Origin of the sequence: Neorhizobium sp. DAR64862/K0K3 (assembly GCF_050500185.1) — a bacterium.
GTDB classification, from domain to species: Bacteria; Pseudomonadota; Alphaproteobacteria; order Rhizobiales; family Rhizobiaceae; genus Neorhizobium; species Neorhizobium soli.
Window position 1 is genome coordinate 54,723 of sequence record NZ_CP191452.1, and the last position, 44,621, is coordinate 99,343.

General features: G+C 56.0%; 50 protein-coding genes (1 of these 50 only partly in view). 19 read left to right on the plus strand and 31 right to left on the minus strand.

What is annotated here, in order from left to right; genetic code table 11:
• The 8 genes in view from ACQY1L_RS24805 to ACQY1L_RS24840 are tightly spaced (at most 35 nt apart) and all read left to right on the plus strand, a layout consistent with a single transcriptional unit that may run on beyond the window.
• A protein-coding gene (locus tag ACQY1L_RS24805; RefSeq protein WP_012653020.1) for a type IV secretion system protein crosses the window boundary here: on the plus strand, positions 1–97 show its 3' portion. 602 nt of this gene lie to the left of the window's left edge; the window shows 97 of its 699 coding nt (coding positions 603–699); the start codon falls outside the window, past its left edge; its stop codon occupies positions 95–97.
• A complete protein-coding gene (locus ACQY1L_RS24810) occupies positions 90–317 on the plus strand; it encodes a hypothetical protein (protein WP_012653019.1) in 228 nt (75 codons plus the stop codon). The genes ACQY1L_RS24805 and ACQY1L_RS24810 overlap by 8 nt, the downstream gene beginning before the upstream one ends.
• Positions 318–329: 12 nt before the next feature.
• A complete protein-coding gene (locus tag ACQY1L_RS24815; protein WP_045232527.1) occupies positions 330–1,358 on the plus strand; it encodes a type IV secretion system protein in 1,029 nt (342 codons plus the stop codon).
• Positions 1,359–1,393: 35 nt separating this feature from the next.
• A complete protein-coding gene (locus tag ACQY1L_RS24820) occupies positions 1,394–2,086 on the plus strand; it encodes a virB8 family protein (RefSeq protein WP_012653017.1) in 693 nt (230 codons plus the stop codon).
• Positions 2,083–2,892: a TrbG/VirB9 family P-type conjugative transfer protein gene (locus tag ACQY1L_RS24825; RefSeq protein ID WP_153516974.1), complete on the plus strand. Its 810-nt coding sequence runs from the start codon at positions 2,083–2,085 to the stop codon at positions 2,890–2,892. The genes ACQY1L_RS24820 and ACQY1L_RS24825 overlap by 4 nt, the downstream gene beginning before the upstream one ends.
• Positions 2,892–4,109, plus strand: coding sequence for a type IV secretion system protein VirB10 (virB10, locus tag ACQY1L_RS24830; protein ID WP_430262162.1), 1,218 nt, complete (start codon positions 2,892–2,894; stop codon positions 4,107–4,109). The genes ACQY1L_RS24825 and virB10 overlap by 1 nt, the downstream gene beginning before the upstream one ends.
• Complete coding sequence (gene virB11, locus ACQY1L_RS24835) at positions 4,090–5,112, plus strand: P-type DNA transfer ATPase VirB11 (protein WP_371419005.1); 1,023 nt, start codon at positions 4,090–4,092, stop codon at positions 5,110–5,112. The genes virB10 and virB11 overlap by 20 nt, the downstream gene beginning before the upstream one ends.
• Positions 5,109–7,211: a type IV secretory system conjugative DNA transfer family protein gene (locus ACQY1L_RS24840; RefSeq protein WP_430246447.1), complete on the plus strand. Its 2,103-nt coding sequence runs from the start codon at positions 5,109–5,111 to the stop codon at positions 7,209–7,211. Before virB11 ends, ACQY1L_RS24840 begins: the two co-directional genes overlap by 4 nt.
• A gap of 66 nt (positions 7,212–7,277) precedes the next feature.
• Here the strand turns inward: ACQY1L_RS24840 and ACQY1L_RS24845 are convergent, their stop codons facing one another.
• The 3 genes from ACQY1L_RS24845 to ACQY1L_RS24855 are packed head-to-tail and all read right to left on the minus strand — an operon-like array spanning position 7,278 to position 10,410.
• The gene (locus ACQY1L_RS24845) at positions 7,278–7,478 is read right to left on the minus strand and encodes a hypothetical protein (RefSeq protein ID WP_045232523.1); all 201 of its coding nucleotides are present in this window, start codon (positions 7,476–7,478) and stop codon (positions 7,278–7,280) included.
• Between the two features lie 6 nt (positions 7,479–7,484).
• Positions 7,485–10,007: a relaxase/mobilization nuclease domain-containing protein gene (locus ACQY1L_RS24850; protein ID WP_430262164.1), complete on the minus strand. Its 2,523-nt coding sequence runs from the start codon at positions 10,005–10,007 to the stop codon at positions 7,485–7,487.
• Position 10,008: 1 nt separating this feature from the next.
• Entirely contained in the window at positions 10,009–10,410 is a 402-nt protein-coding gene (locus ACQY1L_RS24855) for a plasmid mobilization protein (RefSeq protein ID WP_153516987.1), read from the minus strand.
• A 722-nt stretch (positions 10,411–11,132) separates the two neighbouring features.
• On the opposite strand from ACQY1L_RS24855, the gene ACQY1L_RS24860 reads away from it, so the two are divergent.
• From ACQY1L_RS24860 to ACQY1L_RS24875, 4 genes are all read left to right on the plus strand, one after another.
• Positions 11,133–11,822, plus strand: coding sequence for a ParA family protein (locus ACQY1L_RS24860; RefSeq protein ID WP_371419002.1), 690 nt, complete (start codon positions 11,133–11,135; stop codon positions 11,820–11,822).
• Positions 11,823–11,826: 4 nt separating this feature from the next.
• Positions 11,827–12,291, plus strand: coding sequence for a hypothetical protein (locus ACQY1L_RS24865; RefSeq protein WP_153516970.1), 465 nt, complete (start codon positions 11,827–11,829; stop codon positions 12,289–12,291).
• On the plus strand, positions 12,288–12,683 hold the full coding sequence (locus tag ACQY1L_RS24870; protein ID WP_430246442.1) for a hypothetical protein: 396 nt from the start codon (positions 12,288–12,290) through the stop codon (positions 12,681–12,683). Before ACQY1L_RS24865 ends, ACQY1L_RS24870 begins: the two co-directional genes overlap by 4 nt.
• 221 nt (positions 12,684–12,904) lie before the next feature.
• Positions 12,905–13,387 carry a helix-turn-helix transcriptional regulator gene (locus ACQY1L_RS24875; protein WP_153516968.1) on the plus strand — a complete coding sequence of 161 codons (483 nt, stop codon included), beginning with the start codon at positions 12,905–12,907 and terminating at the stop codon, positions 13,385–13,387.
• 127 nt (positions 13,388–13,514) lie between these two features.
• Here the strand turns inward: ACQY1L_RS24875 and repC (ACQY1L_RS24880) are convergent, their stop codons facing one another.
• From repC (ACQY1L_RS24880) to ACQY1L_RS24950, 15 genes are all read right to left on the minus strand, one after another.
• Entirely contained in the window at positions 13,515–14,729 is a 1,215-nt protein-coding gene (gene repC / locus ACQY1L_RS24880) for a plasmid replication protein RepC (RefSeq protein WP_430262166.1), read from the minus strand.
• Between the two features lie 197 nt (positions 14,730–14,926).
• Positions 14,927–15,922, minus strand: coding sequence for a plasmid partitioning protein RepB (repB, locus tag ACQY1L_RS24885; RefSeq protein WP_153516966.1), 996 nt, complete (start codon positions 15,920–15,922; stop codon positions 14,927–14,929).
• A complete protein-coding gene (repA, locus tag ACQY1L_RS24890; protein WP_153516965.1) occupies positions 15,919–17,136 on the minus strand; it encodes a plasmid partitioning protein RepA in 1,218 nt (405 codons plus the stop codon). The genes repB and repA overlap by 4 nt, the downstream gene beginning before the upstream one ends.
• A 280-nt stretch (positions 17,137–17,416) precedes the next feature.
• Positions 17,417–18,295: an ArdC family protein gene (locus ACQY1L_RS24895; RefSeq protein ID WP_430262168.1), complete on the minus strand. Its 879-nt coding sequence runs from the start codon at positions 18,293–18,295 to the stop codon at positions 17,417–17,419.
• A gap of 218 nt (positions 18,296–18,513) precedes the next feature.
• Complete coding sequence (locus tag ACQY1L_RS24900) at positions 18,514–19,578, minus strand: Fic/DOC family protein (RefSeq protein WP_430262170.1); 1,065 nt, start codon at positions 19,576–19,578, stop codon at positions 18,514–18,516.
• A 69-nt stretch (positions 19,579–19,647) separates the two neighbouring features.
• Complete coding sequence (locus ACQY1L_RS24905; RefSeq protein WP_153516962.1) at positions 19,648–19,854, minus strand: hypothetical protein; 207 nt, start codon at positions 19,852–19,854, stop codon at positions 19,648–19,650.
• Positions 19,855–19,974: 120 nt separating this feature from the next.
• On the minus strand, positions 19,975–20,310 hold the full coding sequence (locus ACQY1L_RS24910) for a DUF736 family protein (protein WP_153516961.1): 336 nt from the start codon (positions 20,308–20,310) through the stop codon (positions 19,975–19,977).
• A gap of 401 nt (positions 20,311–20,711) precedes the next feature.
• On the minus strand, positions 20,712–21,218 hold the full coding sequence (locus ACQY1L_RS24915; protein ID WP_153516960.1) for a thermonuclease family protein: 507 nt from the start codon (positions 21,216–21,218) through the stop codon (positions 20,712–20,714).
• On the minus strand, positions 21,215–22,495 hold the full coding sequence (gene repC, locus ACQY1L_RS24920) for a plasmid replication protein RepC (RefSeq protein ID WP_430262172.1): 1,281 nt from the start codon (positions 22,493–22,495) through the stop codon (positions 21,215–21,217). The genes ACQY1L_RS24915 and repC (ACQY1L_RS24920) overlap by 4 nt, the downstream gene beginning before the upstream one ends.
• 627 nt (positions 22,496–23,122) lie before the next feature.
• Complete coding sequence (locus ACQY1L_RS24925; protein WP_430262174.1) at positions 23,123–23,302, minus strand: hypothetical protein; 180 nt, start codon at positions 23,300–23,302, stop codon at positions 23,123–23,125.
• 67 nt (positions 23,303–23,369) lie between these two features.
• Positions 23,370–25,307: a ParB/RepB/Spo0J family partition protein gene (locus ACQY1L_RS24930; RefSeq protein WP_430246429.1), complete on the minus strand. Its 1,938-nt coding sequence runs from the start codon at positions 25,305–25,307 to the stop codon at positions 23,370–23,372.
• A gap of 668 nt (positions 25,308–25,975) precedes the next feature.
• Entirely contained in the window at positions 25,976–26,185 is a 210-nt protein-coding gene (locus tag ACQY1L_RS24935) for a hypothetical protein (RefSeq protein WP_430246427.1), read from the minus strand.
• A gap of 305 nt (positions 26,186–26,490) precedes the next feature.
• Complete coding sequence (locus ACQY1L_RS24940) at positions 26,491–26,688, minus strand: hypothetical protein (protein WP_153516956.1); 198 nt, start codon at positions 26,686–26,688, stop codon at positions 26,491–26,493.
• Between the two features lie 481 nt (positions 26,689–27,169).
• Positions 27,170–28,171, minus strand: a complete 1,002-nt coding sequence (locus ACQY1L_RS24945; RefSeq protein WP_249741318.1) for an RcgR family putative quorum lactone hydrolase — start codon at positions 28,169–28,171, stop codon at positions 27,170–27,172.
• Positions 28,161–29,750, minus strand: coding sequence for an RcgA family putative transporter (locus ACQY1L_RS24950; RefSeq protein WP_153516955.1), 1,590 nt, complete (start codon positions 29,748–29,750; stop codon positions 28,161–28,163). Before ACQY1L_RS24950 ends, ACQY1L_RS24945 begins: the two co-directional genes overlap by 11 nt.
• Before the next feature lie 114 nt (positions 29,751–29,864).
• Here ACQY1L_RS24950 and ACQY1L_RS24955 point away from each other — a divergent pair, with 114 nt between their 5' ends.
• Positions 29,865–30,194, plus strand: a complete 330-nt coding sequence (locus tag ACQY1L_RS24955) for a hypothetical protein (RefSeq protein WP_430262177.1) — start codon at positions 29,865–29,867, stop codon at positions 30,192–30,194.
• Between the two features lie 24 nt (positions 30,195–30,218).
• Here ACQY1L_RS24955 and ACQY1L_RS24960 read toward each other — a convergent pair whose 3' ends face one another.
• From ACQY1L_RS24960 to ACQY1L_RS24970, 3 genes are read right to left on the minus strand one after another with little or no spacing between them, the layout of a single operon-like run.
• Positions 30,219–30,518, minus strand: coding sequence for a hypothetical protein (locus tag ACQY1L_RS24960; protein ID WP_153516953.1), 300 nt, complete (start codon positions 30,516–30,518; stop codon positions 30,219–30,221).
• A 23-nt stretch (positions 30,519–30,541) separates the two neighbouring features.
• Entirely contained in the window at positions 30,542–30,976 is a 435-nt protein-coding gene (locus ACQY1L_RS24965; protein ID WP_153516952.1) for a type II toxin-antitoxin system VapC family toxin, read from the minus strand.
• Positions 30,976–31,215: a type II toxin-antitoxin system VapB family antitoxin gene (locus ACQY1L_RS24970; protein WP_012653071.1), complete on the minus strand. Its 240-nt coding sequence runs from the start codon at positions 31,213–31,215 to the stop codon at positions 30,976–30,978. Before ACQY1L_RS24970 ends, ACQY1L_RS24965 begins: the two co-directional genes overlap by 1 nt.
• 139 nt (positions 31,216–31,354) lie before the next feature.
• On the opposite strand from ACQY1L_RS24970, the gene ACQY1L_RS24975 reads away from it, so the two are divergent.
• Entirely contained in the window at positions 31,355–31,609 is a 255-nt protein-coding gene (locus ACQY1L_RS24975) for a hypothetical protein (protein ID WP_430262179.1), read from the plus strand.
• A 67-nt stretch (positions 31,610–31,676) separates the two neighbouring features.
• Here ACQY1L_RS24975 and ACQY1L_RS24980 read toward each other — a convergent pair whose 3' ends face one another.
• The 7 genes from ACQY1L_RS24980 to ACQY1L_RS25010 form a co-directional block, all read right to left on the minus strand.
• Positions 31,677–31,937 carry a helix-turn-helix domain-containing protein gene (locus ACQY1L_RS24980; RefSeq protein WP_153516950.1) on the minus strand — a complete coding sequence of 87 codons (261 nt, stop codon included), beginning with the start codon at positions 31,935–31,937 and terminating at the stop codon, positions 31,677–31,679.
• A gap of 160 nt (positions 31,938–32,097) precedes the next feature.
• Positions 32,098–32,403, minus strand: a complete 306-nt coding sequence (locus tag ACQY1L_RS24985; protein WP_153516949.1) for a hypothetical protein — start codon at positions 32,401–32,403, stop codon at positions 32,098–32,100.
• A 79-nt stretch (positions 32,404–32,482) separates the two neighbouring features.
• Positions 32,483–32,758 (minus strand): hypothetical protein, encoded by a 276-nt coding sequence (locus ACQY1L_RS24990; protein WP_430262181.1) that lies wholly within the window; start codon positions 32,756–32,758, stop codon positions 32,483–32,485.
• A 38-nt stretch (positions 32,759–32,796) separates the two neighbouring features.
• Positions 32,797–33,246 (minus strand): hypothetical protein, encoded by a 450-nt coding sequence (locus ACQY1L_RS24995; RefSeq protein WP_430262183.1) that lies wholly within the window; start codon positions 33,244–33,246, stop codon positions 32,797–32,799.
• 28 nt (positions 33,247–33,274) lie between these two features.
• Entirely contained in the window at positions 33,275–34,291 is a 1,017-nt protein-coding gene (locus tag ACQY1L_RS25000) for a hypothetical protein (RefSeq protein ID WP_246670653.1), read from the minus strand.
• The gene (locus tag ACQY1L_RS25005) at positions 34,288–34,746 is read right to left on the minus strand and encodes a DUF3846 domain-containing protein (RefSeq protein ID WP_249741315.1); all 459 of its coding nucleotides are present in this window, start codon (positions 34,744–34,746) and stop codon (positions 34,288–34,290) included. Before ACQY1L_RS25005 ends, ACQY1L_RS25000 begins: the two co-directional genes overlap by 4 nt.
• Positions 34,747–35,064: 318 nt before the next feature.
• Entirely contained in the window at positions 35,065–35,340 is a 276-nt protein-coding gene (locus tag ACQY1L_RS25010) for a hypothetical protein (RefSeq protein WP_153516945.1), read from the minus strand.
• Positions 35,341–35,724: 384 nt separating this feature from the next.
• On the opposite strand from ACQY1L_RS25010, the gene ACQY1L_RS25015 reads away from it, so the two are divergent.
• Both ACQY1L_RS25015 and ACQY1L_RS25020 read left to right on the plus strand, forming a co-directional pair.
• Positions 35,725–36,201: a helix-turn-helix domain-containing protein gene (locus ACQY1L_RS25015; RefSeq protein ID WP_153516944.1), complete on the plus strand. Its 477-nt coding sequence runs from the start codon at positions 35,725–35,727 to the stop codon at positions 36,199–36,201.
• 833 nt (positions 36,202–37,034) lie between these two features.
• Positions 37,035–37,787: a substrate-binding domain-containing protein gene (locus tag ACQY1L_RS25020; protein ID WP_153516943.1), complete on the plus strand. Its 753-nt coding sequence runs from the start codon at positions 37,035–37,037 to the stop codon at positions 37,785–37,787.
• A 145-nt stretch (positions 37,788–37,932) separates the two neighbouring features.
• On the opposite strand, the gene ACQY1L_RS25025 is transcribed toward ACQY1L_RS25020, so the two are convergent.
• From ACQY1L_RS25025 to ACQY1L_RS25035, 3 genes are all read right to left on the minus strand, one after another.
• Positions 37,933–38,262: a thioredoxin family protein gene (locus ACQY1L_RS25025; RefSeq protein WP_249741300.1), complete on the minus strand. Its 330-nt coding sequence runs from the start codon at positions 38,260–38,262 to the stop codon at positions 37,933–37,935.
• Positions 38,263–38,557: 295 nt separating this feature from the next.
• On the minus strand, positions 38,558–39,361 hold the full coding sequence (dsbG, locus tag ACQY1L_RS25030; RefSeq protein ID WP_249741301.1) for a thiol:disulfide interchange protein DsbG: 804 nt from the start codon (positions 39,359–39,361) through the stop codon (positions 38,558–38,560).
• A 209-nt stretch (positions 39,362–39,570) separates the two neighbouring features.
• The gene (locus ACQY1L_RS25035; RefSeq protein ID WP_430246406.1) at positions 39,571–41,013 is read right to left on the minus strand and encodes a bifunctional metallophosphatase/5'-nucleotidase; all 1,443 of its coding nucleotides are present in this window, start codon (positions 41,011–41,013) and stop codon (positions 39,571–39,573) included.
• A 122-nt stretch (positions 41,014–41,135) separates the two neighbouring features.
• On the opposite strand from ACQY1L_RS25035, the gene ACQY1L_RS25040 reads away from it, so the two are divergent.
• The 3 genes from ACQY1L_RS25040 (at position 41,136) to ACQY1L_RS25050 (ending at position 43,924) form a co-directional block, all read left to right on the plus strand.
• Positions 41,136–41,780, plus strand: a complete 645-nt coding sequence (locus ACQY1L_RS25040; RefSeq protein WP_430246404.1) for a DsbA family protein — start codon at positions 41,136–41,138, stop codon at positions 41,778–41,780.
• Positions 41,777–42,502 (plus strand): L,D-transpeptidase, encoded by a 726-nt coding sequence (locus ACQY1L_RS25045; RefSeq protein WP_420885066.1) that lies wholly within the window; start codon positions 41,777–41,779, stop codon positions 42,500–42,502. Before ACQY1L_RS25040 ends, ACQY1L_RS25045 begins: the two co-directional genes overlap by 4 nt.
• Positions 42,503–42,946: 444 nt before the next feature.
• Positions 42,947–43,924, plus strand: coding sequence for a L,D-transpeptidase family protein (locus ACQY1L_RS25050; RefSeq protein ID WP_430246402.1), 978 nt, complete (start codon positions 42,947–42,949; stop codon positions 43,922–43,924).
• Positions 43,925–44,621 lie beyond the last annotated feature (697 nt).

The following is a 44,621-nucleotide window of genomic DNA, read 5'->3' on the forward strand; positions in this document are numbered from 1 at the left end:
CGTCATGAATGGCACAGTCCAGTCGCTCAATGCTCAAAACCAGCAACGTCTTGTCGATATGTCGAACTCGAAGAAGGCGATGACCTACGGTGATTAAGGCATTCGAGATAGCGGGAACGGTGCTTCTAGTCGCGACCTTTACAGCCGGGCTTGCCGGCTGTGGGACGGCCGCGAAAGAGAAAACGGCACCATGCAAACGGCCCGCCAATATGACGTCTTATGCTGAGGATCCACGTCACGACTGTGGTCCAATGACAAGCGTCAATGGCGAACCATCCGCCGCTCTGGCGGCCATCGGCACAATAGCAACTGAATAAGGATGTTGGGCGATGGAGGATTTCCTCGGTGGGCTTTTGGATCGGATCGAACAGACGGGCGCTAGCTTTACGCAAAGCGCCTATGGGGTTGTTGCGAGCGAAGTAACGCCGCTTCTAACCGTGCTTCTGATTGCCTACGTCGCCTATTACGGTCTTCAACTGATCATGGGCACTGCGCGTGTCAGCGTTGGGGAGGTGATCAGCCGCGTAGTCAGAATGACGCTGATCGTTGCTTTCATAAACTCATGGGGTAACTTCAACACGTTCTTCTACGCTTGGCTGAGCGATACACCGGAAGACGTGGGACGGGCAATTCTCGCGGTCAGCAATACAGGTATCACAGAGCCGACAAACGGCCTTTCGATGATCTGGGAAACGGCCAACAAGGCGGCGGGGGCCTTTGCTGAACAGGCCGGTTATTTTTCTGTTCTTCCGGCTATGGTCGGTTTTCTGATCATGTTTGGCGTCGGGGTGTTTATCGCCGTCGCTCTTGCGATCCTTTTGCTTGCGAAGGTCATGATGTGGGTGCTGCTAGGAACCGCCCCCATTTTCATCGCATGTTTGTTGTTTCAATCTACGCGAAGCTACGGAATGGCATGGTTCCAAAGTGTGCTGATGTACGCGATTATTCCGTTGTTCGTTTACGTGGTGGCTGCGTTCTTGATCTCCGCAATGGATCCAGAGTTGACGAAAGTCGCTGCAGCGGCCGATCAACGCAGGCTTCAACTCGATGATGTTGCAGCTTTCCTTCTTTTGTGTGCCGCCGGCGCCTTTGTGCTTTTCAACATACAGACACTTGCTCAGGGGATTACGGGGGGTGTCGCAGCCGGGATCGGCCAAGTGGCGCGAACCGTCGGAGGCCTGACGGGCTTCAGTGCCCCCGCTGCTGCACTCACAGGAGCGCGCAGTGTCTCCGGCGCGGCCGGTCGGATCGGGATGGCTGCCAGGGAACGTACCCATGCGGGAATGCGGGAAAATATTCGAAATGCAAGCGCGGACGCGATGCAGAAAAGCATCAGCAGCAACAGCGTGCCACGTTAAGCGCAGGCTGTTCAGAGGGGTTTAAGGGCTAGACCATGGCAGATTCAAATGAAGCTCTCCGGAGCTATTTTCAAGACGGCGACAAGTGGGAACAGGAGATTGTAAAAAAGGCAAATCGCTCAAGGACATTCGCTTGGTTTATCGCCCTGATAATGAGCGCCATCACCCTTATGTCGCTCGGGACGCTGGTGATGTTGGTTCCGCTCAAGACCTTCGAGCCCTACATCGTCGAGGTCGATAAAAATACAGGTTACATCGAGGTCAAGACAGGGCTCACGCGCTCGGCAAACCTTACTGACCAGCAGGCTGTCACTCAGGCCAATGTTGTCCGGTACATCCGCTCACGCGAGGGCTATGACCCGTTTGCCATCCAGCAAAACTTTGGAATTGCCGCGCTTCTTTCCACGGCCGATGCGGCCAAGGAGCTTCAAGACGAATGGAGCGCCGCTAATCCGAACAACCCGGGCAGGCGTTTGGGCAGAAACAAGAAAATCACAGTTGACGTAAAGTCGGTCACGTTCTCGAACGCTAGCACCGCGCTAGTTCGCTTCTCGACAACAGAGAGTTCTGAGAGTGACAATATCACCCGGCACTACATCTCTGTTGTCAGATTCCGTTACACGGACACACCGGAGCGAAATGATTGGAGGTTTGAGAACCCCCTTGGCTTCCAGGTGTACAACTACCGTCGCGATCAGGAAACGGTTACGCCGGGAGCAGCAGGATGAGAGTCAGACTACTTGTTTCAGCGGCCTTCATGGCCGCAACGATGACTCACGCCTTCGGCGCACAACAGCCTCGTCCTGGCACTTTGGATTCACGCGTTACAAGCGTCGTTTATCAGCCAAACAACGTGGTGAAGGTCTCCGCGACCTACGGCATCTCAACGATGATCATCTTCGATGAAGATGAAAAGTTCGAGACGATCTCTCTTGGCGACACAGACAGTTGGCAGGTCGCGCCGTCTGAAAAAGGGAACATCCTCTTCGTAAAACCTATTGCGAAGGGTGTCGCTACTAACATGAATGTCGTGACATCCAAGCGGATCTATTTCCTCGAATTAAATGACTACGCGCCGACAGACGAACGTAAGGTCTTCGGAATCCGGTTTGTGTACCCCGAGAAGGACTTGAACGCATCTCTGCGGAAAGAGGCGGAGTTTAGAGCCGCGAATCCGAACGTAAGCAATATCGACAAGGCCAATGTAAATATCGATTATTCATTTTCGGGTGATGCCGCTTTGAAGCCGTCTATGGTCTTCGATGACGGGAAAAAGACGTTCTTTAAGTTCAAAGGGCGCGTACCAGCGATTTTTGCGGTTCAGTCCGACTTCTCTGAGACCCTTCGGAATTTCAGAAAAGAGGGCGAATACATCGTCGTTGATGGCACGGCGACGCAATACACGCTGCGAGACGGGAACCAATGGACCTGCATTTTCAATCTACGCAAGCCCGATTTTGCAGCCCCTGACCCTGACATCATGGCTCCAAAACCTGATCCGGACGCAAGCAAGCGCAGAAGGAGCGGCAACTAATGAAGCGCAGTCCCGAACTTGAAGCTATGGCGCAGGCTGACGAAACGGATGTCAGCAACAAGAACGCAAAACGGAACCAGACGGCCGGAATGGCTGCTCTGGTGATTTTTGGCGTTATCGCCGCATACATGGTCCTTGCGACCTCGAAAGATGAGCCGCGAGATAATTCCCAATCAGATGAAGAGTTTCGCACCACGACGTTCCGGCCGCCTGGCTTCGTGCGCGATGGTGAGCCGCAACCTGCCCCGGAACAGCCGGTCGTCGTCTTACCGTCACCTCCGCCGCCTCCGCCGCCACCCGAGCCGCCAGCTGACACGACAACGTTCAACGTGCCGCCACCACCAGTGGCTCCGCCTCCTACCGTGGAAGTACCCAAAGTGGAGGAGTTTCCCGAGCGCTTCAGGTCAAAGCTCATCACTATGGACCAGAATTTGGGAGGCAACGGGAATGGTTCGCTGGACGGGTCGGCCAGCGGCCCGCCGTTGACGGTTGCCGGCGAGGACAAGAATAGCCAATACCTCTCGTCCGCGAGCGCGATAGGAGATCGCAGCGCCAAGGCCAGACAGCTGAAGCGCCTCGACGCTTTAGTGCCAGAAGGCACGCTTATTCCAGGCATTCTGGAAACGGCCATCGTGAGTGATCTTCCCGGGCAGATCCGTGCTATTACATCTCAGGATGTCTACTCGTTCGACGGCCGGCGCGTGATCATCCCTACAGGCACGCGCCTAATTGGCGAATACCAGTCGGAGGTTACGCGTGGACAGAAGCGTATCTTCGTCGTCTGGACACGCCTGATCCGTGACGATGGTGCCAGCGTGAGGCTAAACTCAATCGGAGCGGATAGCCTCGGTCGATCAGGATTGACAGGTCACGTTGATAACAAGTTCCGGGAGCGTTTCGGCGCTTCCATCCTTCTTTCGATCGTTGGTGGCGGCGCAAGCTATCTGACGGGATATGGAAGCGAACAGAGTTCAGGTTCCAACAATGATGATGCGCAGCGTGGGGCGGATCTCGCTCGCGAGACGATCGCACAGACGTTTAGCGACATGGCAAACACCGTGCTTTCGGAAAATCTTCGCATCGCCCCAACGATCAGCGTCCCACAGGGCGAACGCATCTTCATCTTCGTACGCCAAGACCTCGATTTCAGCGACATGTACGACGATCCGGTTACAGAAGCGATGAAGGAGATCAAACGTGAACGCTCCGGCAGGTAACCCACTGGTTCATGATCCCCACTATTTCCTGACCCGTTCGTTGGAGCCCATCAGGCCATTTCTTGATGATCCAAAGGTTGTCGAAATCGCGATCAACAAGCCGGGCCACGTTTACGTGGAACGGTTTGGCGCGGACCATATGGAGCATCATCTTATCGATGTTCTGACCGCGCAAGAGATAGAGAACATCGGAGAACGCGTCGCCGCCTCAACAAAGCAGTTCTTGAACCAGGCCAATCCAATCCTAAGCGCGGCGCTGCCCACTGGTGAGCGCATTCAGGTCGTTTTACCGCCCGCGGCTCCTGACGGAGGATCCATTACCATCCGAAAGCAGGTCGTCCAGAATTTCTCTCTGGAAGATTACAGGGACAACGGATCGCTCGATAAGGTGTCGGTTGCCGTTGGAGGGTTGAGCAATGTCGATCGCGAGCTCATCGGGTATCTGCGCCAAGAAAAGATCTACGACTTCATCCATACTGCGACCACGAAGCGGGTTTCGATCCTTATCAGCGGCGGCACGTCCTCGGGCAAAACGACATTCTTAAATGCCTGCCTCAACTCAGTTGACCTGAACGAGCGCATCTTGACGCTCGAAGACACGCGGGAACTTTTTCCGCCACAGAAAAACACAGTCCACTTGGTTGCTTCCAAAGGTGGGCAAGGTACGTCCAATGTGACAATTCAAAACCTGCTCGAGTCGGCACTGCGCATGCGTCCTGACCGCCTTTTCGTGGGCGAGATCAGAGGCGCTGAAGCTTTCTCTTTCCTGCGTGCCATCAACACCGGTCATCCGGGTAGCATGTCCACAGTTCATGCAGACACCCCTATGGGGGCATATGAGCAACTTGCAATGATGATGCAGCAATCTGGCATGTCGGCGGGCTACTCGAAGCAGGACTTAATGTCCTACATTCAAATGGTGATCCCGATCGTCATCCAGCTCCGCCGCGAAGGAGGCAAGCGCGGCGTTTCGGAGATTTTCTTTGCAAGAGATGAAGCATGACGAAGGGCTTCAAAGCCGTCTACCTAGCGTTTTGCCTCGCGGTTGCCTTTGCGGCCTGGATGCTTGGATATGGCGCTGGCCTTCACCTGTTTTACGGCGACGGCAGGATCCTCGATACAACGATACGAAGCAACCCTTTCGCGCCAATACAACAGTTCTGGGCTTACAGCGATAATCCTACCCTGCAGAAGGTCGCCCTGGGGTCATTGGTGCCTGCCTTCGTGATCGCCGCAATTACTGCCTATCTCGGCCTTAGGCCAGTTACGAGCCCATTAGGGGACGCCGCGTTTCAGGACATCGCGGGTTTGCGGACGGGGAAATGGTTCGGCAAGAAGGGGCATATTTTCGGTCGTTTTGGAGGCAAGGTCCTCCGGGCGCAGGACGATCGCCATCACCTGATCATCGGGCCGACAAGGTCCGGTAAAGGTGCCGGTTACGTCATTCCGAATGCTCTCATGCATGAAGGCTCGATGATCGTTACCGACCTAAAGGGAGAGGTCTTCAAGGCGACGGCCGGCTATCGGAAGAAGAATGGCAGCCAGGTTTTCATTTTTGCACCGGGCTCCGAGCGCACGAACAGCTATAATGCACTCGATTTTGTGCGACCGGAACGGGGCAATCGAACAACCGACATTCAGAACATTGCCAGCATTCTTGTTCCGGAGAACACGGAGTCTGAGAATTCGGTTTGGCAGGCTACCGCGCAGCAGGTCCTCGCCGGCGCGATAAGCTACATTCTCGAAAGCCCCTTCTACCGGGACCGCCGCAATCTGGGCGAAATCAACTCGTTCTTCAACAGCGGCGTAGATCTCCAGGCCTTGATGAAGCACATCAAGGAGAAAGAGCCCTACCTCTCGAAATTCACCGTCGAGAGCTTCAACTCATATCTTTCCCTGTCTGATCGAGCCGCTGCATCAGCGCTTCTGGATATCCAGAAGGCTATGCGACCTTTCAAGAACGAACGGGTTGTTGCCGCAACAAACTTCACGGACATGGACCTTCGCTCCATGAAACGGCGCCCCATTACGATCTATCTCGCTCCGAACATCACCGACATTACGCTTCTCAGGCCCTTACTGACCCTGTTTGTCCAACAGGTCATGGATATTCTCACGCTTGAGCACGATCCAAACTCCCTTCCTGTCTATTTTCTTCTCGATGAATTTCGCCAGCTGAAACGCATGGACGAGATCATGACGAAGCTGCCTTACGTGGCCGGTTACAAGATCAAGCTCGCATTCATTATCCAGGACCTGAAAAACCTAGATGAGATATATGGAGAGACCTCGCGGCACTCACTCTTGGGGAATTGCGGCTACCAGTTGATCCTTGGAGCAAATGATCAGGCGACGGCCGACTATGCGTCACGGGCTCTCGGCAAGAGGACCATTCGCTACTCGTCGGAGTCTCGCACAATCGAAATCATGGGACTCCCACGGCGGACGAAGGTCGAGCAGATTCGCGAGCGGGACCTCATGATGTCCCAGGAAGTCCGGCAAATGCCGGAAAACAGAATGATCCTTTTGGTAGAGGGCCAGCGTCCAATTTTTGCCGAAAAGCTTCGGTTCTTCAACACCCAGCCGTTCAAGGCAGCTGAGGCCTACGCCCAGGCTCACATCCCGAGTGTCCCGGATATCGAGTACCTTCCATCGAAGCCGGTCCCGGCGACGACTGCAGAATATGAGAATGCCGGAAATGTAGCGCCGGTAGCTGAGCCTTCGGCTGCAGTCCAAACGAACATACCGGAAGCCGATCCCGCTCAGAAAGAGCCGGAAAAGCAGATGCCTGCAACGATGGCGCTAGAGCCCGCGGATGTAACAGCGCCGGCAACCACCCCAGCGAAGCGTACCGTCAATCCAGCCGCATTGACCTCGAAAGCCAAAGCCTCGCCCGCAGCCCGACCCAAAACCCCACGGAAGCGCAATAGCTCCGTGTCGGATGACATTGCACGGCGAGAGGAGATTGAAGCGCTGCATTCCCTTGCAGCACAGAAACTTCGCGAACAGGTCGAGAAAAACAGCGTCGGAAAGAACCCGACTAAGCGAAAGAACATCATGGACGTTTTCGCTGCGACCGTTCCAGACCCAGAGACAGCCTGAATTTGAAACGGCCCTAGGAGTTTCGCTCTCAGAGCCGCTACGAATCTACTTGCTCGGGTAGAAGGACTAAAATGGCCAAAAGCCAGCGAGATACTGGCCGATGTCTCCAAGCCAGATCGCGGCCGCGTCATACCATCCGACAACTGTCTGATACGCGAAGCCGATAGCAGCGAGAGCAGCAACGAAGGCGAAGATCGCGACGATCCCTTTTCCTACGGCTTCGTCCGACTTTCTGTTCTCAGTCTGAATGACGTATCGGTTTGTCATGGCCTATCACCGCTCACGATCGTCCCGATCGCGGTCCCTCTGTTCATTTTGCTCCCGCTCAAGTTCTTCAAGACGAGGCACGTGCTGCTGCGCAGGGTCAGTTCGCGTGGTTTCTCCTGCTTTCTGCCCAGCCTCACGCTCCTGTTTTACACGATCTTGTTGCTTGTTTGTAGCCTCGATTGTGTCGGCCAACTCGTGCGCCTCGCGCTCGCTTGGAAGCTGACCCCGCTCCTCTTCCGCATCAAGCTGAAGGTCGCGCTGACGATCGTCAGGAGCATCAGACGTAGAAGCGGTTTTGTTGGTCGTGTTTTCGTCTGTCCGGCCGTCTTCGCGTTCGACTTTTTCGACTTCGCTGCGAAGCTCTGGATCCTCGACAGCGACATCGCGAAGGTAGGCGTTTCCGTCGGCCGCTAGCTCGGCGGCACGCCGCAGGGCTGACCTGAGCCCGGTCTCGTACATTTCAAGGTCTTCTTCAGAAAACTCGCCCGACTGTACCAGCGCGATACCTTCTCTGAAATGCTCGACATCGATCATCGCATCATTGCCAGCCTCAACAACCGCTTCGCCATGCTTGGCAACAGCCTCATCCCACTTCTTGCTGACATCGTCAGCCTCGTTGGCGAGGCGAAACGCGTCATCGCGAACAGCGTCAGTGGCGATGGCTCCACTACGTTCATCCGCTCCCCCACGCTGGTCCGTGGCGTCAGCAAGTGGTTCCCGATCGTCCTCGTTGCCAATCTGTCTATCGCCAACGCGCTCGGTGAGCTCGAGCATTTCACGGCGCAGATCAACAATTTCCCGGGCTGTAGTGGCAACCTCATCGAAACCGGCTCTGTCGTCGGGTCCAGCGCTTCGCTCAAGTCTGAACAGAGCTGTTTCGACAGTCTTTTCGTATGATTCAAACTCCTGGCGTGTCTGCTCGCGCATGTCCTCTGCCTCCAAAAGCATCTTCTGCAATGATATCATATTTGTACGGAAATCGCCGCCGAAATCCGAGTCAACGACTGTTGAATTATTTGCAGAATCCAGCTCTCTGAGCCCTGTCTCAATGACATCACGATGTTCAGCTGCGAAAGCTACAGTCCGCCTATCACCGGAAACCGCAGCTATCTTTTGCCACGTCTCCTGAGCCTTGACGGTATACTGCCGGCTGCGATCACTTGACGCTACGGTGCGTCGGCCCGATCGCTTTGCATCGTAACGAGCCTGAGCGGGCTCACTTGTTCCAACGTGGTCGGTCCTGCCCTCGCGGTTTACGGCCCTGACCTGGTTGCGCGTGTACGCGGGCGCTGAGGCAAACTCCCGTCGATCTGTCATTTCCATATTGACGCCGTGATCGCGCGCCTTCTCGGCCATCACTTCACGCCATTGGCGAAAGGTTGCCGGCGTTGTCTCGATGCGGTCCCCGGCTTCTGATCGCATCGTGACGATAGCATGAGCATGGACATGCGGACGCTTGCCCCCCTCCCCTGGTTGCTTGGTATCGGTTTCAGGGTCGTGCATCGCAAAGACGTACCGATGTCCAGCAAACTGGTCAGCGAGGAAATCTCGAACAGCGCCTTCAAAGGCTCCTGCATCGGTTCCGGCTCGGGCGGACATGATGACATGCATAACATCACGGCTTTTGCGGCTATGAAGCTCTTCGCGCCACTCCTTTTGAACGAGATCTCCGGCCGCTTTACCGTCTGCTATTAAGCGACCGCGATCATCCCGAACCTCTGCACTGTCCGCGATAAGCTCCCGAACCTTCGTGGTGCCGTAATCGACACCGTTTCCATAGCCTCCGAAGGAAAACCTCGCAGCGCCCTGACCTGCGACTGCGCTAGCGTCAAAACTTTGCTGCACGATCCCGGCCGCCTTGGCGTCGGCTGTAAGCCTCTTACCCTGCCCGCTTCGTAGAACGACAAGGCCATCAATCGTCAATGAACCATCAGCGCGCTCCGCAGCGGCATAAGCGTACCGCCGGTCGCCAAAACCACTCGATAGGATATCTCGCACCCGGCCATGCAAATCCTCTCCATCAGCATTGGCCGCGACCTCCACCGAGAAGCTTCCAATATCTCGGCTCTCCGTCCGGTTCTGAAACAGGTGGTTCCAGTCGCCCCGAACACGAGCAAGATCTTCACGGCCTTCAAGTTTCTCACCGTTTTCGTTCTCTACCTTCAACTCACCGCTACGCGAGACGTAGTTGAGCATCGATCCGACGCGTGCACCGCCGCCATAGGAGGCCATTTTCACAACAGCTGGCTGACTACCCTTCGCGACGCTCGTAAGACGCGCCTCCATCGGGCGGCTTGAAGCCGCCGCACTACCAGAAGGCATTGAGATCCGGGGAAACTGCATGCGAGGCATCCGCATAGGCTTCACCGTGGGTCCGCCTCCCCCGCCCTTAACCTCCTTGATCTGATGAACGTACTTGAAGAGATTTTCTTCAGATTGCGCCGCCTTTCCTCCAAGTGACATCTCATGCAAAAGCGTTGCGCGCTTCTGCTCCCATTCACTCGTGAACGCTCCGAAGAAGAACTCCACCCTACGCCTCCCCACGCCGCTGATAGCCAGCACGCCTTGAAAGCGATCGGAGTTCAAGCATTACAGCGGCCTGAATCGACTGAACGTTAGCTAGATTGATATCTAGTTCACTCGGATGAACAGCCTTGCCGCTGTTCAGCGCTCGCGCGACCTGGTTCAAGTTCACACCGATCTTGCGCATATCTTCCAGCAATGCCGCCATAATAAGCCGGTCATCACGCGTCAAAATCGGCCGCACGCCTGCACCCTCAAGCAACAGCGAACGGAAAAACGCGGACACGCTCATATCAGCCGCTTTGGCCGCCTCTTCGATCTTTCCATGTTCGGCATCCGTCAAGCGCACGTTTACGAGCCGGTCTTTACGGGCCTTAGTCGCAGACGTCACCAAACTGTTTTCACTCATCAGCCGAAGGCCTTTCCAGCGCAACGCGAAGGCATCGAGGGCCAGTCCCTCGATAGAAACGACCAAAATGTAAAACATTTTTGCGTATCCTGCCACTCATAATATGAAACGACCTGCAACGACCTATAACCCCTCCATCCCATTGCGTCCCACTAATACCGACGCTTACGCATCGGCTTCAAAGCATTGAAACGCTCACCAGGGTTCACCGCCAAAACCGCTAAGAAGCCCTTGGTATGGCAGCGGTACTCACCCGCAAGGGACGCTCCGCTCTACGCTCTTGCGGCTTCCGTTCGCCTACCAAAGTCGGCCTTCACGCGGCTCCGGGGTTCACCACTCGAATAGATCACACGAGGAAACCACACGGTAGGCCGTGTGGTTTTTAGATGTAGATTTTACCTTCTGTCCCTCAACATGGCGGCAAAGCACGTTGAGTACACTTCACCCGGACATATCATGTTGTCGTTTAGTCGTTTCGATCTTAACCGGCGAGTTGACCACCCGTGTGAACCCTACATAAGTTATCGTCGTGCGGGCGTGCCGCGACATGGTTCCGGTCGCCCTACGGCGTTTTTGTACCGTTGGTAAGATGTCAACGACCACGAGATGCTCAGTGTGGGCCTGCCGTTTGGAAGAACCGAAACGATGAGGCCACACGGATGCCCTGGAGGCCATCAAGAGGTCGGACAAAATTTTTGGGAGAAGCAACTATGACAATTTGCATGTCCGCAGTAAGCGGGAAAGGTGGTGCAGGAAAGACGACTGCTGTCATCCTTCTCGCAGGAGAGTTTGCTCTCGAAGGCAAAAGCGTGCTGCTCATCGATGCGGATGGTCGCCAAAACCTCTCGACTTGGTTCCAACGCTCAATTGAGAAAAACTACCAGCCAGACGGCATAGCGCTTGTGACTGCAGCCCAAGGTTCTGGTATTAGGCAAGTCCTCGAACAAGACGCTGCAGATTATGACGTTGTGATCATGGATTCTCCCGGCCAGGATACCGTTACCAGAGACACGATCATTGCTGGTTCCCAACTGGTAATAACGCCGATCCAACCAGCGCAGGACGAGATCGTGGCTGCTGGCCAAGCAGCCAGCGATGTTGCCGACATGAGTGATCAGATAGGACGGCAGATCCCACACCTCATATACAGGACACGGATAAGCATGCCGAACCGCGCACTTGAAGAGTATCGTTTAATTCGTCCATTTGTCGCCAACCTTCAAGAGGGCGGCTATAATTCACACCTGCTCGAAACCGAACTTGTTGAACGGAACCCCTATCGAGAGATTCGAACCGGCTATGGAACGCTCCAAATGCTTGAGCTAACCGATCCCGTGAAAAAGGCCCGTGCAGAAGCTCTAGCATTCAAGCACGAAGTTGAAAGCTACCTCCAGACGACCGCAAGGGGTTAATGCTATGGTTAAACGCGACACCAGTGTGACAGATTTTGCGGTTGCGCCTCGCAAACCGCGTCAGGAGCCACAAGTCGGCCAGTCTGTGCCTTCCAAGTCAGCTCCGGCCACTCCTGAAGTCGTGGTCACCGACAAGGCAGCCAACATGCAGCCGACGGACATAGATGCGAGTGCTACCAATCCTCAAGCCGACTTCGGCCCGAACCAACAAAGCGGGAATCTGATTTCTGCCAACGAGGATGTTCGGCGGGAGCGAACCACAACACGAGCTCTTCGCCAAGAAGCGTCGAGACTGCGCTTACAGGACCTGAAACAGACGAAGGCGAGAGAAAGCAAGCACTTCGTAAACTGCCCTCTCGACTTCGACACCAAGCAACGGCTCGCTCGAGCCGCGGTTGAGAACGAAATTAAAATGACGGTCATCATCAAGACGGCCATAGACCAATACTTGCGGGACAACGGGTATTGATCCTGGACCCCAAATTCCTTCTTGGCGTTGCGTTAGGTGGATTGCTCGGAGTTGTCCTCGCGCCGCAGGCGGTATTGGTCGGAATAGATCTTCCCGCCCTGAAACATTCCTTTCTGGCGCAAACAGTGAGTGGGACGGATGTAACCGATAAGGGCGACTGGCCGACTGACCAGGCAGCCAAGGAGCAACTGTTTATCTTATCCAAATGGGATATAGAAAACTACGGCCCCAAATCGTCAGTTCACGTCGATCGCTGCATTAGTTTAGCTCGAAACGCCATCGCATGTGAGTTGACTGCGAAACTCGGTTGGATCAAAGAAGATACCCGCTTGGAAGGGGTCTTTGAGCGGAAAGATGATATTTGGGCTCTAGTTTCTCTTAGAACCAAATAGCTGGATATTCTTGAAAATACACTATATCGCGCTGGTCGAAGCGGTAAGTACACCAAAACTGAGTTCGCCAAGTTGGCTAAGTTTGCAACTTGCCGCCGATTGTACACCTTACCCCCAAATTGGTAGAAAGACCGTTTGGTGATTCATAGGAACAGACTGGTGCCAAGTTGGTTCAGCTTGGTACATAATACCGCTTGAAAAGCGGATTGAGGCTGAGGGTGATGTCGGAAACGCGAGACCTAATCAAATACAAGAGTTCGAAGGGCCTCGTTGAGACCACTGATGAAGAAGTAGACCGGCCGCTTTACCGCCGCCCAGGCTTCGAAGGTATCGTGAGTTTCAAGGAAATGGACGAGAAACTTGCCGCGTTTCTGCGCAAGGCTCGCGAAGACGAAAAGCTCACCAGAGAAGAATTTGCTTCGATGGTCGGGCTCTCGACAGCAGTGTACGGTCGCTATGAGCGCGCGTTTTCGAGGATGACAGTCACGCGGATGATCCATTTATGTGAACTTCTTGGCTTCCAGCCGATCGACATCCTTTTTGCAGCTGCACCTCATCTTTACGGACGTACGCCGGAAGAAGCGAAAGATCACCTGGAGCTCTCGCACCTTACACGGAGCCTACCGCACGAAGCCGTGAGAAATCTTATCGGAATTATCGCGCGCATGACACCTGAAGAGCGCCCGGAGAGAGACAAGAAGTAAGGCGGCTAGCGGGGCCTTCCTCGGCTGATGGCATCGGCCACCCAACGCCAGGCGAAGCCATACGTCTTGCAAGACAGCTTCCTAGCCGGCGTTGCGTGAGATGGAGACAGCGCCGAACATCACCATCTCATCCCGCCTGTCGATCATTCTCAGTATTGGCGCGCATCAAGGCCATCAGCATCGGACCTAGCGAAAACTCACCCTTCTCGGCCCGTTGCGTCAGATCACGCAGGTAACCGCCTGCAGAGTTGATCTGGCCCCCCCGCTCCAGAATGCAGGCCATGACAGCGGCCGCATTCTCGGGTCCAAGGGTTTCGCAGGCGGTCTGATAGGCGCTCGGGCTAACGCCGAGCATCGAACGAACGACAACAGCGGCTGACATCAGCTCTCGCCAAGTTGCGATCTGGCCGCCCGGCCCGTAATCGCTTATCTGCGGGCAAGCCCTCAAAACCATACCAAGTGGGAACGCCTTTATCGGCTCCCTCTTCGGTCGACTGATTTCACTCGGCTTCGCGCCCTGCTCGTTTTCAGAGCTAGGTTCAAGTTCAATGATGGATTCGGGTTTTGAATTCTGTATGTGGCGCTCTGTCTGAGCACCATTGGTGCTTATATCTTCTGAATTACCCATCAAATCCAGCCGGTTGACGACTTCTTCGTAAAGAAGCTGCATCTCGTCGAGGATTTTTGCCAGGTCGGACGCTGACGGGGTGCGGGGAATCCGTCGGACGATGTCGAGGTAGACAGCCTCTATCGCTTCCCAGTCGCCATCAGCCCCCTCCTCGATCGCGGCGCTGATAACCTTTCGAACGTCCCGCCGGCATAGTGTAAGGCTCTCCTTGGCCTTGAGGAATTCGCGGCGATCGGTCGCCACCTGTTGAGCCGCCAACCCGAACTCCTCGGATCGAGCCAAAAGCGGAGAAAGATCAAATCCGAATGCGCGTTCGATCTCCCCTGCCCCATCTTTTCGAGCGTATCGTTTGCCATTGGGGCTATCCTTGCGGACAATCATCCCTGCATCGACAAGGATCGCTAAATGCCGCCGAAGGGTTGCTCCGGACATTCCGTTGGCGCGTACCATCAACTGAGCGTTGGAGGGAAATACCACCAGCTGCGCGTTCTGGCGCAATTCCTTTTCCGGATAGAACGTCAGCAGCGCATCAAGCACCGCTATCGAATAAGGAGGCAGCTTGAAGAGCTCGCGCGCTTCTTTGACGTCTCGAAAGATCATCCATTTATCAGCGCTCTTACCCGGCTTGATCTCGGAGACAGCGATTTGCCGTTTCACCAGAGCAAGCGTCATCGGTCGCCGCCCAAAGGGCGTCGTTACACTTCCTGTTTGCATCTCTTCAGCCCTCACAAAGGCAAAAGAAATCCGCTCGCCAAAACAGCGCCAAAGACTATTGACTGGGATTCGGGGAAATGCGATTCTCTAGTTGCGACACATATGAGAAGGGCTTCCACGACGGCGACGTTTGGGGGCCTTTTTCTTTTGCGGTTTTGATCTCCTAGTTGCGATCGGATTGTCAGCTGACAATCGAACTAATGGTTTGTTTCAGAAGCGTTTTCTTTTTCGAACTGTTCAACGAGATCGCTCATACGAGCGTCTAGGAATTTTGAAAATTCTTCTGATGTAACTGTGATCTTGGCGCCCCTGGTGGTTCGCTCTATCGATGCAAGCACGATACCCTTGCGCGTGCGAATCTTACCCGCGGTGCTCTTCTGCGGCAATTTTGCATCCTGAGCCTGACTCCACAGACGTGCGAAACGTTCATTCGTATCGATCGTTCTGAAATGAGGGTCCGCGATGGAATCCGCTACCCGTGCCGCCGCCGCTTTGTCTTTCAACAGTTCGGCAAAGGCCAGCCAGCGTGGCCGACCGATTCTAGAAGCGGGCCCAACAGCCATAATGATTTCCGTTGGAATGACGTCGGCCACTTGTAAGAGCCGCGAGGTTTCAGGCTTATCGACAGACAACGCTTGAGATATGCGGTCGCGATCAAAGCCGTGCTCTTCGAGCCGCCTCGCAAAAAGAGCGCGCTCGATGAAACTGAGATCAACGCGCGGCCCGTTTTCCTGGCCTTGCGCGACGATAAGTTCCTCGTCGGTCAGTTGGCGTACGATGGCTTTGACTGAGCGTTCCAGAATGATGGCCGCGCGCAATCGGCGGTGCCCGTAGGCCGCTTGGTAGTGGTTTTCCCTCGTAGGATGTGGCCGCACCAAGATCGGGACTTGCTGCCCGCTCTCGCGCATAGAGGAAATAAGATCCTCAAGGGCTGCATCGTGGTCCGTCGGAATGCGATCCTGAATGAAGGATGCGTCAATATGCGTCGGCGTCAACTCGACGACCTTGTCACCGGCTGCAAGCGCCAAACGTAGCTCTTTGGCCGCAGCGGCTTCATCACCGAGCCGACCAAGTGACAAGTTCATGGCTCGCACCGCGCCAGCTGGCTTGTGCTGTGGCTGAGTGGATGCCTTAGGTGGCCGTTCGCTACCCGCTGAACTGACCATATTTTTTAGAATGTCACGGCCCTTCATGCACGCCCCCATGAACTCTTGAGAAGTGCCTCAACTTCGAGGTTCACCCCATCCATTGATTCAACAGCGCGATCATAGGTCTGTCGATTCATCGATTCCCGTGCGGCCTCGTAGATCGTTTGCTTTGAGAGCCCGGCGTCAGAAATAGCCGTAGACTTCACCATCATCGAGGTCAGAACACGATCTCCGAACAAGCTTCGTAGAAAAGCAACGATCTGCGCTTGTGGGCCATCGTTCGGCTCGTACCGCGTGACCAGATAGCGCATCCAATCATATTCCAGATTGCCACCAGCGTCCTTGACCACAGAAAGAAGGTCCGATGTCATTGCCAAGAACTGGTTCATGGAAGCCACGTCCAGCATCTGGGGATGGACAGTGATTAACACTGCCGTCGCAGCGCATAGCGCAGAAAGCGTCAGGAACCCCAAGGTCGGTGGGCAGTCGATGACGACGACGTCGTATCTGTCAGAGAGGTCAGCGAGCGCGTTGCCGACGCGCATGAAAAACATGTCGGTTTCGGATCCGTTTCTTTCTGCGAGCGCTCGCGGCGTATCGTGCTCGAATTCATGGAGCTCAAGATTACCCGGGATTATATCCAAGCCCGGAAAATAGGTTTCTCGAACCACCTCCCCTACCGGGCGACGTAGATCATCGTATCGGATAGCCCCGAACAGTGTCTCGTTTTCGCCGACATCAAACTCCGGCTGATAGCCCAGCATTGCGGACATCGAAGCTTGCGGGTCGAGATCGACAGCGAGGACGCGGTAGCCGCGCAGAGCCAGATACTGAGCGAGATGCGTGGAGGTCGTTGTCTTACCCGATCCGCCTTTGAAATTGGTCACTGCGATAACCTGCAGATGTTCGTTTTCCCGGCGTCCAGACAAATAGGCTGGTTTGGTTTTACCCAGAATCTGGCGGATCGTGTTGATTTCGGTCAAGGAGAAGGTCCGTCGGCCGCCCGACGTCTTCTCGGAGGTAACAGAATCTTCCTGAGCCGCCAGATGGCGCACGTAGCTGTCCGTTACTCCGAGCAGTTTTGCGGCTTCCGTGCTACTAAAGCGGCGAAGTGCCTTTTGCGCATCAGGTGAAAACAGCCGAGCGGAAAGTTCCTGAAGATTGCTGCTGAGCTTCGCGGCATCATCGGCTATAGTCTTATCAATCGAGACGCGCTCGATTTTGTCGACTTTATTGCTTTTTGCGCTCTTATTCGCCATTCACGGTAAACCTGACAATTCTCTTCAATTTGCGCAAATGATCTCATAGACGGCATAACCGTCAAGCTGTTTTTGGTTAACCGAAATTAACCATTTGCGTCCTATTAATTTCGTCTGATATTTCATATGGTTACTTCAATTGTCAGCTGACAACGGATTGCCTGAGAATCGTCCTTAGCATCTGACGGTCTCCGAGTTGGAGAGAATCGGTATGAAACAGAGGCAACTTGCCTCCGTTTCGAACCTCGTCGCAACGACTGCCTTTGTGTTAGAGGGGACGCTAGGCCGCCTCAATATCTATTGCGCCTTGAAGGCCGTGAAGGTAATCAGCAACGGCCTGAGCCTTGGCGGCGGCTGTGACGATCGCCCGCTTATCCTGCTTCAAAACCGTCAGCCAGCTTTCCAGATAGGTCGCGGTGTTCTCGCGTGGATCGTGCTCAACGCCAAGGTCAGCGCAGACGAAAGCCGCCGACAGTTCGGCAACGAGCTCTTCTACGGCACAGGTTTCGGTCCCAAACCGGCCGGAAAGATCGCGATCGAGACGTTGTTTCGAGCCGGTCCAGTGGCCGAGCTCGTGCAGAACGGTGCTGTAAAGATGGACTTCGCTTAAGAAGCGTTCACGCGCGGGCACCTCGATGTCGTCGGGACTTGGACGATAGCAGGCGTGCTTGCCGCCGTAGGTAATCTTCGCGCCGGTTCGACCGATAAAGTCTTCGACATGCCTGAGGAGCGGCATGGGGCCTTCCGGAATGTCTTCAACCGGGCTTTTGAACCGGTCGGGTAGGCCATCGATCTGCTCGACGTTGAAGACGGTGTAGCCCTTCAGGTACGGGATGCTCTTGTCGTCGGCTTCCTGCGCCTTCGGAGTGAAGGTCCCGTACTTGACGACGAGGGTTCCCTGTTCGCCCTTTCTGACCTGGCCCCCAAGATCCTGAGCCTGCCGGTAGGTCATCCAGGTGTTCTCGTCGTAGCCGGCGAGCTGGCTGGAAAGCCACAGCATGATGACGTTGATGCCGCGATAGGCCTCGCCGGTGGCGCGTTGCGGTACCGGCGAGCGGCGGACGGTCCCGCGCCAAGGGCGGATCCAAGGTTTCGTTCCTGCTTCAAGCTGCTCGATGATGGCATCCGTGATGCGCCGGTAGGTGTCCTTGCTCTGCATAGCCGTCTCCTTTTCGTTGGTTGACGGCAAAAAAAGGAGATAGCCGAGACGAGCCCATGCACCCGGAGGGCCGCAACGGAGAGGAGGACCGCGAAGCGGTTGAATGGGGGAGGGGCTATCGTCGTCAATCACCCAACGAAATGGGAGACAGCAAACACAAGGGAGCAGGCCGCTAACGGCGCTGCGGTTTCCGGTACTGCAACGGGTAAGAAGCCGGGCTAACGACCCCGGTCCTCCCGGTCGTTCTGCTGCTGACGGGTTGCCAGATGCTGCGCTTCAACGGCCTTGAGCTCTGCGTTGTGATTTGACGGCTGCGGCGCTTGTTCAGCCTTTTGCTCGACGCTCTGAGGCTGCGCTTGGGCCTCCTGCTCCGGCCGCCCCAAGGTTCTGAAGTCAGATCGGGCGGTGAACTTCACCTCTTCGTCGTCGGCCGGGATCCGCTCCGGAAGGTCGGCGCGATCGACAGCGATAATGCCGTTCTCGGTCACAAGGGTTGCAACGCGATTGTCATGACCGAACACCTGGCCCTCAATCTCTTCGCCCGGACGGGCAGTCCGAACATAATGCTCGAATGACTTCTCACCGACCTGCTCCAGATCCGCAAAGGCACCACGCAGCGCCTCGCGGCGGTTGGGGTCTATCGCATCCTCGATGACGTGCCTCAGGGCAGGGCTGGCAGGGTCATTTGTCGTGGCAATGGACGCTTCAATCATACGGGTCTTGCTGATCACGCTCATATCGATGTCATGCCCGTAATGCCGGCCGAGCTCCGTGATGAAGGTTTCCTGGGTTCTTCCGTTGCCTTCGCGAAATGGATGCACGTAGTTCAGTTCTGACAGCATTTTTGCGGCCCGCTCAACGAATTCTTCCCTGCTGGCGGCTCGTAGGGCCTGCGGATCACTGATCGGCTTCAGCGCCTCATTCAGACCCATGTCTATACGCGCGCCATGTAGGAAAGACGTTCCGCCTTTTGAAAGGCCGCCAATCGGCTCGACACGAGCTCCGTCAACCACCGGGCTTTCGTTTCGGGTATGACCGGCCCATTCGTACACATCCTGGAATATGTGCCCGTGGATCGCCTTGAGATGAGCGGCATCAAAGTTCCCCGTGGGACCATCACCCTCAAGGATTTCCGAAATTCTGTCTTGCGTTGCACGGTACTCGACCGTGCGAAGCTCCGATTTGAATTCGATACCGAACTTATTACGAAGAACGTTCTGGCGATCCGGATCGTCTGACGTGTTGGGATAAGTGTAGGAACCCCTGGGGTGTTCTTCAGCCATGCGTAAACCAACAAAAAGCCGTCTGCGCTAGCAGACGGCCTTGAGCCTCTTGAGACTTGGATGAAATGATCAGCCCTTGGGCTGCGGCAAGATGCGGGCGCGATACTCTTCTCGGGTGAGATCGCCGGCAACGTAAGCAGCGGTTGCCGCTTCGAGCAGGGCGTCGTTGCCCTGATAGCCTTGGCGAATATTCATGGCGCGAGCCTGATCGGTGCTCTTCTTTCGAGCCGCGACGGCTTCCGGGGAGCGGTCGGGACGAGTGGAATGAATGTTCATCGACAAATCTCCAATTACTGGTCAACCTAACACGAAAAGGGCCGAAAATCCAGCTATTTGGCGGATTTTCAGCCTTTTCGGGGCGAGATGCCCGGTCATGAACCGGGCTTCTCTGCGCAATCAATCGCGGGGTTCCCACTCGATGATTGCCTGAAGGGTCGGATCGTCCTGGCCGGGGAACCGGCCCAGATTGGCATTAAAGCCCATGCGCTTGATCGAGATCGTGTAGTAGGGCTTGCCTTCGCCGTTCTCTTTTTTCCAGATGCCGCCCACGTCGAGCTTGTGACCTGCGGGAGATGTTGCATAGACGCGGTGCGTCGGGGCTCTCTCGTTGGTGGAAGAAAAAGGCGTTACCCTGATTTCGAGGTCTCGCTCGATGGTGGAGATGAGGCCGGTACCGTCTGCGGTTTCGATATTGTCGCCGTTGAACTGGATGTAGTTGGTGATGTTTTTCATGGTGGTCACTCCTCTTTGGTGGTTGCGATGAGCGTTCACAAGGCCCAGCGGAAAGCGGTGCGCACCGGAGGCCGAAGCGCAGCGGAGGAGGCTGGAAGGGTGCCAAATTTGCTTCGCGAGGAAGCCGAAGGCGGGGAAATTTGGTGGACAGCCAGCTTTGAGCAAACCGCGTCGCTGTGCGAACGGGCATCAAGAGCAACCGCCTTGGAGGGGTGTCTACTGAAAGCGTCTACCAAACATCACCTGTACGACCAACGACAATAACCGCATATTCGTGCGCCAATATTATTCAACTTTCGCAAGCATACAACCGGAAACAAACGGCTTTTTGCTCTGCGAGATAGCCAATTTGGCGCTACCGAAGGAGGATTTCGGCGGTTCCAGATCCAATTGTCATTGGGCTACTGATGAGAATTGGAACGGCGATAGTTGCTCGGCGCGTCGATCTCGGCCGCCCACTGGCCCAAACGTCTGCCTCGGGCGCTGTCTTCGGCCTGATGGTAAGCCTCAAGAGGTATTGAGTTGCCTCGCGGTAGATACTGCAACAGAAGTCGCGCCTGGCCGGCTTTCACCATTTCAAGGCCGATATCGGTTTGCTGGATGTAGCACTGTCCGACTAGGCGACGGTATTGGTCCTCGTCGATGATGGTGCATGTCACATGCTTCCCGTCGATAAGGCGGGAAAGATAGCTGCGAGCCTCGACACCACATGCCCATTCGGCTCCATTCTTCCAGCCCTTTTGCGAGCGCTCGCAGGCGTCAATCGCCGCAATCCTGATCCGCTGCTGTCGAATGCTGAAGGTGTCGCCATCGATCACGCGTGCTTGCCCGGAATAGTCGGCCGCGCCGGATGGTTGTGAAAACACAAGAGCGAACAAGAGAGCCGAAAAAACGGGTTGTATTCTCAATTTAGAGCCTCCGTGGAGTTGCGGGCGGCAAGCCCGAAGACGGAACGCGAAAGATGAAGCTCACCGGATGCCGCCCGGTCCGTCATGGCGCGCAAATACCCTCCGGGCGAGCTGACTTCTTGGCGGGAATATTTCTCGAACGTGACCGCGATGGCGATCGCGGCGGCCTGCTGGCCCATCTGATCGACGGCGCGAAGCCGCGCGTCCTCTGAGACACCCGCCAAGCGGCAAATTTGCGGGGCGATGCGGGCTAGATCGGACCAGCTGCGTGGCGCGGTGGTGAAATAGTCTTTCAACGATGGCGCCGCCCTCCACACATCATCAAGAGCAACAATCCCTTGCTGCGGGCGAGATTGCCTATTGTCTGGGTCGGATCCTCTCGTCAGGCTTTCCTCAAAAGCCCTCTTGCTGGTGTAGCCAGCCTTAGGTGAATTGTGTTGGCCGGCTTTAGCCGGACGCCGTTCCTCTTTACTCAAGTCAAACGGATGGGGGTTTGTAATCTGTTTGTGCATGTCGTTTTCGACATTCGTGCATGTCATATTATCATAATCAGACACACTTTGCGGCCGCATCGATGCCTTGAGTGATCGTCCAACAAGCCACTCCAGCAGGATCGCTGCACGCCTCAAAACAAAAGCGGGCGCTCTGCCGGCGATACCAACAAAGGCAGCAATACGGTCGATGCGCGATGCAAGGCTCGCAAGGGCGGTTTTCGTCAAATCGACGGCATTCACCAGCGCGTAACGGGCGCTCCTGAGTGCGTCGCGAAAGCGGCGGGCAGCGGCGTCGCTGGCGCGTTTCTCCTCTCGCTTCTGCCGCACTAGGGCGTCGAGCTCACGGTAGCGGGCAATCAGCACACGCAAATCGATGCCACAAGCGTCTGAAATCTCGCCTTCGCCGTCCCTAATCGGATAGCGCTTGAAATTTGCGCTGTCCTGCATGGTAACGAGCCCGGCGTCGAACAACCTCGACAGGATACGGCTGACCCGCCCAGGTGAGCGGTTAATCTCGAACCCCAGCTGATTGTTGGACTTGAACACAATGGGTCGACCACCCTTGTCGAAGGCGTCGGCCCGGGCGGTGTTGACGATTACTGTCAGCAGATGGCTTTCGGTACTAGTAATTAGGCCGGTGCATGGAAGACTCTGTGACAACACCGCCAACTGGCCGCGCGTCACCGTTCCGACTTCCGTTGACTGTGCCAGTCGCCGGAACTCAGCTCTCTCCTTTGTCATTCTGCGGCCAGTTAGCTGCTTGTTCGTGAGGGTTTCCCTCATTTGTCATGTCTCCTGTTCAAGGGACCAGACAAGGCTTCGCCGTTCACCGAGAAGGCGTTTTTCTTATTGACAGGGGAAGGGGGGTCTGCGAAAACAAATCTGCTTAATTATTTGGTTTTTTGCAGACCGCTTCCGGGTTTTCTCGGGAGCGGTTTTCTCTTTTCTGGGCCTGCGTGTTCTCCAGACTTGGGTTAAAAGGGTACGAGCCGCAGCAGTAGCTGATTCCGGCCGGAGACAATACATAGCTTGATTACCCAACTTGGCGCAACGATTGAGCTTTCTCTCAATCGTTATTCGCACTTCAACGCGGCTTCCACGCCTAAAACCCCTGAAAATTATGGCTTTATATTCGTAGCGGCGTGCGCAAGAGCGTTCGGCGCCGTTACCGAAATGGCTCAAACATCGGTTAACAGCACCTTTAGAGGGCTTTTTGACCTCGGGTGGGACGGAGAGTTTGAGAGGAGGGGGCCTGGGCCTCCTCTCAACGGAGGGGCGCGTTTCGCGACGCTCCGAACCCATGAACCGGCTTTTCATCCCTATTGCACCAAGTTTGCGAATGACAGAAAGCCCGCCTTTGGTATCGGACCAAAGACGGGCGGGGCGGGGCGGGGCGGTGAGAGCCAAGAATCAGGCGATTTGAGCCTGTTCCTCGAAGAACGTGGGCGGAAGATCGAAAGCTTCCAGAGCGGTGTTGACTGCCGTTTGAACATCCCCCCAATCCGCATGCTCTGGATCGGACAGATACGCTTGAATAAGTTGGCAGCAGCATTCGGCGGCTTTGGTGGGGTCGGGGACTTGATCGAACATGACTTTGCCTCGTGTCGAGAGGGAAGCCGGTCACGCTGGAGGACGTGACCGGCTGACAGCAGCGCGGCTATTCCGCTGCCATCGGGAAAGTTTGCTCATCCTCCGAACGGAGTTCCGTCTGATCCTTCTCGGCCTTCGGATCAGGCGCGATCCGGACCAGCGACGGAAGCCAGCTGGACCCTTTGATTGCGGTTTCGGCAAAAGCGGCCGCCTCGGCCTTTTTCATACCTGCGATACGCGAAGCGAAATCAGCGCCTTTCACTTCTGCCACCGCCGCTTGAATGCCTGCGCGATTGAGGCTCGAAAAATAGCTTTCCGCTGTCGTCTCGAACCAGTCGGTCATATCAACCTTTAGGGTCTGCCCGATCTGGTCTGCATGGGCGCATGCGTCCTTGCGGAAGCTATGTTTCGTCTCGACCGCATTGAGGGTGTGCGCAGCGGCATAGGCCAGCAGTCCCAAAAGCTCCGACTGCGACTTATCAAGAAGATGGTCCCATAGGTCTTCCGGCTCGCCGGGAAGTTGATAACCGAAATTTTCGGCAATACGGTCCCATTCCGCGGTCGCCCGGCTCGCATCCGGTCTTTTCATCGAACCTTGCAAACGCTCATGCGTCACGGCGATCTGCAACGCGGTCATCCCTCGTGAACGGCCATAGGTGCCGGGATAAACAAGATCGAGCAGCATCGCGTGAACGACGCTGACCAGAGCGACATCGGGATTGTTGGCAAGTTCGACGCGGAGCGAGGCTGTCTTCTGCGCTGTCAGGTCTTCGACCAGCACAGCAGAGTGGACGATCTTCGGCGAGCCGACCTCCTCATCCTTCTCGGAAACCTCGGACCCGCTATCGTCATCCTCCGTTTCCGCTTGCTCGTTCTGTTCGTCATCACCCGGCTTGCGGATGCCAACGGCAATATCCGCCCTTCCGTAGTAGTCCAAGGAAACGATAACCCCGCTTTTCGCCTTGTCCTCGTCGGAAAAGACTTCCTGCATCGAGTCCAGTTCATCCAGTCGTGCGCTAATGGCATCGATGCGCTCGGACTGGCTTTCCTCGCCCTCGTCACGGTCCATGAGCTCTACGAGTTCATCGTGTTCGGCGCACAGGCGCAAACGTTCCGACTGTTCATCAGGGGAAAGCTCGATCTGTTTCGGATAGACGCGAGGAACGCAGAAAATCCAGTCGGGCCGCTGCATGTGGGTTTCGACAAATTTCCAGCCCTGCGACAAAAACGGTTCGGCTACCGCTGCCAACTTCTCGCTGACCAGCTTTTCAACCAATATTACGTCGAGCGCGAACCCGCCGCCCTGCGCGTCGAACAGGTCGCGGCGAACTGCGCCTCCTGCCTGTTCATAGACATCAAGGCCACCGATGAACTTGATACGCTTGTCGCTTCCGGCAATTTCGTCCGTCATCAGTGCCGACTTAATCCGCGAGATATCGCGGCTCCATCGATCAAGAGACTCCCAGACCTGTTCCTGACGCTCGTGATCATCGCAGACCGTAAAGGCGGTCAGCTGCTCAAACGTCATTTCGTCGTCGCGAAACAGGGCCAGCAAGACCGGCGAGACCTTCGCCAAGGCCAAACGGCGGCGAACGATGATTTCAGTGACACCGAACCGCGCAGCGATATCCGCGATGGCCTTGCCCTCGTTGACCATGGCCTTAAACGCCACATACTGGTCAGCAGGGTGCATTTCCTCACGCTGCACGTTCTCGGTCAGGCTAAGCTCTGTCGCCTCGTCGGCGGTCTTTACGATAGCGTTCACGGCATAATCGGCTGCGATCTGGCCGCGCTCGACAAGGAGCAACAGGGCAGCGCGCCGACGACCGCCCGCCGTAACAAAGTAGCGGCCCTTTGGAGCCTTGCGCACGACGATGTTCTGAACAACACCATTGGCGAGAATGGACGCTGCGAGGCTTTCGACGCCCTCGGCCTTGTAGGTTTTGCGGACGTTTTTCGGGTCCGTATCAAGCTTGCTAAGCGGAATGCTGACAATCTCGGTCATAGGTCAATCTCCAAAGTTTTCCCGGTTCCCTTGGGAGCAAGCCCCGCTAGTGGGCGAAGCCTCTGCCTACGTTCCGTAGGATGTGCCCCCACATCCGGCGGAACGAAGGGGGAGGGCGCAGCCCGCTCCCGTCAGGGGGTGGAGCGGGTCATGGGTCCGGAGGAGGGAAAAACGGAAGGTTCGCCGGCTCGGCGGTGAAAGCCGTTTTTCCAGCCGAGGGACAGCGCTTGCGCGCTTGCCCATTGGCGCGATCCGCGACCTGTCGTAAGAGCGGATAGGTATAAAAAATCGTGCGTCCGCTTCTCGGACGCTCATTCTAGAAGTGAACCGGCCAGCCGGTTCCCCGGATCGATCTGCCCGCTCCGCTCCGAGTGTTGGGCGCTCCGCTTCACGGGCAGATCTAGTTCAACGTGAATTAGCGCAATGAGAAAGTGCACCGTGTTGAGTGCCGCTCGGCGTGTCGGTTGGCGCTTGCTCGTTGCGACGAGCCAAACGAACAATGAAGAGTATCGGAGCTTTCAGCATAGCGACGGCCCTTCTTCAGGCCGGGAAAGCGGGAATTCTCGACGCGGTTTTGCCGGGAAAAAGGAAGCCGCAGGAGGCTTAGCTTGCGCCGCGAAGCGGAAGCCGGGACCGACTTCCTCCGGCAAAACCGCACCGCCTGGCTCTCAATGACCTGACGCTGCCGTTTCACTTTTCATGATGTAGTGCGCGATCTGAAAGACCTTCTCGATAGCGTCGGCCAGATCGAGAGAGGCTTGCTGTACATCCGAGGGTATTGAGGGGTCCGCTGCCAACGCACGAAAACCCTGCCTGAGCTCTTCGCAGGGATCAGCGATGTCATGCACCTTCGCCAATAGTTGCTGTCTTGAAGTCATCGTTCATCCGTCCGGTCTTTTGCTTAGTGTTCTAAAGCATATTGTACGGGATATTAAGGGTTCCCTGATGCAATACGGGGATGACCAGACGCCCGCGCCCTTCAACGCAGCCGCTCCGTACAGAAGAGAATGCGCCCCTGCAAAGCGGGCGCGTGCGACGCCGCGACCCTAGTCAGCCGCAGTTGCTGTTCGATCCCATGCCCGTGCGGATCGAACCATGCCTTGCCAGTCTCGTCGCGCGCCCGCCAATCGGGCCGGAATGGTCATGGGATATCAAGTGGGACGGATAAGGGCGCGGCTTTGCCTCATTGAGGCTTGTTGGCGTTTCCGGCCTTGCCATCGAGCTCGACCTGATAGGTGAACTCGACCTTGGCGAGGAGCGGAAGCATGATGGCGATGGAGAACTTAAGTTGGCCCTTATGGGCCAACTTCGCGATTTGCCGGTTGATGAACTGGCTAAGGCGACGGCCGGTTTTCTGGCAGAAGGTTACGAGCGTTTTCATGAGGTGATCCTCCTTGGTGGTTGTGCGTAATCGCGAAACTCGAATACGGTTGGAGCCGCCGAGTGCATCGCGCAGCGATCGCAACGGAGCGAAGCGGAGAGGAGAACCCCTTGGGGTTGCACGCAAAGGCGGGGCCTGCCGTATCGTGCGCAGCATTAGATTACGTACAGCCACCAAGGAGAGACCGGTAAACGCGGCCTTCGTAGCCCCGGCCGTCGCCTTTGCCTTCAACCGGCAAATCGCGATCCGACCGCAAGGGCGGATCTCCATCGCCATCATGCTGCAGCGTGGTGGACACACATCAGGACGTCTCCGGCCGGAAACGCCAACAAGCCTCAATGAGCCGACCCGCTTGCGGGGCGTCTATCGTGCGGGGGAAGGGGAGTTTGAGGGGAGGGGCCGAAGGGGCTCCCCTCATTGCACTCGCTGGCCGCTCAACACGGTCAGCAAGTGCGCGCTTGAGGCATAACGGTGGAACTGATCAGCGCGACAGGAACCTGCTCAAGCTCAGGCCAGCCAGCAGGATGTAGGGCGGAATACCAAGTGAATAATGCCCGCAGTTCAGTTCCAGGATGTGGGGCGAAGCGCCGACACTTTCGAGCCTCTGCATAAATCGGGCCGAGAGATCGGGTAAAACGACTGTGTCTCGTTTCGCGAGGACGATGTGAAGCCTCAAGTCCGGTCGCGCTAGGTTTTGCGCGTAGTTCTCCATATTGAGCGGTCCCCACGCTCTTCTGAGATCGTTCAGCTCGATATGGGGCGCAAGGCTCTTGTGAATGGATCGTGTCGCGCGCCCTGTCCAAACCATATCCGCGAGGCTACCGGCTGTCAGAAACAGCGAGGCTTTCGACACGGCGGGCTCGTGCGCCGTGATCAATCCTGCGACCCAAGAGCCCAGGCTCATGCCGAGAACCGAAATCTCGCGATAGCCTTCGCTTTTCAGCCAGCCAATGACTTTCCGTCCGTCGAAAACGGCTTGCCTCATAGACTGAAGCGTTCGCCCGAGATTGGCGCTGAGGATGTAGTCGGCATACAGCGAGCCGGGACGGCTGCGCTCGAAATGATAGGGCATCGCGATCTCGATCACGGTGATGCCGCGCTTTGAAAAAAGTGTCGCGATCTGGGCATTCCGGGCGTCGGCATTCCAGTGGTGGAAAATCACCAATGCCTTTTTGCTGGACGCGCTTTCCGTGATTTTCGCCCAGACGGTATTGTTCTCGTCAACGTCCGTCGCAATGTCGGACGGGAACTTGAGCCATCCGTTTGTTCGGTCAAAGCCGTCAACGCTCCCGCTCGGTCGCTCAAAGAAACTTGGATCGGAAGCGGCCCTGTCTGCAAGCAAACAAAATTCTTCCAGAGACGCGGTATTCTTCGCGCCGGGAAAGGCGCGATCGGCGTCGATCACGAAAGGCGTTGTCTTCTTGGCCTCGTCACCGCTCTGCGCGCGCCGCTCATCCCAACCATCGAGCCAGCTATGAAACACGTTGATCGCTTTCTATTTCGTCTGCGCGCCACCGCCCGAACTCCGGGTCGAAGAGAGCGTATGTCGCAAGCAGGGTTGCGATACCAAGGAGGATCGAGAAGCCGTCAAAGGCATCGATCAGCATGTAGGTTGCAAAGAGCAACGCGACGACCGCCGACATCCGCCATAGCGGCATATGGAAGCGTCTAGCAAACCGAACGGACCCGAACAGGAAGCCTACACAGGACGAAATCGCCACTAGCAGACTGCTGAAATGCGTCGGCATTCTGTAGTGGAAGCCATTGCGGCCATTGGCATAGCCGTCAATGACAACAGAGCTATCGTTTACGAGCCACGTCACGATGTCCTTGCCGTTCGAGGCGAGGTAGGCGCTTTGCAGCTTCATGCAGATGGCGACCAGAATACCAACCGTGGTGCACCGGAATATTCCCTCCATCACTCTCAGGGCAATCGCGCCGGCTTCCCGCTGAAACTCATCCGGACGCAACTGTGTGGCACCCTCAATTGTCCAGAGGTCATGAAGGATCGTATGGAGCAGGATCAGCCCTGCGAACAAAAGATAGAAGCAGAGGCACATGTAGAGATATGCAAGGCCTGTGAAGACGATCGACATTGGCACCGTGACCACCTCGGGGCGAATGAGCGCCAACGTGCCCCAACTTATCGCGTAATCGCCGCCGCCCTTCAGCAGCGGTATCAGATCCACTGCGATCCACTGGAAGATACCGGCGAAGGGAATGCAGATAACGAAAACGGCCCAATAGGAGTAGGAATAGGCCTTGAGGTGGTGTTCCCAATCGCGGTTGCTCCGGATCCTGTCACCATGGCCCGCCAGAACCATCCGGCCATTGTTTTTCCAGTAAACCAGAAGCTCCGTGACCAGCACGAAAAATACGGGCAGGAGGACCATGAACAGAAAGGTCCAGTTGGGTGCCCAAAGGAACCCGACCTGCTTAACAATGCCATCGGCCCGGGTGTAGATCGCGCTGTGTATGCCGAGGATATAGGCCGAGAACCCAAGAGCCGACGCGCCGGCGAAGACCGAAGCGGGCAGATTCAGGGGCGAGCCGCGCGTGAAGACCGCTTCCGACATTCGGCCGAGACTGAAGCGCGGCTTTTGGGTCTGCGCATCGCCTTGCGCCGCATAGACGATTTCGACGGCCTCGAGCTCGGCTAGAGGAACATCAGGAATGCGATTGAGACGGCTGTCTGCTTTTTTGGAATCCCGCCTCTTGGCGACCAATCGGGATTGAGCCGCGCTGAGCTCCATCTGCCATTCGCTCGTCGCTTGCTTATCAGCGCATCCGAAAACCCTCGCAAGCCAGCGAATGTTGGCCGCGCTCACGCCCTTGTCGTTCTCCTGAAACCAAAGCTGTACCGTTCGCAAATCGACGCCGACATGATTGGAATCTATCTGCGAAATCGCTTCGGCCAGAAGCTCCGGCGTCCACGGACCCGATGGAAAGCCGTCGCTGTCCAGCGGACGTCCAGCCCCCGCAGCGGCAAGGTCCTTGAACAGTTCCTTGAAATCACGCCCATCCTTGGGAGGCGCGATGAAAAACTTTCCGTTCTTCTCCAAAGGCTTACAGGCCCTGATTTCGTTTCATTTCGTGGAACTTCGTAGTGTATCGTGCCTTCATCCGCAAGCGGTGGTCTACGCTTGGACGCTCATAGATCAGTGAGTTGTTCAGCCATGATAGATATGTCGTCATCCAATCCACGTTCATTCCATCATCGCACGCACAAGGTCCTTGTGGGCAAGGAGACCCTTGAGACATGCCTTGAGGAGTTGATTGATCAGCACATCGCCACGCTCCACGCGTTGGCAGACGCCGGTCAGTCTGAGGACGCTCTGATGAGGCAAGAAGCGGAAAGCCGACAAGCAATCCTCCATTACAGGCCGCAGGGTGAGAGCGAGGTGGATGAGAAGCTGACCTATATCGCAGCTTACATTCTGAAAACCGGCAATGTTTTGACGCCCAAGGAAATGGATTTGCTCCTCGGAGCTCCACGCCAGATGTGAAAATCCCGCTCGTCGTGGCTGACCTTAATCGATCACGTCCAATACTTCGTGGTCGATGACAGCGGCCTCAAAGCCCGAATTGAAAAGAAGCAGCAGATTTTCCCTGTTCATGGGGGCGAGGACAAGCTTCTCGATCTGGACAGGTGTCCACTCAGTTTCGCCCTGACGCACGATGTCTTCTCGTAGCTGTAGGGCGTCCTCCTTCGCAGCTTCATATGTGTCGAAGATATCAAAGCCTGCGTCGTCATCTTTCCAGCGTCGCTCGCCTTCGGCCCATCGGCATGGAGAATATGTGTAGAAAATCTGCGATACATCTTCAGACATGAACACCTCGCTGCTATTGACGATCACCAGCCGAGATCGGTCTCGGCAAAGTCGTTTCCCTTGTAAGCGATCTTCGTGCGGTAGGCTCTGGCACAGGCGTACGTGAAGCAATCGCCCATATTGAGCTTCGCCGGGTGATTGACGATCTTCCCAAACTGCTGCGCGGCGTCCAGCGCCTTCGTGCCCACATCGCCGGAAATCATCGCCTCCTTGGCTTCAAGGTCGGCAAAGAATTGATCGACCATCCTGCGCGCTGTCGCGAGCATGTCAGGGGTCGCAGGCCGGTCGCGACCTGTCGCTTCGGCCATGCGCCGCGTCAGCGAAAGTGAGGCTTCCATGCGAACCACGGCCGACACGTAAAAGGGGCCGTCATGCTGCTCAAGCCGCTGCATGAGTTCGCCGGCATCGTCTTCGCCGGCAAGGATCGCGACGGCCACGGAAGCGTCAACGAATAGCATCAGTCTTCGCCCCACATTTCATCGGTTTCGCGTTTGTGGTCCCCCGGCGCAAAGGGACCAGCGTCCCGCGCCATTGCGAGGGACTTGGCCAGGCGCTCGCGCATGGGCAAGCTGCCCTTGCGGCTGGCGATCTCGCGCCTAAGCGCTGTCTTCACGGCATCAACCTTGGATGTCTTGGTCAAGCGGATCAGCTCTTCGGTGAGCGTATCGACTTCTGGATCTTTGATGTAGAGCGGCATGATACATATCCTTTCGAGGATATTATAATATCCCGAATTGCATATGCTCGCAATCATCTCCCGGTCTTCCGGTGGAAAAACGTCGCTGCATGCGTGACCTAACCTTGCGGCGTTCAGGAAGCGCAACTTTAAGAACGTCTTGAACTACATCGTAATCAAGCACGGATTCCCGGACAAGTGGGCTCGTGCGACGATTCGAAAGGTCCAAGACATGATGTCACTCCCGGCCATCATCGGCATTTCGGCAGGCGCGGCAGGCGTCGTTGCGTTTAGCCGCAAGAAGCAGCCGCAAAGCCTACTCAAAAAAATCGGCGTCTTTTTTCTGGCTTTCATCGGCACGCTGGTCGTCATGCTGGCGGTCAATTTCGCCATTTTTTACGCTGCCCCAACCTAAGGAAGGGAGGGGGCCAACAGTTTGCAGCCTCCTTCCAATATTTCTGATCGGTGATGCAGCCAACGGGTTACTGCGCCGCAACAGGTCCTTTGGACATGTATCGGTCCTGTTCGCCTGCCAGCAACCAAGCGGGATTGACCCCGTGTACATCGTAGAGCGATCTCATGACCGCCATCGGCATTTCAGCCTCTCCGTCCGCATATGCCTGATAGAGCTCTTGGCTCACGTTCAGGCTGGACGCGAATTCGCTCGTTGAGATTCCAGCATCTTTTCGGACAATCTCAAGGCGTCGTCCTATTTCGACCGTCAACGGCTCAAACCTGCTCATCTGATTTCTCCTTTGGGTGGGAGGGGAGCCCGAGGGGAGGGGCAAGGGCTCCCCTCGTTCGGACCTCGGCCGCTCGATGCGGCTTGGGTCCGACCTCCGAAAACGCAAGCGGGGCCAGTCTGGTAAAACCGGCCCCAAAAGACAAGCTTCGACTGATCGGTTAGCGAACGATCCCAAGTCGCTCGCCGATGCTCGGCGGCGTCGGCGTCCCGCCTTCCTTGGTCAGGGCTATGATAACATCATGGGTCAGTCCGTGAACATCATAACCCTCGGAGCGAGCTGCATTGATGATCGATTCAAGGCTCGGATACTCCTCAAGAAAGCCGCCAAGCCACAACGCGCAAGCGTCCGTCGCCTCGTCGGGGAACGCCTGCAGAAAGTACGTGCGCAACGGCGGGTCAAAACCGATTACGGCGTTTTCTTCGGTCTGAAGCTCCGATTTTACGGTGATAGGGTATCGGCTCAATGTCGGTCCTCCTGATGAAAGGGCCGCGCGATCGGCGCGGCCAAGGGTTATTTGAACAGCGGCATTGTCCGCTTGTTTTTCAATTCGGCGCGGTTGGCGTCAAACGGTAGCCGTCCCAATCCTTCCACGGTTCCCAGCCTGTCGCGGTTGCGCGCCCATACCAGACGCGCAACCGCACCTGACCGCCTTGCAGTTCTCCGAGGATCTCGACGGTATGGCTCCCGCCAAGGCCGGTCGGAATATCGAACACCTCGACGTTGCGGCGGGTCGCCTGCTCTGGCGCAGGCTTTCCCTCGCATTCGTCGCAAAGGTCTTCCCCCCCGTGCGCCTTTCTCGCTTTCCCCGAAGCTGCCACCACAGCGTTTGCAAACAGAGAGCGTCATGGTTGCCCCCCTAGAACCGGAAGTGGGTATAAAGCTCCTGATTGGCTCGGTGACTGGCAAGTGCGTAGGCGCAGGCCTGAGCCACGTAATCCGCGGACCGGCCTAGCGGCCAACCTTGCGAACGGGCGACGATATTGGCGGTCAGATCCTCGTCACTTGTGCCAACATGCATATTCCCGACGATCCAGCGGAGCTGCGCAACGGGAATGCGCGCGTCATGTGGCACCGGCAGAACGGAAATCAGTCCGTTTCGAAGGCTCGCGTCTTCACCAGCTGCCTTTCCCTCCTTCTCGGTCGGGAAATAGGCTTTGACCAGATCGAGGCGCTGCGCGTCGGCGGCACACATGAACGCGTGCCCCATGTCCTCGGTCGTATAGAGGCCCCAATCGGCGGCATTGCCGCCGAACATCGGGTCCCCCTTACCGCAAAATTCCATGACGGTAAAAATCTGCTCGGTCATCTCACGAATCCTCAATGTGTTGGGAGGATCAAGCGGCGCTGGCGCCGCTGATCTTGCTCAAGACGGTTTTGACGGCATAGCGTCCCGCCTCGTTAAGGTGACGCTGCCACGCGCCTTCCGAGGGCGACCAACGGAAGCCATGGGATTTGAGGATGCGGCGGGCTTCCTCGTCGGGTTTGCCGGGAAAAAACATCTGGATGCGGGCTATTTCGGTGTTTTCCTTCACCTCCACGGCTCCCGCTTCCGTCTCGACTTCCTCCGACCTGTCGCCGCGCTTCTTCATCGCCGCGAGGCGCGCTAGGCGCTGCTGCATGCGGCGAAGCTCGGTGCGGGTGTTGGTGGTGCAAAAGCCGCGCCTGCTCTGCCACGGCGCAATCGTGATGCCCCGTGCCGCCTGCTCTTCTGCCAAGCCGGTTTCCGACACCACGCGAGCCAATATGTCGGCTTCGCTGGCATGGTCCTTTTCCATCCGGCGAATAATGGCGTTGGCGCGTTTCATCCTGTCGATGGACAAGGCCAGGTCCTCGATGCGCGATGCGATCCGCTGCAACGCTTCGGGGTCGCCGGAGCGGATCGGCTCGCCGTCCGCTCCGTGCGGGTATGCCTTGCGCCTGATTGCCTTGCGGGCATTTTCCGCATGGGCGGCGATATCAGCACGGCGGGCGTCGGAAACCCGCATGCGCTTTTCGTTGCGAGCAACAGGAAAGCGGGCAGGGCCGGTTATCATCCAGTTGGCGCAACGGCTTTCCGCTGCCCAATATTTGCGAGTGACGTCAATGTGCCGTCGCGTGAAAGCCTCGATTTGGGGACCGGGGATAGGGGTCGCGGCCTCCGTCCAAAGGTCCATGGCATAGTTGGCAAAATCGTTCAGCCGCTGGGCCAGCGCCTCAAGTTCGCGGTCTGCGCGACGTTCGGGCGAGTGGGTGAGCCAGCTGAAATTATGCTCGATGTCCTTCGCCGCGATCTTGGCGGCGAAGGTGTCTGCTACGATTTCTAGAACACGGTCGGCGGCTTCCCGCTCGAAGAATGCAACGGTGATGCTCATTTCTTCACTCCCGCCATGACGGTGGGCATGGTACGAGTGATCCGCGTTTGCAGGCCGGTCAGGAAACCGGCAAGGATAACCCCCTTCATGGTCGTCTCATCGATTGACGCGAAAACCGGATCAAGCACCGGCTTGCAGACGGTGAACCGTTTGGCGGCGTCCTCGATGGTGATTTGGAGAGGCGTGAAGCGTTCTCCGTTGTGCGCACCGACAAGGACAATTTTTCCGGCCAATGGCTGCGGGTAGCCATCTGCGATGGTGAAGGATGTTAGTCCGTCCTGTAACCCGTCCTCATCGATGACAAGCACATGGTGGCTATCGAACGGCACCACCTGAACCAGTTCGCATCCAATCAAGGTGTAGGTTTGAGCAAAGGCGCTGCGCGCATCGATCTCGACGGTCTGAATGGTCCCCGCCTCCGGGTCCAGCAGGTAAACGGTTGCTGTTTTGGTCATGTCTAGCCCTTCCATTTCCGCGAAGCGGTCTTCTCATGCCCCTCGTGGGCAGGAGCCCCGCTCCTGCTCCCGAGTTCGCGCGGAGCAGCGGGAGAGAGGGTGGCAAGGGAATAAAACGGAGGGGGTTCGCCCGCCCGAAGGCGAAGACGGAGGGTCGGCGCGTTAGCGGCGATCCTGCACGGAGCGCAAAGCGCGAAGGAAGGACGGGGATACCGTTTTTTCGCTTGCGAGGGAGAGAGGGCAGCGCTCCTCTTTCCCTCATCCAGCAAGCAGGACACCGAAGGAGTCACCGTTGATCTACCCACGCCGAATTGCTGTTCAGGAGGACATCTCAGCGATCGAGGCTATGATGGCGAAAAGGGCGGCGAGTGGAATGACGCCGCCAGGAATGGCGGCGACGTTGATCCAGAATTGATTGCTGGCTTCGCGGCCCTCGAATTTGCGCAACTCTTCGTAGGTGGCGAATTGCAGAACGCCAGCGGCATTTGTGTGCTCGAACCGCTCTTTGCGAATGGCGTGGAAGGTTCGGCTCGCTCTCAACACGAGCCATACGTAACCGGGCAAAGCGATGACTGCTGGAATGAAAATATCCACGACGATGATACCCCAGAGATAAGAAGGGGCCGCCCTGCTTCGAGGCAGAGCGGCCCCCTGCCGGCATGGCAGAACGGGCTAGTGTCCTGTCACAACCTGACCTCGGTTTGATGCAAAATGGTATCTTGCGATCAAACTGTAAATGCCAGTAAATAGCCCAATATGGCGCATATCATTATTTGTTTCGCGGCGACCACCGCGCTGCGCAAGCGATCGTTACCCGCAGGGCGGAGACGCTTTTTCAGCGGCTCCGTGCCGAAGGCATAGAGCGGGGTCGCGAAGCGATGCGCCAAATTTAGCCGAGAACCTATGTTTCAGGGTTCCTATCATGTAGCCAATTCGGTAACAAAGAGTCAGGCTTAGAAATTACAGCGCGGTAAAACCATGGCAGGTCCAACGATGGAAAACTGGGTTGAACAACTCGGCCTACAGCTGGTCCAGGATCCTGATCTCGAAAAACCGGTCTATCGGAAGCCCTATCACGGCAAAGTCCATCTGAATGCGGAACTGGACGAAAAAATCAGTACGAGCATCCGGGAGGCCCGCGATAAACGGTCCTTGTCACGCTCCAAAATCGCTCCCCTGCTTGGCTTGAGCAACGCGGTCTATCATCGCTACGAAACGAGTGTTTCCCGACTGACCGTGTCTCGGCTTATTCATCTCTGCGAAGTTCTGGACGCCACGCCAGAGGAAATCCTAGCCCCTGCCGCTCCGCATTTATGGGGCGAAAATCAGGAGCATTCCCGGCTTTTGCAAAATACGATCTCGGAAATCCGACAGCTCGACACCGAAGGTCTTGAACGGATCTTCAGACTGGTTGTCTCGATGGAGAAAAAACCGACACCCACGGCGGGCCGCTGAGATAGGGGCGCGGCGAAAGCCGCGCCTCTATTTCGGTCTCATTGCGTGGGCGTTGGATGGGGGCCGCGATCGCAGCGGCGAGGGTTGATCAACACTTGGCAGTCATCGCACAGACCATAGCAGGGAAAGCCACGGCAAGCGTGCGTAGGGGGGGCCCGCGGTGTTCTGGCAAAAATCAACACCATACTGCTAATGCGGCAGCGCCTGGCATACCTCCACAAGACCGATCGCCCGCCCTTCTAGGAGATGTCTTTTCAGCTGCCAGGCGATGTGGTTCGGCGTAAACGCGTCCTACAGCAGTAATTGCAGGCTGGACGGCTGGTTATCGGGGGCGAGACTTGCCCTCCTTGAGGCAAAGCGATACCGAAAACACATCAACCGCGCCCATGTGGTGGGCGCCAGCGCGGTCCTCGCTGCATAGAACTGCGGCGGAATCTTCATCCTACTAGGCGGACAGGGGCCGGCGCGAAGGATGTCACAGCCGCGGATCCAAAGCTGACGACGTCAGCAGCCATCGGTTACCCAATCTTCTTAACAACGAAGAACTGGCATTAAATCCCTTTAAATCAATACTGTGAGTTCATGCTTTGCTAATGCTCGGTGCAAACGCGACAGAGGGAAATTCGAACTGAATCATCGAAGCTTTCGGCGATTGGCGATGCAGTTTATTCCGAATCCTCAGTCCCTGGCTCTTTGCATCGCTTGAAGCCAAATGCCTCGCAGCGCTGCTGTACTCAAACTTGGCCTTGTGGTTCGACCTTAAGATTCCCTTAAGCCACACGCGGATTATGACGATGCGGGCGTGTCCCCGTCTGCACTGGAGGACTTGCGGAATGCGTTACATCCTATCTGCCCTTATAATTTCGTTCCTGAATGTCACGGCGGTTTTGGCCGAAGATGTCCATGTTTATGGGCCCGGAGGCCCATTGCCGGTGTTGAAACAGGCTGCAGCCGCTTTCGAAAAAGAAACGGGCAATAAAATTGTCCTAACTGCTGGGCCGACCCCTTCATGGCTTCAACGAGCGAAAGAGGATGCCGACCTGCTCTTCAGCGGGTCTGAAACTATGATGAGCGATTTTACTCAGGCGTTTGGTAGCCAGGTCCGAGCCGAAGACGTCATACCGCTCTATCTTCGAGCTTCAGCCATCCTCGTACGTCCTGGCAATCCGAAAAAAATCACGGGCTTGAACGAACTCATGCGGCCCGGCCATAGCGTGCTTGTTGTCAATGGTGCCGGGCAAAATGGCCTCTGGGAAGATATGGCGGGCCGGACAGGCGACATCTCCAAGGTGAAGGCACTACGTTCCAACATTAAGATCTTTGCGGCTAACAGCGCAGACGCGAAAAAGGCTTGGATCGAAAACAAGGATTTGGACGCCTGGATCATCTGGAATATTTGGCAGGTCGCGAACCCGGAATTGGCGCAGACGGTCGAAGTGGAGAGAGACCACCGTATTTACCGCGACACCGGAGTAGTCCTTACCGAGCGGGGTAAAAATAACCAGGCAGCGATAGCGTTCCAGACGTTTCTGCAAAGCACTGAGGCCAGAGGCTTCTTCGCAAACGCCGGCTGGATCGTTGACTAATCCTGCACGTGCATAGCGTTTTTCCACGCTATGTGTTCGGGGGTGTGGACAACCAAAGGCGTCGGGACAGTCCAGCCGACCGATCGGAATGGTTTCTTGAATTCCATGGATCGCCGGTAACGGCCCGCACGTCGTTTCGTCGCTCTCAAGCTGCAAGAGCACGCAATCGACCGGCGAGATGGGGCACGTCAAAATTGCCGACTGACCGGGTACCGTAGACTTCGTGACCAGTTGCCGTGTCGATTACGAATACCGTTGGTGGCCCGTCAGCTTTTAAGTGCTGCAAAAGCGCCAAATTGGAAGCATCCATCGCTGTGACATCCACCTTGATCAAGGCGATTTTCTGAAGAAATTTTTTGATGACGGGGTCAGCGAGAATCTTATCGTCAATTACCTTGCAAAAAGGACACCACTCTGCCGCGATATCAACGATTGCGAAACGGCTCTGCCAAGCAGCAAAGCGGCGTCCTTCCAAGTAGGAATGCATAGATCGAATGGGCCCTACGGTCGTCCCAGCTTCGACCGATCGAACCGGAAGAAGGACCAAGTTTACGATCGCGCAGGATGCAATCCGGAGGATTCCTCGCCTGCTTGAAGCGGTTGTAATGTTTTCTTCGCGATCCAATGAGTACTTCAAATTATTACCCTTTCCAACGCGGCTTGCAGCCCTGCCGGTTTTAATAGCAACTGAATGTCAGGGCTTTAACTTAGTGTCTCTCGTCTACAATAGCCGCGGTTACCGGAGGTCGAGGCAGAGAGTGGCCATCCTGCTATTTCGGACCGAGCACCTCATCAAGGCCACCACCCTGTGGCAGGCCGGACATCGTTTTGATTTCACCTTTGCCGTTCTTATAGACGATTGCGGGTGTTCCGCCGAAACCGAGTGCGGTCATCAGTTGCTCGTTGGCCTTAAGGCTGACAGCCGTTTCCGGGCGGATTGTAGATAAGGGAGGTATTCCTCCCTCTTGCGTTTCGTTGAGCGCGATGGCCTTCTCGGGTGATTGAGCCTCAAGGATCGCAGCCGCCTTTGCAGGTGAATCCTGCCTGATGACGCCGACCATCACATGTCTCAGCTGAACCTTGCCGCCCTCAACCCAAGGGCGAGCAGCTTTCCAGAATTGACGGCAGTAAGGGCAATTTGGATCTGTAAAAGTGTAAATCACCCTTGGCGCCTCGGGATTTCCGTCCTGCACCCATGAAGATTTCTCCAACGTTGTCCAGACTGCCGGATCGATGGCCACTTCAGATAGCTTTTTCAGTTGATCGGCCGCGACATCGATACCATCGCCATTGACGAGGGGACCCACGATTACATGTTGATTATCAGGAGTTAGGTAGATTGTCAGAGGCTGCGCACCGGCCTTGGCGGCAAATCCTCGTAGCCCACCAGGCACTTTCATCTCGCCGAGTATCTTGATGCCTTGTTCTTCTATCCTTCCCAAAATTGCTGGACGACTTTCCGCTCCGGTCAATGTGGACGGGTCATCTGAAAAGGCGTTTGTGGAAGAGCTTATAAAAAAGAGAGCAACCAGGACCCCCGACGCTTTACGGGCATTCTTGTGTATAGGCGACATGGTAGTTTCCTTCACTAAAGCGTTCGCAGTAAATCCTGTTACTTAAGTCAACCTTAAGCAGACAGGCAGGTGCAGAAGCAAACGCCGGCCTGATAAATGAACCCGGCTGAAGTGCTCACATCGACATCAGCGATGGCTCACCGGTGCAGGCTAGGGAACGGCATGCACACAGCGACCGCTGTTCTCGTCGACCGAAATTTATATGGCTGTCATGCGACGTAGAACCGGCCCACGGTTTGGCTCTGCGCTCGTCCCTCGGAAATGTAATCTTCCAGCGCTTCGATTGCGGTGACATCAAGATGTCGGCGGTCATGACCATATTTTGCCGGCACGCCCTGTTCCGTTACGAACGCCACGGCCACATCTTCGTCGTCCTCAAGCTCGCGCTCGCCCAAAAAGATCTTTTCTATTCGGTGACCTGCAGGGTTTTCGATCTTGCCGAAGATGGTTAAGCCACGAAACCGCTTGAGATAGCCACCCATCTGATTGTAGGGATCCGCAGCGAAAGTCCGATCGAGGTTATCTTCCATCATATGCCGAATCTCAGAACCCGACATTTCGGTCACGGAGACTGGAGGGTTGGTCGGAATTATATTCCACAAATCATTCATTGTAATAGGACCAGGCGGAATTGGCGCGCCGTACCGCCAGCCATTTGAAAATGCGATATCCGTCCCGGCACTTGTGCTAATTGCCGCCAAGAGAAGATCGTCCATAGTTGAAAACAGTTGCAGGTTGCGGTGTAAGGCGGAATTTGTCTGGCCGATGCAACGGTTCAAATATTCCCGATGAGGATGCATAATTGTGTCGACGATCTCTGCCATAGCAGCATTTTCCTGAAATGACTCATCCACGGCAATAAGCTGATGCTCGAAGGAAGATATCCGCCCCCCTTTGATTAACAGATCGAGGCGACCCAAGAACGAACCATGGCATCCGGACTGGATGATAAGCGTTCCGCCGATTTCAATCGCACGCTGAAGTCGGTTATGGGTGTGGCCGCTCAGAATGACATCCACCCCTTCGAGCCTTGCGGCGAGTTGTGCGTCTTGTGGGAGGCCAAGATGCGACAACAGCACAACAAGGTCGCAATGTTCGTGGCCACGCAGTCGCGTGATTTCGGCTGCGATCGCTTCTTCATTGATGTCGAACCGTCGTCCGGTGCTGAAGCTTGGCGGCATGCTTTTGTCGATAATGGTCGCCGCCAGGCCAATTACACCGACGCGTAGCTGACCTCTGTCGAAAACAGCCGACGGCTTAAACGGCCGCGTATCGTCGTCAGTCCTGTAGCAATTGAGAGCGAGCATAGGATGATGGAGGCGTTGGCATAGGTATTCGAAATGCGCCGGTCCCCATGCGAACTCCCAATGCGCAGTCATGGCATCGATGCCAAGAGCATTTACGGCGTCAACCAGATCCACGCCCTTGCTGGCGACCGCCGGATAAGTGCCGTGAAACATGTCTCCATTGTCCAGCACCAGCAATTCGCCGCCTGCGCTCCTGATTTGGCTAAGAGCGGTTGAGATGCGCGCAAATCCCCCAAGCACTGGAAATGTTGGTCCGGAGGCAGACCAGATCAACTCGGGATGTGGCTCGAGATAGCCATGCACGTCGTTGATTTGTACGAGTGTAAGTTTCGCGTCCTCGGTCATCGCCGGTCCTTTCGAGCTTTCGCGATCGGTGCAATGTTCGCATAGGCCGATCCCCGCCTTAAGCCAGGCTTAAGGTGGCACTGCGATGTGATGCCCGCCCCACAATAAGGATTGCCTTGACTATGCTTTTTCGAACGTTCGTCTCGTTCTTCGCGAGACTGCTGGCCGGCGCAATATTCGGCATTGCTGTACTGTCCGCAAGTGTCTCGTCACTGCGAGCCGCGGAGGACCTTAGCAAGGAAATGATCCTCAACGATCCCGCAGCTCCGGTTGCAGGGAACCCTTCAGGTGATGTGACGATCGTCGCTTTTCTGGACTATAATTGCCCTTTCTGCAAAAAAGCAGCGCCGGACCTGGAGCGCGCGGTCAAAACAGATGGACGGGTCAGGCTTGTCTACAAAGATTGGCCAATCCTTACCGAGGCTTCAAAATATGGAGCTCGCGCTGCGCTGGCTGCGAAATATCAGGGCAAGTACCAAGAGGTCCACAACGCGCTGATGGCTATTCCTGGACGCAAGATCACTGAAGATCAAATGCGTAAAGCGATCGCAACGTCTGCGGTCGATATAGCCCAGATGGAGAAGGACATGAAGGCTCATGCAGCCGAGATCGATGCTGTTCTTGATCGCAATCTTGCACAAGCCGATGGCCTCGGGCTCCAGGGAACGCCAGTCTTCCTGATCGGCTCGTTCATGGTGCCCTCTGTCCTTTCCTATGAGGAGTTTCAAAAAGTCATTGCGGAAGCCCGTTTGAAGGTAGCCAAATGATGAAGAATTGCGATTTTCTTGTCATGGCGAAAAACTGCAAATGCCAAGCAATGCATTTGTCGAGTTTCATCGTTCTTGCAATCACTCTTGCATCATGCGCTTCTTCACCGCCCACACTTGCGCCGTCACTTCCGTTTCAAACGCCGGTCGCTATCCAGCCTGCGCCGTTTGCAGAAGAGGATCGATACGGCGCCAAGGCGAACGAGCCATTTCCTGTTGCTGCTGTGAACACCGAAAAGGTCGGCTCGCAGTATCTAAAACAAATCGTTGATTACCCAACTGACCAGCCCGTTGGGACGGTTGTGGTCGATCCACGAAGCCGTTTCCTTTATCTCGTCAAAGAGAATGGAAAAGCTGTTCGCTATGGGGTTGGTGTCGGCAAGGCTGGCTTTGAGTTTGCCGGCTCGGCACATATCGGCTTCAAAAGAGAATGGCCCCGCTGGACCCCGACCCCCGACATGCTCGCGCGAGATCCGAAACGCTATGGGAAATGGGCAGACGGCATGGATGGTAGTGACCGAAATCCGTTGGGCGCTCGAGCCATGTATCTCGTCAAAGACGGTAAGGACACTCTCTACCGGATTCATGGGACAAATGAGCCTTGGACGATCGGAACGGCGGCGTCATCAGGTTGCATCCGAATGCTTAATCAAGATGTCATCGATCTTTATAAGCAGGTCCCTACAGGTGCCAAAGTGGTTGTCTTAGGGACGACGGCGTAGGGTAAGATCGAAAGAGGCGCGGCCAGCATCATGAGCTTACACCACAACAGGTATGACGATCGTACAGTCGCGGACATCATCGCTGATGAAATGTGGTGGGAAGAATGGCTGGCCACGCCGGAGGCAGAACAGGAAAGACAGGTGAGCAAGGCCTTAAAGCGCTATTCCAGCTCCCTACAGAACTTAACACCAACTGAGCGCTACTGCCGCTCGCGTCGAGCCGCCCTACGACACTGTTTGAGCTGGCGTCAGCTTTACAATGATGATGGCCTCGACTTTTTCAAGGAAATGCTGCGGGAACGGCAGGCACGACTTGTGGAGCTTCGACACAGGCACGCAATCAGCAACCTCAAAAGGTAGGGCCGTGCCTAAAATTTTCTCAACTGGAGGCTTGCCGCTTTGTGTTGGAAGCTTATGGAACGTCGCGCTTTCTTAAGGATCTGGATGAACTCGGCGACGCTTTTGGGAGCCGCGATCTTGACGGGTTGCCAGACCGACTATCTACCGGACGTTACCAAAGCGAACGCGCCGATTCCATCCAAGCTTCTGGCTGAGATCGAAAAGAGAAAGATGGCCGCCGGCTCGCCAATTCTGTTGCGCATCTTCAAGCAAGAAGCCGAACTCGAAGTCTGGAAACAGGATCGCAAAGGTCGCTTCCACCTTCTCAAAACCTACCCGATCTGTAAATGGTCGGGCGATCTCGGCCCGAAGATCAGTGAAGGCGATCGCCAGACGCCCGAAGGATTCTACGACGTTACGCCGGGTCAGATGAACCCAAACTCGGAATACTTTCTTTCATTCAATCTAGGCTTCCCGAACGCTTTCGATCGCGCCCATGGCCGAAGCGGGTCGCATCTGATGGTGCACGGCGATTGCTCGTCACAAGGTTGCTATGCGATGACAGACGCGCAGATACAGGAAATCTTTTCGCTCGGCCGAGAATCGTTCTCCGGCGGACAAAGTTCGTTTCAAGTACAGGCCTATCCATTCCGCATGACGCCGGCTAACCTGGCCAGGCACCGAAACAGCCCACACCTGCCCTTCTGGCGTATGTTAAAAGAGGGCAACGATCACTTCGAGGTCACACGGCAGCAACCTGCAGTCGATGTCTGCGACAAGCGTTATGTTTTCAACGCAGTCGCACGAGCTGGCAATACTACAACGATCAACTTTGATCGGCGCGTCTCGTGCCCAGAATATGACGTGCCGCAGGATCTCGCTCAAGCTGTGCAGGATAAGCGAAGCCGCGATGACTTGGAGTTCGAACGCCTCGTCGCGCAAGGTGCGAAGATGGCGCCGATCGCGAGCGGCCGCGATGGCGGCATGCATCCGACTTGGGTCGAAAAACTGCGCCCACGTGAGATTGTCGATGAACGCGGCAACCTGAAGCTGATCGTTGACAAGAAATCCGAGCTCCGTTGACCACTCAAAACTCCTACTTGCCGAAATGGGCAATTTCGACGGATTTCGAGTTCTATTGACGCAGATTTGGGTCAATAAGGAACAAGCCGTCCGCCGTTTCTACCCGGGGGTAATCCGTCGCTATCGTTTAAGCATATTAGCCAAGTTCGGCCGGAAAGGCTGTGAGCCGCCCCTACCCTTAACTTTGGCCCAGTCTAACCAAGCAGTCCGACCACCACACACCCCGTGCGCGGCGAAGACACAAGCCCCTAGCAACTGACGAGGAGTTTAGCAGCAGCCTGCTCGCCCGCAAGGTCGCACCGCTTATTACCGTCAACGGCATTCTTTCGAGACCGGTAAAGTCCGCAAAACTGACATTGACAGTCGTACCACCCACCGTCCCGGCTACGGCATCAGCCTGCGCTGCCGCAATCGCATCCAGGAGGTGTTCGGTTGGATCAAGGCGCAGGCCGGCTTCGCCAAGGTCAAAGTCCGGGTCAGACCGAGAGTTGCCGCCGTCCTCAGATTCGCAATCGCAGCCTATATCCTTGTCAGAATGCCAAAACTGATCGCCGCAGCAGCCGCATAGGCTTCCACCCAGCCACCAAAGACCCAGAGCCAACAGTGGCAACCAAACTGAGGAACCCTAACAAACATAATACCCAACCGAACGCGCCACCAAAAAAAGAACGCAGACGCATTGCAGCAACCTGCCAGA

Bases quoted from the DNA above. Each gene is read 5' to 3' on its own strand.
- ACQY1L_RS24825 (WP_153516974.1), top strand. From the start codon at position 2,083: ATGAGAGTCAGACTACTTGTTTCAGCGGCCTTCATGGCCGCAACGATG.
- ACQY1L_RS25035 (WP_430246406.1), bottom strand. From the start codon at position 41,013: ATGACCGAGGACGCGAAACTTACACTCGTACAAATCAACGACGTGCAT.
- ACQY1L_RS24935 (WP_430246427.1), bottom strand. From the start codon at position 26,185: ATGACTTCAAGACAGCAACTATTGGCGAAGGTGCATGACATCGCTGAT.
- ACQY1L_RS24995 (WP_430262183.1), bottom strand. From the start codon at position 33,246: ATGACCGAGCAGATTTTTACCGTCATGGAATTTTGCGGTAAGGGGGAC.
- ACQY1L_RS24845 (WP_045232523.1), bottom strand. From the start codon at position 7,478: ATGACAAACCGATACGTCATTCAGACTGAGAACAGAAAGTCGGACGAA.
- ACQY1L_RS25040 (WP_430246404.1), top strand. From the start codon at position 41,136: ATGCTTTTTCGAACGTTCGTCTCGTTCTTCGCGAGACTGCTGGCCGGC.
- ACQY1L_RS24980 (WP_153516950.1), bottom strand. From the start codon at position 31,937: ATGAGCAGGTTTGAGCCGTTGACGGTCGAAATAGGACGACGCCTTGAG.
- ACQY1L_RS24905 (WP_153516962.1), bottom strand. From the start codon at position 19,854: ATGAACATTCATTCCACTCGTCCCGACCGCTCCCCGGAAGCCGTCGCG.
- ACQY1L_RS25015 (WP_153516944.1), top strand. From the start codon at position 35,725: ATGGCAGGTCCAACGATGGAAAACTGGGTTGAACAACTCGGCCTACAG.
- ACQY1L_RS24955 (WP_430262177.1), top strand. From the start codon at position 29,865: ATGATAGATATGTCGTCATCCAATCCACGTTCATTCCATCATCGCACG.
- ACQY1L_RS24815 (WP_045232527.1), top strand. From the start codon at position 330: ATGGAGGATTTCCTCGGTGGGCTTTTGGATCGGATCGAACAGACGGGC.
- ACQY1L_RS24925 (WP_430262174.1), bottom strand. From the start codon at position 23,302: ATGTTCGATCAAGTCCCCGACCCCACCAAAGCCGCCGAATGCTGCTGC.
- ACQY1L_RS24840 (WP_430246447.1), top strand. From the start codon at position 5,109: ATGACGAAGGGCTTCAAAGCCGTCTACCTAGCGTTTTGCCTCGCGGTT.
- ACQY1L_RS24910 (WP_153516961.1), bottom strand. From the start codon at position 20,310: ATGAAAAACATCACCAACTACATCCAGTTCAACGGCGACAATATCGAA.
- ACQY1L_RS24875 (WP_153516968.1), top strand. From the start codon at position 12,905: ATGTCGGAAACGCGAGACCTAATCAAATACAAGAGTTCGAAGGGCCTC.
- ACQY1L_RS24960 (WP_153516953.1), bottom strand. From the start codon at position 30,518: ATGTCTGAAGATGTATCGCAGATTTTCTACACATATTCTCCATGCCGA.
- virB10 (WP_430262162.1), top strand. From the start codon at position 2,892: ATGAAGCGCAGTCCCGAACTTGAAGCTATGGCGCAGGCTGACGAAACG.
- ACQY1L_RS24940 (WP_153516956.1), bottom strand. From the start codon at position 26,688: ATGAAAACGCTCGTAACCTTCTGCCAGAAAACCGGCCGTCGCCTTAGC.
- ACQY1L_RS24865 (WP_153516970.1), top strand. From the start codon at position 11,827: ATGGTTAAACGCGACACCAGTGTGACAGATTTTGCGGTTGCGCCTCGC.
- ACQY1L_RS24895 (WP_430262168.1), bottom strand. From the start codon at position 18,295: ATGCAGAGCAAGGACACCTACCGGCGCATCACGGATGCCATCATCGAG.
- ACQY1L_RS25050 (WP_430246402.1), top strand. From the start codon at position 42,947: ATGAACTCGGCGACGCTTTTGGGAGCCGCGATCTTGACGGGTTGCCAG.
- ACQY1L_RS25020 (WP_153516943.1), top strand. From the start codon at position 37,035: ATGCGTTACATCCTATCTGCCCTTATAATTTCGTTCCTGAATGTCACG.
- ACQY1L_RS25000 (WP_246670653.1), bottom strand. From the start codon at position 34,291: ATGAGCATCACCGTTGCATTCTTCGAGCGGGAAGCCGCCGACCGTGTT.
- ACQY1L_RS24820 (WP_012653017.1), top strand. From the start codon at position 1,394: ATGGCAGATTCAAATGAAGCTCTCCGGAGCTATTTTCAAGACGGCGAC.
- ACQY1L_RS24900 (WP_430262170.1), bottom strand. From the start codon at position 19,578: ATGGCTGAAGAACACCCCAGGGGTTCCTACACTTATCCCAACACGTCA.
- ACQY1L_RS24970 (WP_012653071.1), bottom strand. From the start codon at position 31,215: ATGCCGCTCTACATCAAAGATCCAGAAGTCGATACGCTCACCGAAGAG.
- ACQY1L_RS24965 (WP_153516952.1), bottom strand. From the start codon at position 30,976: ATGCTATTCGTTGACGCTTCCGTGGCCGTCGCGATCCTTGCCGGCGAA.
- dsbG (WP_249741301.1), bottom strand. From the start codon at position 39,361: ATGTCGCCTATACACAAGAATGCCCGTAAAGCGTCGGGGGTCCTGGTT.
- ACQY1L_RS25045 (WP_420885066.1), top strand. From the start codon at position 41,777: ATGATGAAGAATTGCGATTTTCTTGTCATGGCGAAAAACTGCAAATGC.
- ACQY1L_RS24860 (WP_371419002.1), top strand. From the start codon at position 11,133: ATGTCCGCAGTAAGCGGGAAAGGTGGTGCAGGAAAGACGACTGCTGTC.
- ACQY1L_RS24855 (WP_153516987.1), bottom strand. From the start codon at position 10,410: ATGAGTGAAAACAGTTTGGTGACGTCTGCGACTAAGGCCCGTAAAGAC.
- repC (WP_430262166.1), bottom strand. From the start codon at position 14,729: ATGCAAACAGGAAGTGTAACGACGCCCTTTGGGCGGCGACCGATGACG.
- repA (WP_153516965.1), bottom strand. From the start codon at position 17,136: ATGGCGAATAAGAGCGCAAAAAGCAATAAAGTCGACAAAATCGAGCGC.
- ACQY1L_RS24930 (WP_430246429.1), bottom strand. From the start codon at position 25,307: ATGACCGAGATTGTCAGCATTCCGCTTAGCAAGCTTGATACGGACCCG.
- repC (WP_430262172.1), bottom strand. From the start codon at position 22,495: ATGAGGGAAACCCTCACGAACAAGCAGCTAACTGGCCGCAGAATGACA.
- ACQY1L_RS25005 (WP_249741315.1), bottom strand. From the start codon at position 34,746: ATGACCAAAACAGCAACCGTTTACCTGCTGGACCCGGAGGCGGGGACC.
- repB (WP_153516966.1), bottom strand. From the start codon at position 15,922: ATGAAGGGCCGTGACATTCTAAAAAATATGGTCAGTTCAGCGGGTAGC.